The organism is Tardiphaga alba (assembly GCF_018279705.1).
GTDB classification, from domain to species: domain Bacteria; phylum Pseudomonadota; class Alphaproteobacteria; order Rhizobiales; family Xanthobacteraceae; genus Tardiphaga; species Tardiphaga alba.
This window is the reverse complement of sequence record NZ_CP036498.1, coordinates 114,605-171,689: the sequence shown is the minus strand read 5'-3', so window position 1 is coordinate 171,689 and position 57,085 is coordinate 114,605. Positions and strand designations below refer to the sequence as shown.

The window sequence follows — 57,085 nt, the reverse complement described above, 5'->3', positions numbered from 1 at the left end:
GAGCGCACACATATGCAGTGCCGGATCGTCCGGAAGCTTGGCTGCGGTGCGAATCCAGAAATTGATGCGGCCGTCCGGAATCTTCTCGCCGGCATAGCGCTTGAATTCCACCGGCCGCAGCTCGATCGGACGATCGCTCTCGTAATAGCGGCGGATGTAATCCGGCATCTTCTCGATGATCGGATCCTTCGCCAGTTCTTCAGCGGACAGGCGATCCGGTGGCGGCACGTCGGGCATCGGATCGAAGTGGTTGAACGAGTCCTCTTCCTCGGCGTGGAACGAGACCATCATCGAGAAGATCGCCTGGCCATGCTGGATCGCGGTGACGCGGCGGGTCGAATAGCTCTTGCCGTCGCGCAGGCGCTCGACCTCGTAGATGATCGGAATCTGCGGATCACCGGGCAGGATGAAATAGCAATGCAGCGAGTGCGGCATGCGGCCTTCCACCGTGCGCACCGAGGCCACCAGCGCCTGGCCGATCACCTGGCCACCGAACACGCGCTGCCAGCGCGTCTTTGGGCTGCGGCCGCGGAACATGTTCACCTCGATGGTCTCGAGATCGAGGATGTCGATCAGATCGATCAGGCTCTTGGACATGTCGGCGTCTTTCGTGAAGCGGCTGCGTGACGGTGAATTTACCAAGCGCGGATGATCCAGGTCATGGTTCCCATGCCTTGGATTGATCTGCCTTGTTTCGCATTCCTGTTTCGCCCAGCTATAAGCGCGTGGCAACAGCAGGAACGGGTATCATGACGGCACAAAAGGGCCAAAAGGGCATCGTCATCGGCGGCGGCGCATTCGCTGGGCTGGCGCTGGCTTTGGCGCTGCGTCAGGGGCTCGGGCCGAATGTGCCGGTGATCGTTGCCGATCCCGCGCTGGCGATGCGGCCGAGCCGCGACCCGCGCGCATCCGCCATCGTCGCCGCCTGCCGGCGCATGTTCGATGCTATCGGCGTCTGGGACGCGGTGGCCGCCGAAGCGCAGCCGATCCTCGACATGGTGGTGACGGATTCCAAGGTTGATGACGCGACCCGGCCGACCTTTTTGACCTTTGCGGGTGAAGTCGAGCCCGGCGAACCCTTCGCCCATATGGTCGAAAATCGCCGGCTGATCGACGAGCTGGTCCAGCGCACCGAAGCCGCGGGCATTGATCTGCGCGCAACGCCAGTGACGACGTTCAACTCACGCCCCGATGGCGTCAGCGTCACGCTTGGCGATGGCAGCGTGATCGAGGCGGCTCTACTGGTGGCGGCAGATGGTGCGCGTTCGAAACTGCGCGAGCGGGCAGGGATCGCGACCCATGGCTGGGATTACGATCAGTCCGGCATCGTCGTCACCGTCGGCCATGAGCGCGATCATCAAGGCCGCGCGGAAGAACATTTTTTGCCAGCCGGTCCGTTCGCGATCCTGCCGCTCAGGGGCAACCGCTCGTCGCTGGTATGGACGGAAAAGCGGAAAGATGCCGAGCGCATCGTCGCGTTGCCGGAGGATGAATTCCATGCGGAGCTGGAGCGTCGCTTCGGCCTGCATCTCGGTGAGATCAAAGCCCTCGACAAGCCGCGTGCATTCCCGCTCGGCTATTTTGTCGCGCGTTCGTTTATCGGCGAACGTCTCGCATTGATCGGCGATGCCGCTCATGTGATCCATCCGATCGCGGGACAGGGGCTCAATATGGGCCTGAAGGATGTGGCCGCGCTCGCGGAGAGCATCGTCGATGCGGCAAGGCTCGGGATGGATTTCGGCCAGGCCGATGTGTTGGAGCGCTATCAGCGCTGGCGCCGGTTCGACACCATGAGCATGGGTGTCGCGACCAATGTGCTGAACTTCATGTTCTCGAACGATCTGCCCTTCGTGCGCAGCATCCGCGACATCGGCCTCGGCATCGTCGATCGCCTGCCACCGCTAAAGGGCGCCTTCATCAAGCAGGCCGCGGGATTGTCCGGGGAAGTGCCGCGGTTGTTGAAGGGCGAGGCGATTTAAGACGCCTCAAACTCCGATGTCTTCACCGGGCTTGACCCGGTGATCCAACTTGGCATCGCGCTCCGTCAAAGATGGATGGCCGGGTCAAGCCCGGCCATGACAGAGTATTGCTCTAATCGATCTTCCTCGCTTCTTCCGGCAGCATGATCGGAATGCCGTCGCGGATCGGATAGGCGAGCTTCGCCGAGCGGGAAATCAGCTCCTGGCGTGCATCATCGAATTCCAGCTGGCCCTTGGTCACCGGGCACACCAGGATTTCCAAGAGCTTCGGATCGGTGCCGTCCTGGCGTTGTTCTGTCGGGGTATTCATACGACACTCCTGATTACTGCAGCGGTGGATCGCCGCTGGTGCGTTTCTTGGCGAGATCCATCTCCGTGATGGCGATCAGGATCTCGGCTCGGGTCTTCAGGTCCGGCGCTTCCAGCATCGCCTGTTTCTCTGGCGGGCCATAGGGCGACATCATCGCCAGCGCATTCACCAACGCCTCGTTCGGCGCTTTATGGATCCCGTCCCAATCGACCTTGAGATTATTGACCTTGAGAAAGTCGCCGAGCGCCTTCACCAGCGCGTCGCGATCGACGTCCTCTTCGCCTTTGCGGGCGGTGAAATCATCGACGAACGGGAAGTAGTCAACCTTGCACTGGCGATATTGCGTCAGCACCGACAGTTCCTCGATCACCTCGAAGCGGGAGACGCCGGTGAGTTCGAGAATGTAGCGGCCGTCGCCGGATTCGGCGAGCTGGGTGATGCGGCCGACACAGCCGACTTTGAACAGCGATGGGTGCTCTTCATCGTCCGAATGCACGGCATCCGGCTGGATCATGCCGATCAGGCGGTGGCCGTCGCGGAACGCGTCATCCACCATCGCGAGGTAGCGCTGCTCGAAGATGTTGAGCGGCATCTGGCCGCGCGGCAGCAGCAGCGCGCCCGGCAGCGGGAACACCGGAATCACTTCCGGCAATTCAGCCGGGCCGCGATAGTCGGCATTGATGGGCATGTCCGGCCTCGCTTTGGTGTCAGACTAAGCGAACAGGATCGTGGACAAACGGCGGCGGCCGTCAACCGTTGCTTCATCCACCGGCCCCCAGGCCTCGAAGAACTGCAGCAGCTGCTTGCGGGCGCCGTCGTCATTCCATTTGCGGTCGCGCTTCACGATTTCGAGCAGATGGGTCACGGCCTGTTCGCGCTGGTTGGCACCGTTGAGCGCGACCGCGAGATCGAAGCGGGCCTGGTGGTCGAGCGGATCGGCGGCGACTTTCGCTTCGAGTTCCGTCACCGGGCCGAGCGCGCTGGCCTGCTCGATCAAATCGATCTTGGCCTGCACGGCCGTGACGGCAGCATCCTCGCGCTTGGCGGCAGGAACCAGTTCCAGGGTCTGCTTGGCCTGTTCGATGGCACCGGTCGCGACATAGCAGCTGGCGAGGCCGGCGATGGCGGCAATGTTGGTGGCGTCGGTGGCGATGATCTCACCATAGATCGACGCGGCGGTGGCCGGATCACCTTCGGCTAGAATGCCCTCAGCTTCTTCAAGCAGTTCGGCAATGGTTGGCTCGGCGCCGGGCCGGCCGGCGGTGAGCTTGTTGATGAAGTCGTTGATCTGGCTCTCGGGCACCGCGCCCATGAAGCCGTCGGCGGGGCGACCATCGACGAAGGCGATCACGGCCGGGATCGACTGGATGCCCATCTGGCCCGGAATCTCCGGATTCTCGTCGATATTCATCTTCACCAGCTTGACCCGGCCCTTGGCGGCGGTCACGGCCTTCTCGATGATCGGGGTCAGCTGGCGGCACGGACCGCACCAGGGCGCCCAGAAGTCGATCAGCACCGGCTTGTGCTTCGATTCCTCGATCACGTCCTGCATGAAGGTGCGGGTGGTGGTGTCCTTGATGAGGGCGGACCCTGCCTGCGGCATCGGTTCGCCGCCCTGTTCGATAATGGTCACGTCAACCTCACCTGTATCGGGAATTTCTGCGCGCTTCTAACACGCCCGAAGCGCATAAATGGCGTTCGTGACAGCAATTTGCAAACGGACTGAGCCGGCAGTCTCGCCGTGAACCGCGGCTGACGGCCATAAACCGCGTCTTGCGGGCTCAATTCAGGGATTTGGCGGTCCAAAACCGGCGAAACATCTCATTTACGGAACTTGGCACATTCCTTCGTCTTTCTGTTGCAATCGCCGCCGGCATTTGGCATATGTCCGCGCGTCGGCGGCGCACCATCGTTGCCGCTTCTAGGATGCGGGTGTAGCTCAGTGGTAGAGCACGACCTTGCCAAGGTCGGGGTCGAGGGTTCGAGCCCCTTCGCCCGCTCCAGAATTCCCGCTCCGGATTTACCCCGTTTGAGACGATCTGAGACAATTATCCCGCATGGGATAACGGATCGCGTGCGATTGGGCGGAGCGTATTTGCTTCCTTAAACAAATATAAAATCGGCCCTCACGTAGGGTTGTGTCCTCCAAAATAGCTCTTGATCAGCATCAATTTCCTAAGAAATGCCGTCGCTACAGTAGAAACGTTCTACTTTGGAGCTTGGCGATGGATGCTGCAGAAGAACGATCTCGATGCGAAGAAACGCATTCCGACGCGCGCCGCGGCCTTCTCAAGGCTTTGGTGGCCCTAGGCTCTGGCGCGCTGTTGGCCACGGCCGGCGCCGCGGAAGCCGCCATCAACGACCAGCCGCCCCGACGCCCCGGCGCCAATGGCAAGCGTTATGCGATGCTGGTGGATCTCCGAAAATGCATCGGTTGCCAGGCCTGCACGGTCAGCTGCTCGCTGGAGAACATGCCGCCGATCGGCCAGTTCCGTACTGTCGTGCATCAGTACGAAATGCCGAACGCGTCCGGGAATCCGGACATGCTGATGTTGCCGCGGCTGTGCAATCATTGCGACGAGCCACCCTGTATTCCGGTCTGTCCGGTTCAAGCGACGTTCCAGCGCGACGACGGCGTGGTTCTTATCGACAACGAGCGCTGTGTCGGCTGTGGCTATTGCGTCCAGGCCTGTCCCTACGACGCGCGGTTCATCAATCACGAGACGCAGACGGCTGATAAGTGCACGTTCTGTGAACATCGTCTCGAAGCCGGCTTGCTGCCGGCTTGCGTGGAGACCTGCGTCGGCGGTGCGCGTGTCATCGGCGACATCCTCGATCCCGCGAGTGAGATCTCGGTACGAATGGCCAGGCACAGAGATGAGATCAAGGTACTCAAGCCGTCCATGAGCACCAATCCGCATGTCTTCTACATCGGGCTTCCCGATGAATTTGTCGATCATGTCGACGGTCAGGCTGCTGTCCGATTGAGCGAAGGACATTGATCGTCATGCCCATCACCGAAATCCTGTCCCCCCACTATGAGGCTGCATGGCTTCCCTGGGCCGTGCAGTACTTCTTCCTGGTCGGGATCGCCGCGACCAGTGCCATTGTTGCCGCGGCCTGCAGCTTCGCGCGGCCCGACTCGCCGTGGGACCAGATGTTGCCCTCGGTAACGACGCTGCTGATGGTGTGCGCGATCGCTGCACCGGTCGCCCTCCTGGCCGATCTTCATCAGCCCGGCCGCTTCTGGCACTTCTACGTGAACTTCACGCCGTGGTCGTGGATGTCGTGGGGGCATTGCTGCTTCCGCTGTTCACGCTGCTCGCGGTCACATTCGGCTTGGCGTGGTGGCTCGGCCTGCGGCGGCTGCAGCGCGCGACGGGCATTCTGCTGGTGCTCTCCGCCGCTTCGATCCTCGTCTATACCGGCGCGGAAGTCATGACCCTGCGCGCGCGGGTTCTCTGGCACACTTACATGCTGCCGGTGAACCTCGCTTTGACCGCTCTGCTTGGCACGGTCGGCGGGATCATTCTAATCTCGCGTCTGTTGCCGCCGGCCTTTGCGCCGATGCCGCGCCGGCCGGTGATCACGCTTGGTTTGGCTGCGGCCACAACACTCGCATGTGCGGTGTTGAGCTGGGCGCTTTTGGGGCAACTCGGCGCCGATGCCTCCTTCCCCTTCGCCGCATCGCTGTTTGCCAGCTATCCGGCCTGGGCCAACGGTCTTGTGGCGTCGCTTGTGACCTGGGCGGTGATCGCCGCCATGCTGAATCTCTGGCGTGTGCGCCATCGCGGCGCGGTGTTCCAGATCGTGCTGGCAATTGCCATGCTCGCCTCGGCCTGGATGTTCCGCTGGATCGTTTTCATGAGCGTCCAGAGCGTGCCGAAATATGGCGCAGGCCTGTATCTCTACAGCATGCCGCTCGGAAGCGATGGTCTGTTGGGAATCGTGGGCGTGTTTGGTCTTTGCGCCGCGTTGATCGCGATCCTGACCTTCGCCCTGTCCCTTTATCCGCAAAGTCCTTTCCGGCTTCTCGGCCGGATGCAAGCCGCCAATTGAGGGCGCCGCGATGAGCATGAACGACGACAAGAGTGTTAGCTCCGAGGTTTCCCCCAGCGGTTCCGGGATCGATCGGCGCCGGTTGCTGATTTCGGGCGGCGTCGCGGCGGGCGGTTTGACGGCTTTTGCCGCGGGCTATGCCGATACGGCGACGAAGGCGGTCAAGGGCTTGGCCAAGGGGACGGCGGGTGCGCCCACGGCGAGCGCCACGCGCGGCAATTCCCTGAAGCCGGAAATGACGATCGATCCCCGCACGGGCGATCTCACCATGGCGGAAGGCCATGTGTTGTCGCCGTCCATGTGCTTCGGCTGCTGGACCACATGCGGCGTGCGCGTTCGCGTGGATCAGAAAGCAAACAGGATCGTTCGTATCGCCGGCAATCCCTATCATCCCCTTGCTACCACAAGCCCGGTCTCCATCAGCGTGCCGGTGCGTGATGTCTACAAGCGGCTTGGCGGCGATCGCGGGCTCGAAGGGCGCGCCACGGCCTGCGCGCGCGGCGCCAGCATGTTCGAGAATGTCGATAGCGCGTTCCGCGTGCTGCAGCCGATGAAGCGGGTCGGCAAGCGGGGCGAAGGACGCTGGCAGACCATTTCCTTCGAACAGCTGGTGAAGGAAGTGGTCGAAGGCGGCGACTTGTTCGGCGAAGGCCATGTCGATGGTCTCCGCGCGATCTACGATCACAAGACGCTCATCGACAAGGACAATCCCGAATACGGCGTGGTCGCCAATCAGCTCATCGTCACCGACGCCTCAAATGAAGGGCGCACGCCGCTGATCCAGCGCTTTGCGCAGCAGGCGTTCGGGACGGTGAACTATGCCAATCATGGCTCCTATTGCGGCCAGACCTATCGTGTCGGCACCGCCGCCAGCTTCGGCGACATCTCGACCATGCTGCATGGCAAGCCGGATTGGGCGAATACCCGCTTCGGACTTTTCATCGGCACAGCGCCGGCGCAGGCCGGCAATCCGTTCCAGCGCATGGGGCGTCGGCTCGCGGAAGGGAGAACGCGCGATGATGACAACAGTTTCGACTATGTCGTGGTCACGCCGCTGCTGCCGATATCGTCCAATGCGGTGAGCGGCCCCGACCACTGGGTCGGCATCAAGCCATCGACCGATCTCGCATTCGTCATGGCGATGATCCGATGGATCATCGAGAATGACCGCTACGACTCGAAGTTTCTCGCCCAGCCTTCGCCGCAGGCGATGAAGCAGGCTGGCGAGGCGAGCTGGTCGAATGCGACGCATCTGCTGATCGCAGAGCCCGGCCATCCCCGTTTCGGCGAATTCCTGCGCCCCGAGGATCTCGGCCTCGACAGCGGCGTCAAGCCGCCGGCCGAGGATGCGGCCAAGCCCGCCGCGAAGCCGCCGGCGGTCTATGTCGTCAAGCGGGGCGATGCGTTCACGATCCATGCGGGCGCGGAGCCGGCCGAGATTTTCGTCGACGAACGCGTCGATATCGGTGCAGAAAATCTGCGTGTGATGTCGTCACTGGCGATGCTGCGCGCCGAAGCAAACCGGATGACGCTGGACGAGTATTCCGGCATCTGCGGTATCCCGCCCGCGACCATCATCGACATCGCCGACCGCTTCACGCGCTTCGGCAAGCGCGCGGCGGCCAATTCCCATGGTGGTACGATGGGCGGCAACGGCTTCTATGCGGCCTATGCCATCGCCATGCTGAACGTTCTGATCGGCAACCTGAACGTCAAGGGCGGGGTCGTGATGAGCGAAGGTGCGTTCGGCCCGTTCGGCCCCGGACCGCGTTACAATTTTGCGCAGTTCGCAGGGCGCAGGCAGCCCAAAGGCGTTTCGCTGTCGCGCCACCGCTCGTTCCGCTACGAGAACACCAGCGAACACAAGCGCAAGGTAGCGGCGGGTGAGCCTCCCTACCCGGCGAAGGCGCCGTGGTATCCTGCTGTCGGCGCGCTCAGCTCGGAATTCATTGCCGCGGCGCTCGCGGGCTATCCCTACCGGGCGAAAGTGTGGATCAACCACATGAGCAACCCGATGTATGCGATCAACGGATTCCGCGGTGCGCTAAGCGAGAAGCTGAAGGATCCGAAGAAGTTGCCGCTGATCATCTCGGTGGATCCGTTCATCAACGAAACGAGCGCGATCGCCGACTATATCGTGCCGGATACGCTCACCTACGAAAGCTGGGGCCACGGCGCGCCCTGGGCCGATGTGGTGCAGAAGGTCTCCACCGTGCGCTGGCCGGTGCTGGAGCCGCGCGTCGGCAGGGATGCGCAAGGGCGCACCATCGATATCGAGAACTTCCTGATCAGCACGGCGGTGCAGCTCGGTCTGCCCGGCTTTGGCAAGGATGCCATCACCGACAAGGCCGGCGGCAAGTACGATCTGTTCGACAAGGAAGACTTTTTCCTCCGGGGCTTCGCCAATGTCGCCTATGCGGGCGGCAATGCGGTGCCCGATGCGAGTGACGACGAGATCGCTCTCACCGGCGTATCACGGCATCTCGCGCTGCTCGGCAAGCGACTGCCCGCAGAAGAGGCGCGCAAGGTGGCTTTCCTGATGACGCGCGGCGGGCGCTTCGGCGACGAGAAAAGGTCGTGGCGAGACGATCATCAGGTCAAGCCTTACGAGAAAGCCCTGGCGATCTGGAACGGCGATCTCGCGCGGCTGCGCCACACCATGACCGGCGAGAAGATTGTCGGGTGCCCCACCTACTATCCGCCGCGGCTGGCGAGCGGCGCCGGGATTCGTGAAGTGTTCTCCGAGCGCGACTGGCCGTTCATGGTCTGCTCCTTCAAGTCGAATCTGATGAGCTCGATATCGATCGGCGCCAGCCGCCTGCGGCAAGTGCATCCAAGCAATCCCGTCGTGCTGAACCGTCATGATGCCGCGCGTCTCGGCATCGCCAATGGGGACGCCATCGCGATCGAGACGCCCGGTGGCCGGGTCAGCGGCGTGGCCCTGCTGCGCGACGGCATCGTTCCAGGGACGATCGCCGTGGAGTTCGGCTACGGGCACTGGGAACAGGGCGCCCGGTCCCATATCGTGGACGGCAGGCCGACCCCGGTGAACGACCAGATCAAGGCGGGGGTGAACATGAATCTGCTCGGTTTTGCCGATCCCACGACCCCAGGCTCTCCCAATGTCTGGATCGACTGGGTGTCCGGAGCGGTGGTGCGGCAGGGGATTCCCGCCCGTCTGTTCCGCGCGGAGGCCGGTGCCTAGGCCGATCAAGCCTGTTTATGCGCCGACCTCCGCGATTCCGCTCGCATTGCCGCCATGCGGCCGTATTGTCGCGCGTTCATCCATCTCGCTTGAAATCGGACAAGGTTGCGCAGACAATCGGCTTTCAGCAGGTGTGAAACGAAGATGCCGTCGACCACGGATTCCAATCTCGAAATCGGAAGGCGCGCCAATGACGAGGCGCGGGCCGATTTCGCGACCTGGCTGATGATGTCGAAACTCAACAGCGTCGATGCCCTGCCCCAGGAAGCCCAGACTTTCTTCTCCAGCTATCTTGCCCTGGCGGCACGTGGCAAACAGGCCGAGTCAGCAGCCGCTGAGGCGACGATCCAGACCGTATACCGCCATTACTATGCCCGCATGGGCGGCACCGGCACCGCGCCGGTGATCAAGCCTGCTCCGAAACCGAAGCTCATGTCCGACAACAACCAGAACAACCGCGACAACGTCACCCCTTTCCGCCGCATCAAGCAGGACACCCCGCCTCCGCGCGAAAAGAAGAAAATGCCGGTGGCACTAATCTTCATCGGATTGATCGTGCTTGCGGTGGCATGGCGTTATCTGAGCAAGGGTAGTTTGTAAGCTCATCTTTCCCTTCGTAGCCCGCATAGAGCGGAGCGTCATGCGGGGATGTCGAGATAGTTGAAACACCGGTCCCCGGATTGCGCTGCGCTCCATCCGGGCTACGACTTCGCAAATCTTTCGCATCGCAACTCACAAAACGCGCGCGTCATGCGCGCGTTGCTGCATAGTTGCACTTTTCCCCTGCGACATTTGTGCTAGCATCCCCTCGTCTACGCTCACTAGCAGACCAATAAAGTTCGTCTCGAACGATCAATAAAACATAGCAGCCCTAGTTCTTTGAACAGAGAACCCGCTGCACAGGGAGTGAACGCGATGAAATCGATGCTTGGTCGATCCGTTCTTGCATGCGCTGTGATCCTTGCCACGGTCGGCATCACTCACGTCAGCGCGCAGCAAAAGCTCAAGAGCTACAAGTCAGACACGAAAGATTTCTGGACCAATCCGCCCGACGATTGGTTCCTTGGTGACGAGACCGAAGCGCAGAAGGGTCTCGCTCCGCCGTCCGGCCCGCCCACTGGCGCGTCCGACAAAGAACTCGCCGACATGATGAAGAAGATCAAGCTGCCGGCCGGCTTCAAGATCGAGGTCTATGCCTCCGGCGTGCTGGCTGCGCGGCAGATGGCCTGGGGTGACAACGGCACGCTGTTCGTCGGCTCATTCGGCATCGGCAATGTCTATGCGATCACCGACAAGGGCGGCAAGAAAGAGGTCAAGACGGTCCTCAAGGGCATGAAGATGCCCACCGGCCTCGCCTTCCAGAATGGCGCGCTCTACGTCATCGATATCGACAAGCTGATCCGTTACGACAATGCGGAAGCCAATCTCGACAATCTCGGCAAAGGCACCGTCGTCTATGACGACATGCCCTCTTATGCCGCGCATGGTTGGAAATATCTCGCGCCGGATAAGGATGGCTGGTTCTATGTGCCGTTCGGCCCGCCCTTCAATATCGGCATTCCGCCCACTTCGCTGTCACAGATCCGCCGCGTCGATCCGAAGACAGGCAATGCCGAGATCGTAGCGCTCGGCGTGCGTAACAGCGTTGGTGGCGATGTCGATCCGCGCAGCGGCAAATATTGGTTCACCGAGAACGCGCGCGACTGGATCAGCGACGACATGCCGAGCGACAAGCTCAATATGATCACCAAGCTCGGCGAGCATTTCGGTTATCCGCATTGCCATCAAGGCGACATGGAGGATCCGAAATTTGCCATGGGCCACAAGTGTTCGGAATTCACGCCGCCGGTGCTCAATCTCGGTGCCCACGTAGCTCCGCTCGGCATGAAGTTCTACACCGGCAACATGTTCCCTGCGGAGTACAAGAACAACATCTTCATCGCCGAACATGGCTCCTGGAATCGCCACAAGTATCAGGGTGCACGCATCAAGCGCGTGATCGCTGATCCCGATGGCAAGAATGCCAAGCAGGAGGATTTTGCGACCGGATGGATCGAAGGCGATCAAGGCTATCTCGGCCGTCCCGCCGATGTGGTTCTGGCCAAGGATGGTTCGTTGCTGATCGCGGATGACTGGGCCGGCGCGATCTACCGGATCAGCTACGCGAAGTGAGGTGCGACTCGGAGAGGTTGGGGAACCAGCCGCTCCACGTCATTGCGAGCGCAGCGAAGCAATCCAGAGCAACGTAAAGAAAGAACTGGATTGCTTCGTCGCTACGCTCCTCGCAATGACGACTATTGGTCAGTCATGGAATGCGCATGATGCGATATGCATTGCTTCTTATCTTCGCGTCGCTCATTGGTCTGCCGAGCACGCATGCCGCCGATATCACCGCTGGAAAAGAGAAAGCCGAACTCTGCATCGGCTGCCATGGCGAGAACGGCATCTCGCAGATGGAGAATGTTCCGTCTCTCGCCGCGCAGGTGGACCAGTTCACCCAGTGGCAGCTGATCTTCTTTCGTGCCGGTACGCGCAAGAGCGAGGAGATGAAGCCGATCGTCGAGCAGCTCGACAATAACGATATCCGCAATCTCGGCGCCTATTTCGCCTCGCTGCAGCCGCCGGAGAAGAAGCCGGATGATGATCCCGACCTGTCGGCAAAGGGCAAACAGGCCGCGGCGGGCCGCCGCTGTGCGTCATGCCATCTCGACAGCTATGCCGGCACGAAAGCGGTGTCGCGGCTGGCCGGGCAGCGCGAGGATTATCTGCTGAAGGCGTTGCGCGACTACAAGTCCGGCGTTCGCGCCGGCGGTGGCATGGCGGCGATGGCCGAGGTCGCCTATTCGCTGAGCGAGGAAGAGATCGTCGCGCTCGCGCATTATCTGGCGCATTTGTGAGGCCGTAGCCCGGATGGAGCGAAGCGCAATCCGGGGACCGGCGCTTCAACAAGTTCGCCGGTCCCTGCATTACGCTTCGCTCCATGCAGGCTACAGGTCAGCCTACCCGCTGGTTCTCATATGTCTTCAGATGCGTGTAGATCATCCGCATGCGTGGCACGGCCACCTTGGCGGCATCGGCGCGGGCGATCATGTCGCCGGCGATCTGGTCGGCTTCGATCGCCGATTTGCCAAGAATGTCGCGATACATGGAGGCCGTGGCCTTCGAGCCCTCCGCCGTCAGCATGGCTTCGGTACGCTCGATGAAAGCGGGACGCGGGGTGAAGCCATTGGCCACAGCTACGGCCGCGCATTCGTCGCGGACGCCGAGAATGAAATCGCGGCCGCCGGGGGCGGCGAGAATGTCGCCGATGGCGCCGCGCATCGACGAGGTCGCGCCGGCGATGCTGGCGAGAAAAACCCACTTCTCCCACATGTCGTGGATAATGGTCTCTGACGACGTGCCGCCGAAGTTACCGGACTTCATGATCGCGTCGATCGCCTTGCTGCGCTCGGAGCTGCCACCCTTGCGTTCGCCAAAGCTCAGCACCTGCAGCGGCGTCATCTGCACGACTTCACGCTGCTCGTTCAGCGTCGCGGCGATCTGGCACTGACCGCCCATCACGGCTTCGGCGCCGAAGATCTGCTCGAGTGTGTCGAGATGCTTCATGCCGTTGAGCAGCGGAATGATCGTGGTCTTCGGTCCGACGGCCGAGGCGAAGGACTTGATGGCGTCGTCGAGATCGAAGGCCTTGCAGCTCAGCAGCACGACGTCGAATTTTTCGGTGAGCTGGTCGGCCTGCACTGTGGGCGGGTTCTTCAACGTCACGTCGCCATGCGGGCTCTTGATGACAAGGCCGGCGCTGGCCAATTCGGCCGCGCGCTTGGGGCGAACCAGGAACGTGATGTCATTTCCGGCCTGCAACAGCCGGCCGCCGAAATAGCCACCGATGGCGCCGGCGCCGACCACGAGAATACGCATGGGATGTGTCCGCTTTGTAAGAGTCGATCTGACGACCTCAGTATCGTCATTGCGAGCGCAGCGAAGCAATCCAGTTCCTAAGATGCAAGGCTGGATTGCTTCGTCGCAAGGGCTCCTCGCAATGACGGGCTTACCACTTCTCCCCGAACGGTCGAATCTCCATCTCGAACGTCCAGGCGCTGCGCGGCTGGCTGTAGAGCTGCCAATAGGATTCCGCGACGGAGGCTGGTGGCATCAGGAGGTCGGGATTGTCCAACGCGTCCGGCCCCAGGGATTCCAGCCGGCGTTGCCGCACCCATTCGGTGTCGACGCCGCTATCGATAACCAGATGGGCCACATGGATGTTCTTCGGCCCGAGTTCGCGCGCCATGGACTGCGCGACAGCGCGCAGGCCGAATTTGGCCGAGGCAAAGGCAGCAAAGCCGGAGCCGCCGCGCAGGCTGGCGGTGGCGCCGGTGAAGAAAATATTGCCCTGCCCGCGCGGCAGCATCAGCCGGGCCGCCTCGCGGCCTGCGAGGAAGCCGGAATAGCAGGCCATCTCCCACACTTTGCGAAACACCCGCTCGGTGGTGTCGAGGATCGGGAAATTGACGTTTGCGCCCACATTGAAGATGCAGACCTCCAACGGCGCGTGGGCGTCGGCATCGTTCAGGAAGGCGGTGATCTCCTCCTCCTTGCGGGCGTCCAGCGAGCGCGCATGGATACTGCCGCCCTTGGCTTCGATCTCCTTCACCAGCGGCGCAAGTTTGTCGCCGTTGCGCCGTCCGGCGAATATGGTAAAGCCTTCGGCGGCAAATTTCTTGGCGATTTCGGCACCGATGAAATCGCCGGCGCCGATCACCGCGACTGTGGCGTTACGGTCGGTCATGACGCGATCATCTCCTCGACTTCGCGGAGCTGCTCCTTGCCGAAGAACATCTCCTTGCCGACGAAGAAAGTCGGCGAACCGAAGGCGCCGCGCTCCACGGCATCCTGCGTGTTGGCGATCAGCTTCGCTTTCACCTCGGCCTCCTGCCCGCGCGCCAGCAGTTTTGCGGCATCGAGGCCCGATGAATTGAGCGCAGCCATCGCGACTTCGAGATCGTCCATCTTCTTCGGCTCCACCCACATGTGATGGAAGGCCGCCTCGACATATTTCTCGAACACGCCTTCGAGCTGGGCGGCAATGGCGGCACGCATCAAGTTCAGGGTATTGACGGGGAAATGGGGATTCCAGGCATAGGGCTTCACCTGGAAGCGTTTGAGGAACCGCTCGGTTTCGAGCTGGTGGAATTCGCGCTTGTTCTTGACGCCGGCATAGGTCTCCGCTGGCGAGCGATTGTTGGTGGCCTTGAAGATGCCGCCGAGCAGCACCGGGACATACTCGAATTTTGCGCCGGTCCGCCCTTCGATGGCGGGGATCGCTTCATGGCTCAGGAAAGCATTGGGGCTGCCGAAATCGAACAGGAACTGAACTGTTTGTGCCAAGTGGCCCTCCCGGATGTCACGGTCCTTGCGACCATCATTGCAACGGAGTGTGGCGCGGCCGGGCCGTCGCGTCCACTCTTTTGATGATGGTCATCATATCGTGATGGCGGGCGGGCGCAATCAGATCAGGCGGGTAATGGTCTTCTTGCGCCAAACGAAGCGGTAATAGCTCGCCTGCAACAAGAACATGGCGCAGAAGGTGATCGGCCACGCGAACCAGACACCGGTGACGCCGAAATGCCGGCTGAGCACAATGGCGCTCGGCACTTCGATCAGCGCGATGGCGAGGACCGACAGCAGTGTCGGCACAAACACCGTGCCCGATGCCCGCATCATGCCGGAGAAAATGCCGGACATCCCGAACACGATGCTGCTCCACAACACGATGTGCAGCAGGTGCTGCGACAGGTCGAGTACGGCGGGATCGATGATGAAGAAGCCCATCACCATGCGCGAGAACAGATAGATCAGCGCCACCAGTCCGCCGGTCAGCACGAAGTTCAGCACCAGCGCGGTCTTCACGATGGAGCCGAGCCGGGCGACATCACCGCGGCCGATGGCCTGCGCGCCGAAAACGGATGCGGAGATCGCGATCGACATCGCGGGAAACTGCGCATAGCTGATCACCTGATTGACGGCGCCGTAAGCCGCGGTGGCGTCGGAGCCAAAGCCGTTGACGATGCCGAGCAGTGCGAGCTCTGCCAACGCCATGGTGACGATCTGGATGGCGGTGGGAATGCCGAGCCGCAGGATGCGGCCGAGCAGGGACAGATCCACGCGCAGGTATCGCAACATGGCGCGGTCCGGCGCCAGCGGGTGGTTGCGACGGATCAGATGGATCGACAGCCATGTCATGCCGATCGCCGTCGAGATGACGGACGCAACCGCCGCGCTGGAGACGCCGAGCGGTGGCAGCCCGGTCCAGCCGAGGATCAAAGCCGGCGTGATGATCAGGCCAAGCACGGTGGAGATCGTCAGCCCGATCAGCGGTGTCGTGGTGTCGCCGACGCCGCGCATCAGGGATGTCGAGAGCAGGAAATAGAAGGTCAGCGGCATGCCGAGCATCATGATACGCGCATAGTCGGTGGCCTGATCGAGAATATTGGCGGGCGTCGCCAGTGCAGTCATCAGCTCGCGCGCGAACAACCCGCCAAGGATCGAGATCGAAAAGCCGATCACGAGTGTCGCGAGCAATGCCGCTGCGGCGATCTCCTTCACCTTATCGCGCTGCCCTGCTCCCCAGGCCTGGCCGATCAGGATGCCGGCGCCGGTGCCGAGGCCGATCACGAAAGCCACAAAGAAGAACATCAGCGGAAACACCGATGATGCCGCGGCCAGCGCGTTCACGCCGATCATCTGGCCGAGATAGACATTGTTGATGGTGCCAAACAGCGATTGCAGGATGTTGCTCGCCATCATCGGTCCGACGAAGACGAGAAAATCCCGCCACAGAGGTTTTTCCGCGGGCATCAGAGAAGTCCTGAATGGGAGTACGCGGCGGCGCGCATCAAGCGCGCCGCGTCGGGATGTCAGGCGTGCTCGGTGAAAGCGAGCCGCACGATGTGATCGCGGATATCGTCGGGCCATCCGGCGATCAGTTCGCCGAACTTGCGACGATCGGCGGCAAACAGCGCACGTGAGGCTTCCTCGAAATCGGGCAAATCGCCAGCCATGGTGGACATGAAGTGATAGGCGGCGTCGCGTGCCTTGCGGGCACGATCCCGGTCGCCATTGGCGCGGCGGGCTTCGTCGACCAGCTTGCGCAACGCCACCGAGGCGCCACCCGGCTGGGCGGCGAGCCAGTCCCAGTGCCGCGGCAGCAGCGTGATCTCGCGGGCGACCACGCCGAGCTTGGGTCGGCCGCGACCGCGTGGCTCGGCCGGTGCATCGGGCTCGGCAGCCGTCGGCGGCTGCAGCCGGGCGACGATCTCGCGATGGCTGCCGCGGAGATCGACGTCGAGGGACTTGCCCGTGGCATTGTCAAAAATGATGATGGGATCGGTCATGCCGCCGGTGGCGATCTTCACGGCGACAGCCACCTCGGCCAATGGCCCAGATGCCAACAGCTTGGGCCCGGCAAAGGCCGTATAGGGAGCAATCATTGTCGCGTCAGTCGTCATGGGAATAGGCCCGTTTCGCCCTCAGGATGGGCGCTAATTATACCCGGATAATATATCTGTCAATATTACCCGGGCAATATTTGTGCTCGGTTCAGCTCAGGGAAAACACGCATGCTCACGGTCCATCACCTCAACAATTCCCGCTCGCAGCGCGTGCTGTGGCTGCTCGAAGAACTGGGCGTCCCTTACGAGATCGTGCGTTACCAGCGGCAGCCGAACATGCTGGCGCCGAAGGAGCTTCGCGCCATCCATCCGCTCGGCAAGTCGCCGGTCATCACCGACAATGGCAATACGGTCGCGGAATCCGGTGCCATCGTCGAATATCTCGTGAAGACCTACGGCAATGGCCGGCTGATCCCGCCGGACAATACGCCAGAGCGTCTGCGCTACACATACTGGCTGCATTACGCCGAAGGCTCGGCGATGACGCCGTTATTGCTGAAGCTGATCTTCGGCCTGTTGCCGAAGCGCGCGCCGTTGCTGATCCGCCCGATCGTCAATGCCGTGTCAGCGAAAGCGCTGGCGACATTGGTGACGCCGCAGTTGAGGCAACACATGGCGTTTTGGGAAAGCGAACTCGGCAAGAGCGAATGGTTTGCCGGCAACGAATTCACCGCGGCCGATATCCAGATGAGCTTTGCCCTCGAAGCAGCAAGCGCGCGCGGCGGCCTGGAGAGCGGTCATCCCAAGGCGATGGCATGGCTCGCCAGGATTCACGCGCGGCCCGCCTATCAACGCGCGCTGGAAATCGGCGGGCCGTATGAGATCGGCAAGTAACGGCGACTAGTGGCCGATGGCGGCAGCGCCGCGTGTGCGTGGATCAGGCGCGCCGAGCAAGCCGTCGGCCGTCATGGCAATGGAATTCGCCGAGGTCTGGCCCATCGGTTTCACGATCTTGTGCCCCATCGCCCTGAGCGTATCGAGCACGGGCTCGGCAAATCCGTTCTCGATCCGCACGTCATCGGGCAACCATTGATGATGCAGCCGCGGCGCCGACACCGCAGACATCACATCCATCTTGTAGTCGAGTGTGTTGATGATGACCTGAAGCGTGGTCGAGATGATGCGGCTGCCGCCAGGCGATCCCGTCACCAGCACCGGTTTGCCGTCCTTCAGCACGATGGTCGGGGTCATCGACGAGAGCGGGCGCTTGCCGGGGCCCGGCAGATTAGCCTCGTAGCCGACGAGACCATAGGCATTGGATGCGCCAGGCGATGCGGTGAAATCGTCGAGCTCATTGTTGAGCAGCACGCCGGTGCCTTCAGGCACGAGGCCCATGCCATAACTGAAATTCAGCGTGTAGGTGTTGCTCACTGCATTGCCGGCGCTGTCGACGACGGAATAATGCGTCGTGTTCTGACCTTCGCGCGGCGGCTTCGGCGTCAATGCATCGCTCCACGGCACCGCGCGCTTGGGATCGATGGTCGCACGCTGCTTGGTGGCATAGTCTTTCGAGATCAAAGTCGCGATCGGTGCATTCACGAAAGCGGGGTCGCCGAGATAGCGCGCGCGATCGGCGTAAGCGCGTTTCATCGCCTCGATCAGCAGATGCAGCGAGGGCGCCGATCCCTGCTGTAGTTCAGCAAGCGGAAAGCCCTCGAGGATGTTGAGTGTTTCCAGCAGTACCGTGCCGCCGGAGGATGGCAGCGGCATCGAGACGATGTCGTAGCCGCGATAGTTGCCGCGCACCGGCTCGCGGATCACGGGCTGATAGGTCTTGAGATCATCTGACGTGAAGATGCCGCCGGCTTCGTTGATGCCTTTCACGAGCTTCTCGGCGACCGGCCCTTCATAGAAGCCGCGCGGCCCCTGCGCGGCGATGGCGGTCAGCGTATTGGCGAGATCGGTCTGGATGAGTTTGTCGCCTTCGCGGAGCGAGGTGCCGTCAGGGCGCGAAAAGATCGGCTTGCTCGATGGCCAGCGCGCCAGGCGACGATGCCAGTCCGGCAATGTGTCGGCGCCATCATCCGTCAGCACGAAGCCGTCGCGCGCGAGCGCGATGGCGGGCTGCAGGAGATCGGACAGCGTGAATTTGCCGGAGCCATGTTTTTCCAACGCCAGCGCAAGCCCGGCGACCGTGCCGGGGATGCCAATGCCGAGTGCGCTGTCGCGCGATTTCATGATATCCGGCTTGCCGTCGGGGCCGAGAAACATGTCCCGCGTGGCCTTGCCGGGCGCCGTCTCGCGATAATCGATGGTGGTGCTTTCACCCTTCGCCGTATGGATGACCATGAACCCGCCACCGCCGATATTTCCGGCGCGCGGATAAGTGACCGCCATGGCAAAGCCGGTGGCCACGGCCGCATCGATCGCATTGCCGCCGCGCGCCATCACATCGGCGCCCACCTGCGCCGACAGGCGCTCCTGCGCCACCACCATGCCGTGCTTCGCGACAACGGGCTTCAGCGTCCCCAACGGTGCGGGAATATAGTTGTCGCGGGATTGTTGCGCGTTTGTCTGCTCGGTCGAGACCAGTATTACTGCGAGTGCTGCGGCGCATGCACAACGCAGGAAAGTAAAAGGCTTCATCGGTCACTCCGGCTGGGCAGCGGACACCATCGTTTAACCGCCACGCATGCTATATGGATTGAGAATCGTCATTCACAACACGCGGTTCTGTGAGGAGAACATTCCATGGCGGTCGCCGCCGCACCCTCGTCTGTCGCGGCCATTCCGACGACCTATCCACCGCGTCGCGCGGTGGTCAGCTGGATGTTCTTCGATTGGGCTGCGCAGCCCTATTTCAGCCTGATCACGACCTTCGTGTTCGCGCCCTATTTCGCCACCCGCGTGGCGGCTGATCCCGCGACGGGACAGTCGCTGTGGGGATTTGCCACCGCCTGTGCCGGCCTGATCATTGCGTTCATGTCGCCGGTGCTCGGCGCCATCGCGGACGCCAGCGGCCGTCGCAAGCCGTGGATCGCGGGCTTCGGCACCATCTTCGTCATCGGTGCCTGCATCATGTGGATCGGCAAGCCCGGTGATCCCGCGCTGATCCTGCCGCTGCTGATCGCCTATGGCTTTGCCACCATCGGTGTCGAATTCGCCACCGTGTTCAACAATGCGATGATGCCGACGCTGGTGCCGCCGGAAAAGCTCGGACGGCTGTCGGGCTCGGGCTGGGCGCTCGGTTATGTCGGCGGCATACTCAGCCTGGTCGTCGTCCTCGGCTTCATGGCCGCCAATCCATCGAGCGGCAAGACACTGTTCGGCCTGACGCCGATCCTTGGCCTCGATCCCGCGAGCTTTGAAGGCGACCGTATCTCGGGGCCGCTGTCCGGTCTGTGGTTCATCGTTTTCGTGCTGCCGATGTTTCTGTTTACGCCGGATTTCCCGGCCAAGGTCTCGGTGGGCAACGCCGTCCGCGCGGGCCTGACCGATCTCGGCCATACGCTGCGCGAACTGCCGAAGCACAAATCCATCATGGCGTTCCTGATCGCCAACATGATCTACACCGATGGCCTCGTCTCGCTCTTTGCCTTTGGCGGCATCTACGCGGCCGGGACATTCGGCTGGAACACGATCCAGATCGGCACGTTCGGAATCATCCTTGCCATTGCCGGCACCTTCGGTGCTTTCATTGGCGGCAAGCTCGACGATGCCTTCGGGCCGAAGCGCGTGATCGCCGGAGCGTTGTTGCTGCTGCTGCTGGCGATCGTGTCGATCCTGCTGATCGACAAGGAAACCATCCTGTTCATGAAGGTGACGCCGCCGCAGCCGAATGGCGGACTGTTCGCTGCACCGGCGGAGAAAGCCTATCTGCTGCTGGGCTGCCTGATCGGCATGGCGGGCGGGCCGTTGCAGGCGGCATCGCGCACATTGCTGATCCGGCTGGCGCCGCAGGATCGCATCGGCCAGTTCTTCGGATTGTTCGCGCTGACCGGGAAGGTCACGTCATTCATGGGCCCGCTGCTGATCGGCGTCGTCACCGCGGTGACGGCAAGCCAGAAGGCGGGGATGGCGGTGCTGGTGGTGTTCTTTGTGGCGGGGCTGGGACTGCTGGCAAGGGTGCGGCAGGAGTAGCTCTCACTGTCGCCACCCGGCTTGACCGGGTGGCCCAGTAAACGCAGAGGCCTGCGTTCCATCACTAATAGCAGTGTCTACTGGATCGCCCGGTCCTAGCGCGCAACTGCGCGCACGGCCGGGCGATGACAGTCGCGTTAGTGCTTGAAGTGTCGTGTGCCCGTGAACACCATGGCGATCCCGGCGTCATCTGCCGCCTTGATCACTTCATCATCGCGCACCGAGCCACCCGGCTGGATCACCGCGGTCGCACCAGCCTCAATCGCCACCAGCAAACCATCCGCGAATGGGAAGAACGCGTCGGAGGCGACCACCGAACCCTTGGTCATCGGCTCCTTGAGCTTCATCTCCGCCGCCGCATCCTGCGCCTTGCGGGCAGCGATGCGCGCCGAGTCGACGCGGCTCATCTGGCCGGCGCCGACGCCGACGGTGGCGAGGTCCTTTGCATAGACAATCGTGTTCGACTTGATGTGCTTGGCGACACGGAACGCGAATTTGAGATCGCGCAGTTCGGCTTCGGTCGGCTGGCGCTTGGTCACGACCTTGAGCGTCATGTCATCGACGACGGCATTGTCACGGCTCTGCACCAGCAGGCCACCGGCGACGGTCTTCGCGGTGAAACCGCCCGCGCGCGGATCGGGCAGGCTGCCCGCCAGCAGCAGGCGCAGATTCTTCTTCGCAGCGACGATGGCGATGGCTTCGTCGGTCGCATCCGGTGCCACGATCACTTCGGTGAAGATCTCGGTGATCACCTTGGCGGTCTCCGCATCCAGCGTCTGGTTCAGCGCGACGATGCCGCCGAACGCCGAGGTGGAATCGCAGGCCAATGCCTTGCGGTAGGCTTCGACGAGATTGCTGCCTTCGGCCACGCCGCAGGGATTGGCGTGCTTGACGATGACGCACGCCGCGGTGCGCTTCGGATCGAACTCGGCGATGGCCTCATAGGCCGCGTCGGTGTCGTTGATGTTGTTGTAGGAGAGCTGCTTGCCCTGCACCTGCCGCGCCGAGGCAACGCCGGGGCGCAGTTCCGGGGTGCGATAGAAGGCGGCGGTCTGGTGCGGGTTCTCGCCATAGCGCAGCGCTTCCACGAGCTTGCCGCCGACGGCGCGGAAATCCGGCGCGTCGGTCTTCAGCTGCTCGGCAAACCAGTTGGAGATCGCGGCATCGTAAGCGGCGGTGCGCGCATAGGCCTTGGCAGCCAGGCGGCGACGCAGCGTCTGCGTGGTCGCGCCCTTGTTGGTGGCGAGTTCGTCGAGCACCGACTGATAGTCGGACGGCTCGACCACGACGGTGACGTCGTCATGGTTCTTCGAGGCGGCGCGGATCATTGCGGGGCCGCCGATATCGATATTCTCGATGCAATCTTCCCACGACGCGTTCTTCGCGACGGTCTCTTCAAACGGATAGAGATTCACCACCAGCAGATCGATCTGCTGGATGCCGTGATCGGTCATGGCCTTCTTGTGCTCGGCATTGTCGCGGATCGCGAGCAGGCCGCCATGGACCTTGGGATGCAGCGTCTTGACGCGGCCATCCATCATTTCCGGGAAGCCGGTGAGGTCGGAAACGTCGGACACTTTCAGGCCTGCCGCAGCGATCGCCTTGGCGGTGCCGCCGGTGGAGACGAGATCGACGCCATGCGCGGACAGCGCGCGGGCGAATTCGATCAGTCCGGACTTATCGGAAACGGACAAGAGAGCGCGAGTGACCTTGCGCGGATGGTCGGTCATGACTGTGTATCCCGTGGGAGAAGGCAGCCGCGTAGCATGGTTTGGCGGGGCGTGAAACCGGGCCGGTTGGCATGCCAGAAATTTGCGGGCCGCTTCCAAGCTCAGCCCCTCATGGTGAGGAGGCGCGTAGCGCCGTCTCGAACCATGAACTGGCCTGGCTCTTGAGCCCGGCGGCCATCCTTCGAGACGCGGCCTACGGCCGCTCCTCAGGATGAGGGGTGAGTGTGTTGAATTACAACGGTAATTCGGGCTCACGCCGCGCATTGCGCCGGGCTGATGTCTGCGATGGCGAGGAATTCGAACGCGCGAAACTCCAGCGCACGCTGGAAGTCTGGCGGGCGTCCTGGTGGATCACGATCTGGGCGGTCCGGCGCGGGCCGTCATTGCCCGCCAGGAACACGCTGTCTTCGAGATCGACCTTGTCGTCCAGGGCCTCGAAGGTCCAGACGTCGCGGTTCGGCAGCACCAGCATGACGCCGCGGGCGTCGCTCAGCCGGCTCGCTTTGACCGATGGATGCAGGTGGAAGCGGATCGCGTAATCGGTGTTGTTGCCCTTCAGCTTGGCGCCGGGTGCAGGAGCGACGATGTCCTCGCCATCCAGCCGATTGCCATCGACAGAGATGCTGAGGATGCGGCGATGCTCGATGCCGAAGCGCGATTTGTAGCCGTCATGGGCGCTGGTCAGCATGGTGCCGTCGGAGGTCACCTCGCGATAATTCTCGACGGCGTTCGGACCCGATGTGATCGGCGAGCCCCGCAAGAACTTCTTCATCGCGCCGGCCTCGACGAACTGGCTCGACGACGCGTTGTGATAGCTCACCGTCGAGTGTGCCGCTGTCGAGCGCGCGAAGACGCGCCAGTTGTCGCGCGCCGTCGATGGCATGCCGCAATTCACGACAATGCGGCTGGCGCCCGAAGAAAGCTCGAAAGCCAGCGTGCCCGCATGCGCTTCGTGGCTGACATCCGGCGGCGGAGGCGGGCCGGTATCGATCACGACGGTCATGTTGCCGGCTTCGAGGCGCTGGAAGCCGGTATGCGGCATATGCGCCATCGGCACGCCGTGGGTGTCGTCATAGGCCAGGAGCGTCGCCACCAGATGCGACGGCGTCGAGCTCATGCCATTGAACAGCGCAAAATTGCCGTCGCCATGACGGAAAAAGCGCAGCATCGGCATCATGCGGTCGATGGCATTCAGCAATGCCGGCGGCGGCGCGATGTTTCGCGCAGCGAAGGTTTGTCGCAATGGCAAGAGATCGATCAGCAATTCGATCAGCGCATTCGGATTGCGCGAGACATGGCCGCCATCAGGCAAAATCTGCTTCTGCAATTCGTCCGACAGCCGCTTCGCCGCGCCGCGGATATTGTTGGCCTGGTTGGCGAGGCACAGCGAGGCGTAGCACAGCGCGATCAGCACCTGCATTTTCGGCAGGCCATCGGCGGCGCTCGGCAGCGCGTAGCGCAGCGCGCGAATTTCGCGAGCCAGCATGCGCAGATAGCGGCGATAGAACTTGCCGTCGGTGTCGCCGAGTACAAGCGGCGCTTGCGACAGCAGCGAGATGACGCGGCGCGCCACGACCTCCGGCCGACGACCATTCGGCCGCTTGCGCGAGGTGTTCGACATCCAGTCGTCGATCAGCGAACGCGCATTGGCGCGGGTGATGGCGGTATCGGCGGCGCGCAGGTGGCGCAGCCAGCCAAAGCCGAGCAGCGAGACTTCCCAGTCTTCCGATGGCGGTTCGAGATCGAAGATCGAGCGGCCATGGCAGGTGACGATCTTGCCGGCGAAGACGAAGCGGCCGGCATAGATCTCGGCTGCGCGCGTGGCGTCGGTGGTGCGCAGGTCGTGCGGGCAATCAGCAGGCGATCGGTTCGGCCGGGCCACAGACGCGAGACCGCCGCCGAGCCGCCGGACATGCGCGCCAGCGCACTCCGCACGAAGCGGCCGAGGATCAGCCTCGAAATACGTCTGCGATGAGCGACCACGTGCGCCTTGGAATGGGAGGGAGAAAGGTTGTTGCGAATCCTTCTTAGCCGGAAACGCCGCCCGCACACAGCACAAGGAGGCGCCCTGTGGACGCCTGCCGAATCAGGAGGTTATCCCGTGGATATCAGGATTTGATCAGTCGCGCCGCATAGAAGCCATCGAGCCCGCCAAGTCGGGGATCGGCATGGGGCAAATGGCTCGGTAGCGTACGCAAGTCGCCATCCGGCGTGATGATTTCAGCGAGGCCTGCGACTTCGCTGGCGGTGGCGGGCATGCGCCGCATGCTGCCGTCATTCGCCAGCAGATCGGCGATGGCGTGCTCGCCCTCGTCGGGTTCCATTGAACAGGTGCAATAGACCAGCATGCCACCGGGCTTCAGCATGGTCACGGCCTTGGCCAGCAAACGTCGCTGCAAGGCGGTTAGCATGGTGATGTCGGCCTCCTGTTTCAGCCAGGCGACATCGGGATGTCGGCGGATGGTGCCGGTGGAGGAACACGGTGCGTCCAGGAGAACGCCGTCAAAGCCTTCGCCCGGATATTCGGTGCCATCGGAGACGATGGTTTCGGCCTGTAGCGACAATCGCGCGAGATTCTCGCGCAATCGCGCCACGCGGTTGGGAGAGCGATCCACGGCAACGACATCTGCGCCGCCTTGCGCGAGCTGTGCGGTCTTGCCGCCGGGGCGGCACAGAGATCGACGATACGCTTGCCCTGGAGATCGCCGAACAGCCGTGCCGGCAATGCCGCCGCGGCATCCTGCACCCACCATTGGCCGTCATTGAAGCCGGGCAGCATGGTCACTGAGCCCTGCAGCAGTGTGCGCACGGTTCCGGTGGGCAGCACTTCGCCATGCAGGCGCGTCGCCCAGGCTTCGGCTTCGGACTTCACGGTGAGATCGAGGGATGGTTCGTGGCTGAGTGCCGTCGCGATGTCGCGCGCTGTCGCTTCGCCGTAATGCGCCGACCAGCGGGCGAACAGCCATGGCGGAATGTCGAGACTCTGTCCGGCGGATTCCGCGATCAGATCATGCCCCTCGCGCGCGCAGCGGCGCAGTACGGCATTGACCAGTCCGGCATATTTCGCTGCGCGACGATCCGATTGCACCATGCGCACCGACAGATCGACGGCGGCGTGATCCGGCACGTCCATCCAGAGAATCTGCGCAGCGCCGATCAAAAGTGCGCTTTGCGCGCGCGGCGCATCGGTGGGAATGCCGCGATCGAGCAGGCGTGACAGGATCTGTCCGAGCGTGCCGAGCCGGCGCAAAATCGTCGCGACAAGGCGACGCATCAGCGCGCGGTCGCGATCCGACAGCGTCTTCAGGCCGGGATGCGCAGCAGAACCTTCGAGTTGGTCATCGAGCGTGCGATGCTTCTGCAGCACGCCATCGAGAATGTCGGCTGCGATGCGTCGCGCGGCGAGGCCGGGGACCTCGGGTGGCGGTGCGTATTTCACTTGCGGCATGCAACAACATCACGGTGGAAGGGCAGGAATGGCGAGAATTTCGGCCGGCGCCAGCGGGCGGGACCGATTCTGTCGCACGCGAATATGCCAAATGTAAGAATCGCCCTTATATGCGCAGTGTCGCACAATAGCGGTTGGAAGCGAAATCGGTAACGTGTGCGGACCCTTGCCGCTTACAGGGATCATCGAGATGAACGACAAACCAGATCACTCCATCGTGCCCGAGCCGGCGCTGGAAAAAATACTGTCCCCCGCTGCGAAACGCGCTCTCGCAGAGGCCGAAGAGCGCCGTGCCGCAGCCGCTGCGCCGAAGCCCAGCGCGAAGGAACTGCAAGGACCGGATGGACCCGAGCCGACCCGCTTCGGCGACTGGGAACGCAAAGGCATCGCGTCGGATTTCTGACGCGGCGTTTCTTCACCTCTCCCCACCGGGAGAGGTCGCGCGCGTTTTGCGTGCGGGTGAGGGGCGCGGCGGGCGACGTCACGTGTGGTGCCCCTCACCCGCTCGGCTTCGCGACGCTTCGCCGATCGACCTCTCCCCGGTGGGGAGAGGTGACCGAGCGTCTTCAATTCGTTCGTGTTCTATAACCTCTGTTGATCGCCGTCCCATGCCGCCAGCATCGCGCATCCATCATGCGTCGCCATGGCGGGCGCGCCTGTCGCGCCTGTGGCCGTGGATCTTTGTGCTTGGAATGGCCGTGGGCTCCGCGCTGCCATTGAAGCGCTGGCTGCCGGCGGTCTTTCATGACGAGACCCAGGCCGAGCGCGACGCGAATGCGATCGTGCAGAGATCTGGCAGCCGTGACGATCGCCATATGGTCGATGTGCTCTACACCATCGATGGCGACACATTTAGTGCACGCGTACATCTCGCTGAGGGCGACGACCTCACCGCGCGCATTCGCCTGCGCGGCATCGATGCTCCCGAGTTGAAGGGTCAGTGCACGACAGAGATTCGCCTCGCCGAAGACGCCACCGCCGCCTTGAAGCGAATGCTGAGGGAAGGCGGCGTGACGATCTATAATATCGGGCCGGACAAATATCCCGGGCGCGTGGTCGCGAGTGTTGCCACCCGCCGTACGCCAGACGTCTCGGCTGCCCTGCTCGCCGGCGGCTTCGCGCGCAGCTATGGCGGCGGTTATCGTGGTGGTTGGTGCGACAAATGACAAAGCCGCGCAGAGGGCGCGGCTTTGTCACGTCGAAAGCGACAATATTCAGCGCTGGGTGACGACGACCTGCGTGCCGACCGAGACGCGCGAGAACAGGTCGGTGATGTCCTCGTTATACATGCGCACGCAGCCGTAAGAGACGTAGCCGCCGATCGATTTCGGCACATTGGTGCCGTGAATCGCATATTCGCCACCGGCCAGGGTCATGGCGGCGACGCCCATCGGATTGGCGGGCGAGCCGCCGGGGATCACGTCCGGGATACGCGGATTGTCGCGCTTCACATCGGCCGGGGCGACCAGGCGGGCTGGCGATACTTGCCGTCGATCTTGGTGACGCCGGCCCACTGCTTGCCGGGCTTGCCGACACCGACGGGGTAGCGGACGGCGACGCCGGGCTCGGTGACCAGATAGAGCTTACGCTCGCCGGTCTTCACCACGATGGTGCCGGGCGCATAGTCGCCGCGGAAATTGACAAGGCTGGGGCGGCCTGCGCGGACGTCGCAGCCAAGGTGCCGGCGACAACCAATGCGGCCAACGCACCTGCAATCTTCGAAGACATCGACTTCTCCAAATTCGACTCGCCGGATTCGGCCGGGCGAGGTCGTTCCACCCTTGCGGGTGAGCACAAAATTGCAACATCAGGGAGCTTCAACCGGCCGCGTAAACAGCCGGTCTCCAGCGGCACGAGAACCGCACCGCGGTGGCGCTTAATGAGGGGAACTCGCAAACAAAGTAAATGTCCGGGAAACAACACTCGCTCTAAAATGGACGGGAGCGGGTGAGGACAGGCTGACAATGGCGTGAGGGATGCGTGAAAGCGTCACGCGCCGTGGCCGTAGGATGGGTAGAGCGGAGGCCTAAGCCGGAGCGAAACCCATCGGCCGGGTTTGCCGCACCGACGGAATGATGGGTTTCGCTGCGCTCTACCCATCCTACGACCGCGAGCCTGGCCTCACCCCAGCGTAAACGCCTCATGGATCGCCGATTGCACGGCGCCACCGGTCACGGCACCGCCGCCGGCCACATAGATCCAGTCGCCGATCACGGTGGCGCCCACCGCATGGCGCGGGGTCAGCATCGGGGTGTGGCTCTGCCAGCTGTCGGTTTTCGGATCGTAGCTCTCCATCTGCCCGAACACCTCTGCCTGGGTGATCTTGCCGTCGCGGACCACCCCGGCCTCGCCGCCCATCGCAAACAGCCGGTCGCGATAGATCACGAGACCATGGCCGGAGCGGGCCACCGGCAGCGGCTTGCGCAGCTCCCAGGTGTCGCGCTCGGGCAGATACACGTGATGCAGGTCGGTATTGTATTCGAAGGTGTTGAAGCGCCCGCCGATGACATGGATGACGCCGCCATAAGCGACGCAGCCGACATGATCGCGCGCGCCGGGCAGCGGCTTTCGTGTCTCCCATTTGTCGGTCTTGGGGTCATAGACCTCGTGCCAGCTCACACTGGCGCGTTCGGCTGCGGGCTCCGATGCGCCGCCGATCAGATGGATCTTGCCGTTCAGCGCCACAGCTGCACCCGCACCACGCGGACGCGGCAGCGGCGCGATGCTGTCCCAGCGATCGGCGGCAACGTCATAAGCGTAAGTGTTGTGATCAGAGCCGCGGTTCTGCTGCATGAAGCCGCCGAGCGCATAGACGCGGCCGTTGTCCGCTGCGACCGAAACGTGATTGGCCCCACGCGGCAGTGGTGCTGCGTTGAACCACTGATCCTTCGCGGCGTCATAGACGTGATGATAGGGCCGGTCCACGCGGCCTTCGCCATAGCCGCCGACGATATGCATGCGATCGGCCCAGGCCGTCGCCCACGCCATTTCGCTGCGCGGCAGCGGCAGTGCTGCACGTGGCTGCCATTTGCCGGGCGGGCCTTTCGGTGCCGGACTATCAGTGACGCGCTGTGCCTCCTGCTCCGGCGTCATGTGATGCGGAACACCGCCTTGCAGCTTTGCGTAGGGCTCGGGAGAGGATGGCGCGGCGGGGAGTGCGGGGTGGTGGCCGGCATGCTGGGCATGTGCCGCAGTCGCGCTCGCGACGGCAGCGGCGGCGCCGAGAACAAAGGAACGGCGATCCATGGTCGTCTCTCCCGCTTGATCGGCCTCCCGCAGGAGCGGGCCGCCTCGTTGACTGAGCGAAGGTTAGGATGGCTCGGCGACGAGGCAAAGCGCCGAAGCGACACCCGTCAGGCGAGGCGCGCATTTTAAAGGTTGATACGGCAAACGCTGCCGGGCGCCGGCAAATAATACCGTAGCGTCGATGGTCTGTCTAAGCGGCCTGGCCGGAAAACGGCGGATTCCCGCGGGATTTGCGCCTCCCTGATGTTGGCCTGCGACTTGCTCGAGGGGGCGACGGGTGATCGTCGCATGATGGTCCCCGTAGCGGTGAAATCTGGCGCGAGAGATAGTGAGCGAGGCCCATGCGTGTCGAAACTGGATCGTCAGTCTACCAGCCCAGGCAAATGTCCGCGGTCACAGAGGCCGCTTTGCCCGTACAGTCTGCAAGCGACGCTTCCGCCGCTGACGGTGCGGCTACCGAGCCATCGGCCAAATTTGGCAAAGCCGATTTCACGGGCATGACAAGGCAACAACTCTTCGACTGGATGAACAATCAGATCCGCAGCGGCGCCATGAGCATGGACGACAGCACGCCGTTTCTCGGCATGACGATGAAGATCGATGCGCGAACCGGCGTTCCCGTGGACATGCAGACGGACAGCGAGCCGGTCAACTTCATGCAGCGCGCTGCCCGCGGCATCGAAGCAGCGCTGTCGCGCGGGGAAAATGATTCCGCCGCGCGACTGAGCGCTGCCTTGAGCATGATGCAGCGCTATCAGGGACAGCTCACATCCGTCGATATGCACGCATAATCGGCGGACGAAGCCGGAGCCTCATCCCTTCTTGTTCTGCCGCTTCTCGACGAGATCATCGACCACCGCCGGATCCGCCAGCGTCGAGGTGTCGCCGAGCGACGACGGCTCATCTTCCGCGATCTTGCGCAGGATGCGCCGCATGATCTTGCCCGAGCGGGTCTTCGGCAGGCCCGGTGCGAACTGGATCAGGTCCGGCGAGGCGATCGGGCCGATATCCTTGCGGACCCAGGCCACCAGCTCCTTGCGCAGCTCTTCCGTCGGCTCGACGCCGTTCATGAGCGTCACATAGGCGTAGATGCCCTGCCCCTTGATGTCGTGGGGATAGCCGACGACGGCGGCTTCCGACACCTTGTCATGCGCCACCAGCGACGACTCCACTTCCGCGGTGCCCATGCGATGGCCCGACACGTTGATCACGTCGTCAACGCGGCCGGTGATCCAGTAATAGCCGTCGGCATCCCGGCGGCAGCCGTCGCCCGTAAAATACTTGTTCTTGTAGGTGGAGAAATAGGTCTGTTCGAAACGCTCGTGATCGCCATAGACCGTGCGCATCTGGCCCGGCCATGACTTTGCGATGCAGAGATTGCCCGAGGTCTCGCCCTCCAGCACCTTGCCATCGGCATCGACGATCTCGGGCACCACGCCGAAGAACGGCCGCGTCGCCGAGCCCGGCTTCAGTTTGGTTGCGCCGGGCAGCGGCGTGATCAGGATGCCGCCGGTTTCGGTCTGCCACCAGGTATCGACGATCGGGCAACGGCCGTCGCCGACGACATGGTAGTACCATTCCCACGCTTCCGGATTGATCGGCTCGCCCACCGAACCCATCAGGCGCAGGCTCGCACGTGAAGTCTTCTTCACCGGTTCGTCGCCGGCCTGCATCAGCGCGCGGATCGCAGTCGGCGCAGTGTAGAAGATGTTGACCTTGTGCTTGTCGATCACCTGCCAGAAGCGCGAATTATCCGGATAGTTCGGCACGCCTTCGAACATCAGCGTAGTCGCGCCGTTGGCGAGCGGCCCGTAGAGGATATAGCTGTGGCCGGTGACCCAGCCCACGTCGGCGGTGCACCAGTAGATGTCGCCCTCGTGATAATCGAACACATATTGATGCGTCATCGACGCAAACAGGAGATAGCCGCCGGTGGTGTGCAGCACGCCCTTCGGCGTGCCGGTGGAGCCTGACGTGTAGAGGATGAACAGCGGATCTTCCGCATTCATCTCCTCGCAAGGGCATTCGTTGGTGACCATCTCGGCGGCTTCGCGGTACCAGAAGTCGCGTGCCGGATCCATATCGACGGCAGCGCCGGTGTGTTTCACCACCACGACCCAGTCCACATTGCCGGCCTTTTCGTTGACCTTGGCCACGGCCGCATCGACATTCTTCTTCAGCGGCACTTTCTTGCCGCCGCGCAGGCCTTCATCGGCGGTGATGATGATCTTGGATTTGCAATCGGTGATGCGCTGCGCCAGCGAGTCTGGCGAGAAACCGGCGAACACCACCGAATGGATCGCGCCGATACGTGCGCAAGCGAGCATCGCATAGGCGGCTTCGGGGATCATCGGCAGATAGATGGTGACGCGGTCGCCTTTGCCGACATTCCGGTTGCGCAACACATTGGCCATCTTGGCCACTTCGTCATGCAGCTCCTGATAGGTGATGTGCTTCGATTGCGACGGATCGTCGCCTTCCCAGATGATCGCGGTCTGGTTGGCGCGTTTCGGCAGATGGCGGTCGATGCAGTTATAGGCGGCGTTGAGCACGCCATCCTCGAACCATTTGATCGAGATATTGCCCGGCGCGTAGGAGGTGTTTTCGATCTTGGTCGGCGCGTGGGTCCAGTCGAGGCGCTTGGCCTGTTCGGCCCAGAAACCGTCGCTGTCGCTGATCGAGCGCGCATACATCTCCTTGTACTTCGCGTCGTCGAGATAGGCCCGCGAGGTCCATTCGCTCGGCACGTCATAAATCTTGTCGGACATCCATCCCTCCAGTCGGTCTCGCAGCCATGAGACCCGCCCCGCGCTGCAGGCCGCGCCTCACTCGATGTTCCAATTATGCGTCGGGGCGGGTGGCCCAAACAAGGTCGCCGCGTCTCACCCTTTCGTCGGTTGCGATACCTGCCCGGCGAACGCGACGCAGGAACGAAAATCCTGTGATTCGCATTATCGCGACGAAGGGTGAGGACGAGAAAGTACCTAAGGCCATGATGGAGCAGCAGAATTTCACAGCGACCCGCGGTGCGACACCGCGTTCGGCCTTGTCGGCGGCCAAGTTGCTTGCCGGTAAGCTGGCCGACCAGCAGCCGAAACTCCGCGGCAAAAGCACGGTCAAAGCCCTGGCGCGTGAACTCGGCCTTACCCTCGGCGATCAGTCGGAATTGACCATCCGCCGCCGCAAGAGCGGCAAGGCTTATTCCTTCATCCGCGAAAACGGCACGCGCATCCGCCATGCCGGCACCATCCGCCGGTTGAACGCCATGGCGGTGCCGCCTGCTTATGTGGATGTGCGCTACGCCGTGGATCCCAACCTGCATCTGCAGGCCGTCGGTCGCGATGCCGCCGGGCGCCTGCAATATCGCTATCACGCCGATTGGGAGAAGGTGCGCGAGCATCGCAAGGCCAACCGGCTGGCGCGGCTCGTGAATGCCCTGCCGAAGATCCGTCGCAGCGTGTCGCACTATCTCGCCGGCGACGAGCCGACGCGCGAATTTGCGCTGGCGGCCGTGATCGAACTGGTTACCCGCACTGCGATCCGTGCCGGCAATGAGAGCTATATGAAGCTTTCCGGCACCCGCGGCGCTACCACATTGATGAAGTCGAATGTGCAGATCGACGGAAAATGCGTCGTGCTGTCCTTCAAGGCCAAGGGCGGCAAGGCCGTGCGCAAGGAATGCGACGCGACCAAACTCGTGCGGGCTATCGGTATCCTGCACGAAGTGAAGGGCCGTCGGCTGTTCCAGTATTACGACAAGGTCGGCCGCATCCATAAAGTGAACACGGCCGCGGTGAACGCCTTTTTGCGCGATATCGCCGGGATCAAGATCTCACTGAAGGATTTTCGCACCTTGATGGCATCGGCCACGGTGGTCGAAACCCTGGCGCATATCGAGCCGGCCGAATCGGTGCGAGGTCGCAAGAAGCAGGTGCTGGAGGCCGTACGGTCCGCTGCGGACGAACTGTCCAACACGCCCACCATCTGCCGCAAAAGCTATGTCCACGACACCATCGTCACCGCGTTTGAAAGTGGCGCACTGGCGCGGATCGCTGCCAAGCAGAGCGGCTACCGTTCGCAATCCAAGCGCGAACAATTGCTGGCGCACGTGGTGGCTGAAGCCGGATAGCCTCCTTTTCGCAAGAGCATAGCGGCTGATCCGATTTCGCATCTTGCAATTTGTGGGCGCTTGGGGCCGTTAGGCGCCCATGCCCGCACCGCAAACGTCCTTTCGCGAACAATACAACACCCTCGTCGCCGCCGGTACCATCGAGGCCGATCCGGCTCAGGCGCAGGCTGTCGAAGCCATCGCTGCGCTCGACGCCAAGCTCGCCACCTACGAGCCGCCGCGCAAAAAGGGTTTCTTCGGCCGCCTGTTCGGCGGCGACAAGGATGCACAGCCGCCAAAGGGGCTCTACGTCCATGGCGAGGTTGGCCGCGGCAAGACCATGCTCATGGACCTGTTCTTCGAGAGCAGCCCGGTCGAACACAAGCGCCGTGCGCATTTCCATGAATTCATGGCCGATACTCACGAGCGCATCTACGATTTCCGCCAGAAAATCGCGAGCGGCGCGATCCCGGATGGCGACGTCATCGCGCTGACCGCCAATTCGATCTTCGAGGAAGCATGGCTGCTGTGCTTCGACGAATTTCACGTCACCGACATCGCCGACGCCATGATCCTCGGCCGCCTGTTTGCGCGCTTGTTCGAGCAGGGCACCGTGGTGTTCGCGACCTCCAATGTCGAGCCGGTCAATCTCTACAAAGGCGGTCTCAACCGCGCGCTGTTCCTGCCCTTCATCAAGCAGATCGAAGACCATATGGAAGTGCGCAAGCTCGACTCGCGCACCGATTTCCGCATGGAAAAACTGGTTGGTGTGAAAAGCTGGCTGGTGCCGGATGATGCTGTGGCCAAGGCTGCGCTCGATGCGGCTTTCACGAAACTCACGGGCGGCGCGCAAGGCAAGTCGCGCGAACTCGCGGTGAAAGGTCGCAAGCTGCATGTGCCGTTCGAGGCGCAGGGCGTCGCGCGTTTCACCTTCAACGATCTCTGCGAGAAGCCGCTCGGAGCAAGCGACTATCTCAGGCTCGCGCATGAATATCATACGCTGTTCATCGAACACGTGCCGGCGATGACCGAAGCCAACCGCAACGCGGCCAAGCGTTTCATTTCGCTGATCGACACGCTCTATGACAACGGCGTAAAGCTGATGGCCACCGCGGCCGCCGAACCGCCGGACCTGTATTCAGCCGATCAGGGCACCGAGAAATTCGAATTCGTCCGTACGGCATCGCGCCTGTTCGAGATGGGTTCCGAGACTTATCTGGCGCTGCCTCACGGGCGCAGCGACTCCACGGCGAGCGGGGCCACGACGGGGCTGGTGGAGACTTAGAACCTCTCCACCCCGTAACCGTCATTGCGAGAAACGTAGGGCGGATGAGGCGAAGCCGTCATCCGCCGCGGAGTTCAACGATAAACTCGGCCGGCGGATGACGCTTCGCTCATCCGCCCTACGGTCCAGAGGCTAGGTATACCAGGCCGCCTCCTTCCCAAATCCGCATCGCTGGTCTCCCGCTCGACAAATGGGCAGGGGTTGACTTGAACGCTTGCGGCGAAAGCGATAACCACCCTGTCGGCATTGACTGCTCCCTCCTCCCACCCCTGCGGGTTCAAAGGATATTTTCTCATGGCGCGTAATAAGATCGCACTGATTGGCTCGGGTCAGATCGGCGGAACGCTGGCTCACCTGGTCGGCCTCAAGGAACTCGGCGACGTGGTGATGTTCGACATCGCCGAAGGCATCCCGCAGGGCAAATCGCTCGATCTCGCCCAGTCGTCGCCGGTCGATGGCTTCGACGCGAAGCTCTCGGGTGCCAATTCCTACGAAGCGATCGAAGGTTCGGACGTCATCATCGTCACCGCCGGCGTGCCGCGTAAGCCGGGCATGAGCCGCGACGATCTGCTCTCGATCAACCTCAAGGTGATGGAGCAGGTGGGCGCAGGCATCAAGAAGTATGCCCCGAACGCGTTCGTGATCTGCATCACCAACCCGCTCGACGCCATGGTCTGGGCGCTGCAGAAGGCCTGCGGCCTTCCCGCGAACAAGGTTGTTGGCATGGCTGGCGTGCTGGACTCGGCGCGCTTCCGCTACTTCCTGGCCGATGAATTCAACGTCTCGGTCGAGGACGTCACCGCTTTCGTGCTCGGCGGTCACGGCGACACCATGGTGCCGCTGGTCAAGTATTCCACCGTTGCCGGCATCCCGCTGCCCGACCTCGTGAAGATGGGCTGGACCTCGCAGGCCCGCATCGACGAAATCGTCGACCGCACCCGCAATGGCGGCGCCGAGATCGTCAACCTGCTCAAGACCGGTTCGGCCTTCTACGCCCCGGCCGCTTCCGCCATCGCAATGGCCGAGAGCTATCTCAAGGACAAGAAGCGCGTGCTGCCCTGCGCCGTTCACCTCAACGGTGAATATGGCGTCAAGGACATGTATGTCGGCGTGCCCGTTGTGATCGGCGCCAAGGGCGTCGAGCGCGTCGTCGAGATCGAACTCGCCGGCAAGGACAAGGAAGGCTTCGACAAATCGGTCGCTTCGGTGGTCGGCCTGATGGACGCCTGCAAGAAGATCGCGCCCGACCTGCTCGGCTAAAACTTGGATGACATGAACCGGCACCCCTGGGGTGCCGGTTTTGCATTTGACGTGGTTGGCCATCCCTGCGACGAACCCACCCGGCCAACTTCGTCCGTCACACGGAATTACCGCCACTCTTTGACATGTCGTATGCGTGGTATACGGTATGCCAATTCAGAGAAAACGGCGTGAATTCCAATTTCACCATCGGGGGTTCGGGAGCATCTTATGAATATCCATGAATATCAGGCGAAAGCCGTCTTGAAGGAGTTCGGCGTGCCCGTCTCTAAAGGCGTGCCCGTGCTCAAGGCTGAAGAAGCCGAAGCCGCAGCGAACCAGCTCGGCGGCCCGCTCTGGGTCGTGAAGAGCCAGATCCATGCCGGCGGTCGCGGCAAGGGCAAGTTCAAGGAAGCCTCGGCCGGTGACAAGGGCGGCGTCCGCCTCGCCAAGTCCGTCGATGAGGTCAAGCAGTTCGCCAAGGAAATGCTCGGCGCGACCCTGGTCACCGTGCAGACCGGCGACGCCGGCAAGCAGGTCAACCGCCTCTATATCGAAGACGGTTCGGACATCGAGAAGGAGTTCTACCTCTCGCTGCTCGTCGATCGCGAAACCTCGCGCGTTGCTTTCGTCGTCTCGACCGAAGGCGGCATGAGCATCGAGGACGTCGCCCACGACACCCCTGAGAAGATCATCACCTTCTCGGTGGATCCGGCGACCGGCGTGATGCCGCATCACGGCCGCACCGTGGCACAGACGCTCGGCCTCACCGGCGATCTGGCCAAGCAGGCCGGCAAGCTGGTCGAGCAGCTCTACACGGCGTTCATCGCCAAGGACATGGACATGCTGGAGATCAATCCGTTGATCGTCTCCAAGCAGGGCCAGCTCAAGTGCCTCGACGCCAAGATGTCGTTCGACTCCAACTCGCTGTATCGCCACGCCGACATCGTCGCGCTGCGCGACACCACGGAAGAGGACGCGAAGGAAATCGAGGCATCGAAGTATGACCTCGCTTACATCGCGCTCGACGGCACCATCGGCTGCATGGTCAATGGCGCCGGCCTCGCAATGGCCACGCTCGACATCATCAAGCTGTACGGCGAAAGCCCGGCCAACTTCCTCGACGTCGGTGGCGGCGCTTCGGAAGAGAAGGTGACTGCTGCGTTCAAGATCATCACGGCTGATCCGAACGTGAAGGGCATCCTGGTCAACATCTTCGGCGGCATCATGAAGTGCGACGTCATCGCCGCCGGCGTTGTCGGCGCGGTGAAGGCTGTCGGCCTCAAGGTGCCACTGGTTGTTCGCCTCGAAGGCACCAATGTCGAGGAAGGCAAGAAGATCATCCGCGAGTCCGGCCTCAATGTTCTGCCGGCCGACGATCTCGACGACGCCGCCCAGAAGATCGTCAATGCGGTGAAGGGAAAGTAAGCTCATGTCAGTCTTGATCGACAAAAACACCAAGGTCATCACCCAGGGCTTCACCGGCAAGAACGGCACCTTCCATTCCGAACAGGCGATCGCCTACGGGACCAAGGTCGTCGGCGGCACCTCGCCGGGCAAGGGTGGCTCGACCCATATCGGCCTGCCCGTGTTCGACACAGTGGCGGAAGCACGCGACAAGACCGGCGCCGATGCGTCGGTGATCTATGTGCCGCCGCCGGGCGCAGCCGACGCGATCTGCGAAGCCATCGATGCGGAAATCCCGTTGATCGTCTGCATCACCGAAGGCATTCCGGTGCTCGACATGGTGCGCGTGAAGCGTTCGCTGATCGGCTCCAAGTCGCGCCTGATCGGGCCGAACTGCCCGGGCGTCGTCACCGCCGGTGAATCGAAGATCGGCATCATGCCGGCCAATATCTTCAAGCCCGGCAAGGTCGGCATCCTGTCGCGCTCCGGCACGCTGACCTATGAAGCTGTGTTCCAGACCACCCAGGCCGGCCTCGGCCAGACCTCGGCGGTGGGCATCGGCGGCGATCCGGTCAAGGGCACCGAGTTCATCGACATCCTCGAGCTCTTTTTGGCCGACGACAAGACCGAGTCGATCATCATGATCGGTGAAATCGGTGGTTCGGCGGAAGAAGACGCGGCGCAGTTCATCAAGGACGAAGCCAAGCGCGGCCGCAAGAAGCCGATGGTCGGCTTCATCGGCGGCGTCACCGCACCTCCCGGCCGCCGTATGGGCCATGCCGGCGCCATCGTGTCGGGCGGCAAGGGCGATGCCCAGTCGAAGATCGCAGCGATGGAAGCCGCCGGCATCCGCGTCTCGCCATCGCCGGCCCGCCTCGGCACCACGCTGGTGGACGTGCTCGCGGGCAAGTAAGCCGCGGGTGACGGAGTGAATGCAAAAGGCCCGCTCGGAAGAGCGGGCCTTTTGTTTTAGCGCAGGCTCGTAATTCCGAGTTGCGTGAACCACATCCCCGCGAGCAAGCCGAGCAGCGACAATACGACGGATGCGGCGACGTAAACCACGGCGAGCTCCGCATTGCCGCGCTCGACCAGCAGCACAGTATCCAGTGAGAACGTCGAGAATGTCGTGAAGCCGCCGATGATGCCGGTGGTGAGGAACAGCCGCAGCTCCTGCGAGGCGCTGCCGTGCAAAGCCCACCAGCCGACCACCATGCCCATCAGAGTGGAGCCGAAGACATTGATCGCGAGAATGCCCCACGGAAATGACGTGCCGGTCAGGCTCGTGACAAACACATTGCAGAGATGACGCAGCGCGCCGCCGATGCCTGATCCGATCAAGACGATGATGATGTTGCGCATGATCACTCACCCCGTCCACTGGCGTTGAGGCGCGCGACGACCCGATCGAATGTCTTGTCCATGGCGACCGTGGAACTGCCAAGCCACGGGAAGTGTCCGTAACGGAACGACAACTGCTGCGACGCCTCCGTTGTGCTGCGTCCGGCAATGACAAGCTGGTAGAGCGCGGCCGTGAGCCCCGTCCGATCGGCCCCTGCCTCGCAATGAATGAGGATCGGTCGAGCCGCTGTGCGAAGATGCGTCGTCAACTGAACGATCTGATCGTCGGTCAGCTCGCGGCCCGACGATATTGGAAAGTCGATATGCACGACGCCCGTCGCAGTACTTGCTTTGATTTCATCATCATACCAGGACCGACCCGGATTGCTGCCGCGCAGATTCACGATGGTGCGAATGCTATTGACACGAATGCGGTAGACGAACTGATCACCGCTCAATTGCCCGGAGCGATAGGCCACTCCGTTCTCGATTGGATGGAAATTACCGGTCAGCCGGAGATAGCCAGCCCAGCTCCCAGCCAGCAGGGCAGCGATCGCGACAGATTGACCAAGGCCCTTCAGCCACGGCAACGCCAAACGCCACGAATGTGAAAATGGATTGGATCTGCGCACGACTCTACTCCTTCGCCGCGATGGCGAGTTGAGTAGGAGTCATCAGCTTCTCTCGGAAGCGGTTCGGCCAGGATGGCCCGGCAGAATCCATTGCCGTGCGATCTCCCATAGCGGTCGATCGATAGCGGTGTCAATCAACGGACACGGTGAAAGCCCATGCGTAAGAACGAGTCTATGGCATAGCCCGGATGGCGCTGCGCTCCATCCGGGCTAAGCGATCCTCACTTCTCACTATCCGTATTGAACACCTCGCCTTCAGGCACCCAGGTCTTGCCGTCGAATTTCGCGACCTGCATCTGCGTATAGGGCGCGTAACGGTCCGGGCGCGTGGAGATCGAGATGCCGGGTAGCAGCAGCGGGGCAACGACCTTGTTGAGATTGGTTGCCTGTTTCAGCAGGTTCTCGCGGGTCAGGTCGTCGCCGCACATCTCGATGATCTTCACGGTCATGTATGCCGAGATATAGCCGGTGACATTGCTGCCATCGGCGATATCGCCGCGCGGATACCATTTGGCGATGAATTCCTTGAACTCCTTCATGTCCGGCGCGCCATCCCAGGTCGGATCGGTCGGCCCCTTGAAGGCAAGTGCGGTCAACACGCCGGTCGAGGCCTCGTTGCCCGCCGGCTCCATCACGCCCTTGATGGAGGACGACACGCTGACCACGAAATTCAGCGGCTTCCAGCCGAGTTCGTGCACCTTGCGGATCGCCTGCGCGCCGAATTTTGGCGTCGCCATCGTGAACAGCGTATCGGCGCCGGATGCCTTCAACGCAACGATCTGCGAATCCACTGTCGGCTCGGAGACCTCATAGGTGACTTCCTTGACGATCATGGTCTTGGCTTTCTCGCCGAGACCATCCTTCAGGCCTTTCACATAATCCTTGCCGGCATCGTCATTCTGCGAAAACACGCCGAGCTTGGCGTTCGGTTTGTTCTTCAGCAGATACTTTGCGAAGATCATGCCCTCCATCTGGTAGGGCGGATAGAGTGCCGTGGTCCATGGGAAGTTCTTTGGATCGTCCCACTTCGCGGCTCCCGTCGAGATGAAGAGCTGCGGCACCTTCTTCTGGTTGAGATATTTCTGGATCGCCGAATTGGTCGGCGTGCCGATGGTGCCGATGATCGCCAGCACTTCATCCTGCTCGACCAGTCGCCGCGTCTGCTCCACCGTCTTGGGCGGCGAATAGGCGTCGTCCAGCGAGATCGTCTTGATCTTGCGTCCGTTGACGCCGCCTTTGGCGTTGATCATTTCGTAATAGGCTTCTTCGATCCGCCCCTGGGTGCCATAGGCCGAAGCCGGGCCGCTATAGGGCATGGTCTGACCGATCTTCACTTCCGTATCGGTCACGCCCGGCTCGTATTTCTTCTGGGCGGTGGCGGGATGAGTGGCGACCAGCATGAATGCGCCGGCTGCCGCGAGAGCAACACGTATCGTCATGGCGTATCTCCCCTTTTATTTTGGCCGCACTCTGTGTTGCGTGCCGTTGTCGAACTGTCAGATCGCTTGCAAATCCTCTCTGTTGGTCGTGCGGCTGCGCCGTGCCGAGGCTGCGCCGCGTTTGCGGCGCGCCATCGCATCCTGCGTGCCTTTTGACGGCTTCGGCTTCAGCATGCCCTCGATGGTGTCGATGAAATTCTGCATCGTCGCCTCCGCGCTCCAGACGCGATGCGACGCGCCGCCTTCCAGCGCTGCCTCGCGCGACGACATCGCGGCGCGCAGATAAAGCGACATCAGCATCAGCCGCTGATTGACGAGATCGGGGTCGATCTCCTTCAGAAATTCGCGGATATGGACGAGCGCGCGGTCATAGCCCGACGCCCATTTGCCCTCCAGCGCATCCATGAACATCTGCCGATGGCTCATCTGCAGCATGGTGATGAAGCGGATATAGGTGTCTTCTTTCGGCGGCTGGCTGCCGTCGCCAGCGAGATCGGTGGATGGCCAGACCAGGCATCCGATGATCTCACGCAAGTTGCGCGGCCCGCCGCGGGCCTCGATCGCATCGAGCATCGCATTGCGTCGGTCATCGATCAGCTTGGCGCCATCGGCAACCAGTTCGCGCGCGAGTTCATCCTTGCTGCCGAAATAATAATGCAGCGAGCCGGAATTGCGCTGGCCGGCAGCGAGCACGATGTCGCGCACGCTGACGCCGTCATAGCCGCGATGCGCGAACAGGCGCCGCGCCGCGATCTTCAGCAAATCCCTGGTGCTCACATCCGCCATATTGACAACGCTGTCACAGGGTTCAAATTAGGTCAATTGCTTTAAGCGAGCGACCTAATCTCGCAGTGCACAAGGGAGAACGCCATGAACGAGCTGGATTTCAGCGGCAAGACCGTCCTCGTGGTCGGAGGATCGAGCGGCATCGGCAACGGCGTCGCCCATGGATTCCGCGAGAAAGGCGCCGAGGTCCATGTCTATGGCACGCGTGCGACGGCGGCGGATTACAAAGGCGAGGAAGGCTCCGATCTCACCGGCCTGCATTATGCCAAGCTGGATGTCAGCAACGCAGCCGAGATCGAGGCGATCGAGCCGGCCTTCAGCAAGCTCGACGTGTTGGTGCTGGCGCAAGGCACTGTGCTCTACAAGCGCGGCGAATTCGCCATGGACGGGTTTCGCAAGGTGATGGAAGTCAATCTGATGAGCCTGATGGCTTGCGGTGCAAAATTTCATCCGATGCTGAAGGCGAGCAGCGGCAGTTTCATCATCGTCTCATCCACCGCAGCCTTCCACGCCACCAAGGGCAACCCTTCATACAATGCGTCCAAGACCGGCGCTGTCGGTCTGGTTCGGACGCTGGGCGTGGCCTGGGCGGAAGACGGCATTCGCGTCAACGGCATCGCGCCGGGCCTCGTCGATACCAAGCTCACCAAGGTGACGACCAAGAATCCCAAGCGGCTGGAAGGCGCGCTCGAACGCATTCCCGTGAAGCGATTGGGCACTCCGGCCGACATGGCCGGCGCGGCGCTGTTCCTGGCATCGCCGCTGTCGTCCTACATCGTCGGCCAGAGCCTGATCGTCGATGGCGGCCTGATCCTTTAACCCCACAAGAAGCGAGAACCGCCATGGCCTGGGATTTCGAAACCGATCCGGACTATCAGAAGCAGCTCGACTGGGTTGCCGCGTTCATCGAGACGGAGGTGATGCCGCTCGATCATCTGCTCGGCAGTCCCTATGACACGCAGGATGAAGCCCGCAACAAAGCGGTGCGTCCGCTGCAAGCCAAGGTGAAAGCGCAGAAACTGTGGGGCTGCCATCTCGGCCCCGAGCTCGGCGGTCAGGGCTACGGGCAGGTCAAGCTGGCTCTGCTCAACGAGATCATCGGCCGCTCCGCCTATGGGCCGACCGTATTCGGCTGCCAGGCGCCGGATTCCGGCAATGCCGAGATTCTTGCGCATTACGGCACCGCTGCGCAGAAGACGCAGTATCTTCAGCCACTGCTCAACAACGAGATCGTGTCCTGCTTCGCCATGACGGAGCCGCAAGGCGGCGCCGATCCCGGCGTTTTCACGACACGCGCCACCCGCACCACAACCGGCTGGCGCATCGACGGCGAGAAATGGTTCGCCTCCAATGCCCGCTTCGCGGCCTTCTTCATCGTGATGGTGGTGACCAATCCGGAAGCGCCGCTGGCGTCGCGCTGCTCGATGTTCATCGTGCCGGCGGGAGCGCCGGGTCTCTCCATCGTCCGCAATGCCGGCTATGGCGATCACATCGACTCCCACGCCTATCTGCGTTTCGAGAACGTCGAAGTGCCCGAAGATGCCATGCTCGGCAGCGAGGGTGGCGGCTTTCTCGTCTCGCAGGTGCGGCTCGGTGGCGGCCGCATCCATCATGCCATGCGCACCATCGCGTCGGCGCGCACCGCCTTCGATGCCATGTGCCAGCGCGTGCTGTCACGGCGCACCAAAGGCGAGGTGCTGGCCGAGAAGCAGACCGTGCAGGAGAAGATCGCCGATTCCTGGATCGAATTGGAACAGTTCCGCCTGCTGGTGCTGCGCACGGCATGGCTGATCGACAAGCATCAGGACTACAAGAAAGTGCTGAAGGATATCGCCGCGGTGAAGGCGGCGATGCCCATGGTGCTGCACAATATCGCCGGCCGCGCGCTGCACTTGCACGGCTCCATCGGGCTTTCACGCGAGATGCCGTTCGCGCAGCAGGTGATCGATTCCTATTTCCTTGGCCTCGCGGATGGTCCCACCGAGGTGCACAAGGTCACCGTCGCCAAGCAAGTGCTGCGCGCGTACATGCCGACCAACGCTCTGTTCCCGGCGTATCACCTGCCGCAGGTGCGCGAGCGGGCGCGCGAGCACTATCCCGACATCGTGCCGCGCGACGCGCATTGAGGGCGATGTCATGAGCGAGGAAGCCTGGCAGCAACTCGTCGATCTCGATGCGCTCCGCGGCTGGATGGATGCGCAAGAGCTCGGGCGCGGCGCGCTTGAAGCCGTGACACCGCTGGCTGGTGGAACGCAGAATGTGCTGCTGCGCTTCGCGCGTGACGGTCGCTCTTATGTGCTGCGCCGCTCGCCGGCGCATCCGCGCGGCGATGGCAATGCCACCAACCGGCGCGAGGCGCGCGTGCTCGGTGTGTTGGCATCGACCGAGGTGCCGCATCCGCGCCTGATCGCCGCCTGCAGCGACACCGACGTGATCGGTGCGGCGTTTTATCTGATGGAGCCCATCGACGGCTTCAATGCCACCGTCGCATTGCCGTCATTGCATGCCGGCGACGCCGCGATCCGTCGCCGCATGGGTTTTGCGCTGGTGGATGGTGCTCTAGCTCTATCGCGTGTCGATCACGCCGCAGCGGGTCTCGCGGATTTCGGCAAGAGCGACGGCTTTCTCGAACGCCAGGTGCCGCGCTGGCGCGCGCTGCTGGAGAGCTATCACGATTACAAGGAATGGCCGGGTCCATCCGCGATCCCGGGCATCGATGCCGTCGCGGACTGGCTGACCACACATCGCCCGAAGCAATTCGCGCCCGGCATTCTGCATGGCGACTATCACCTCGCTAATGTGATGTTTCGCCCAGACAGAGCCGAGCTCGCGGCCATCGTCGACTGGGAGCTGTGCACCATCGGCGATCCCCTGCTCGACATGGGCTGGATCATGGCGACATGGCCGGACGAGCAGGGACACACGACGTCCGAGATCGGTATCAAGCCGTGGGATGGTTTTGCGCGGATCAACGAATTGATGGCGCATTACGCGGCGAACTCGCCGCGCGATTGCACGCAGCTGCAATGGTACGGCGTACTCGGCTGCTACAAGCTCGGCCTGATCCTCGAAGGCACCTATGCCCGTGCATGTGCAGGACTTGCCGCGCCGGCGACGGGCGATCGGCTGCATCGGTCATGCATCAAACTGTTCCAGCGCGCGCTGGGATGGCTGGAGCGCGGGAAGGTGGGTGGATGACACTCCATCTGTCATCACCCGCGAAAGCGGGTGATCCAGTAAACACAGATCAGCATAACTAAACAGTGAGGCCGGTGTTTACTGGGTCACCCGGTCCTAGCGCACAATTGCGCGCACGGCCGGGCGACGACAGCGAGAGTGTGAAGCGATCGCTTACGCCGCCACCGCCTGTTTTTCTCCGACCACGGGCAATCCCTCCTCAATCGGATATTTCACATCGCGGCTCCATTCGTTCCACGAACCGAAATACATCCGCACATCCATCACGCCGGCATTCTTCAGCGCCAGGAACGTGTTCGATGCACGCGCTCCCTTGAAGCAATAGAGATAGACCGTGGTGGATGGCGTGATGCCGACCGTGGCGCACTCGGCGAGGATCTCGTTTTTCGACTTGAAGCGCGGCCCTTCGCCGGTCGGCTTCATCATGCGATACCATTCGATCCAGACGGCGCCAGGGATGCGGCCCATGCGCGGGCAGAAATCCTTGCCATAGGGCGATGAGCTTTCGCCGATCCATTCATCGACATCGCGCACGTCGAGGATGGCGATCGACGGATTGCCAAGTGCGGCCTGCATGGTGGCGGCATCGATCAGGATTGAACCGGCCTCCGGCTTGATGGCGAAGGATGCGGGCTTCAGCGCCGGGACATCCGTGGTGGTCGGCAGACCCTTCATGGTCCAGGCGTCGAAGCCTCCATGCAGCACCTTGATCTTCGGGTAGCCGAGGAATTCCAGCAGGAAGTAACCGCGGCAGGATTGGCCGAAACCGGAATTCATCGACTGTTCGTAAATCACAGCGGTCTCGGTGCCCGAAAGACCCGCGCCGCCGAAAGCGTCCGCGAATTTCTTCTTCAATTCGTCCATGCCCTCGGGTGTCGATGTGGCGAGGAACGTGAAAATCTCATGGAGATTGACAGCGCCGGGAATATGCCCGGCCGCATAGGCGTCGGGATTGCGCGTGTCGATGATGACACAAGGCTCGTGCTTCATGAACGTCGCGAGGTCGTCTGCGGAAATGAGAACATCTGCCATTTCAAGCCTCCACTCTGTTGTGCATCGCTGTTGAACCGTTGGTAGTCGGCCGTGCCGTCTGGCGCCCTGACTTAAGTCAATGAGCGTGGTCTCCTTGCTGTTCGCGCGCATTGTCCGCGAGCATCTTCCGGAGCTGCTTTGTGGCGGGAGTGACGATCGCCACGAAATAGGCCTCGCGCAGGCGCCGCTGCGCGCGATGGGATTTGAGATAGCCGCGCGCGCCACAATGCAGCATCGCGGCATGGGCGGCGGCCACCGCCGCGTCGCCGGCGCGCAGGCGCAGATCGACAACCGCGCGCCAGTAATCGTTGCTGGTCTCGTAGGGTGTCGCAGCCAGCATCATCGTTTCGGCCTCCATCTTCGCGAGCAGACCGGCAAAATCCTCGGGTTGCTGCGGCAGGAAGCGATTGACGTGGGCGAGCGACGGCTTGACGCTGTCCATGATGGCAACGCAGTCCCTGATCAGGCCGAGGCCCATGCCCATCTGCATCAGGATGAAGCCGGCACGGATCTTCTTCACGAAAGGCATCGCGGGTGCCGCCAGCACCTGATCGTCGGGAATGAAGACGTCGCGAAATTGCACGGCGTAGGTGCCGGTGCCGTCCATGGCGAGAAATGGCTTGCAAGGCGTCAGCGAGAGATTCTCATCAACGCAATCGGCGATGAACATCACCTTCTCGCCGGTCTCCTCGGCCTCGAAGATCGTGCCGAACAGATGATCGGGGCCGAGATTGGAGACCCAGGGCAGCGCGCCGCGGACGACATAGCCGCCATCGACGCGCTTGCCCTTCAGCTTCAGCTTCTCGATTCCGAAGAAGCTCTTCATGGGATTGGAGAGACCGGTGCCGCCCAGCGTCCTGCCGCTTGCGGTGGCGCTCAGATACTTCGCTTTCAGCGCGGCATTGTCGGAGTTCAGTATGTACCAGACCAGCGTGTTCTGGCACCAGGCCATGAAAGCGGTGGAGCCGCAGGTCTCGCCGATAACAGAGATGCCATTTATCGTGTCGCGGAGATCGGCATGCGCGGACCACGCGCCGATATCGCCGAGATGGCGCAAGGCTTGATCGGGATAGATCGTTCCTTCGTCGATCTCCAGCGCGATCGGCGTCAGCTCGCGGCGTGCGACAGCAGCGATGCGATCGACAAGCGGCTCAGCTTCTTCCGTTCCTTCATCTGATTTTCGCAACAGCGCCGTCATGGTCATGTCGATCTCCACCGTCCTGCGAGAAAAGAGACGAGGCGGCCGCATCGCTGCGGCCGCGTAACTCATGTTCAGGCAGTGACTTCGAGATTGACGGGACGTGTGAACGTGTTGGCCACCGGCGACCACTTCTTCACGTGGTCAATCAGCGCATCGACGTCGGATTGCGGAATGCCTTCGCATTCCATTTCGACCTTCACGCGCACGTCGGTGAAGCCGACCGGCTTCTCGCTGATATCGCCGGTGCCCCAGACCGCGGTGATGTTGAGATCGCCTTCGAGCTCTAGCTCGAGCTTGTTGACGGTCCAGCCACGATGCACGGCATTGGCGTGGAGGCCGACGGCGAGGCAGGAGCCAAGCGCGGCGAGCGAGGCTTCAGACGGGTTTGGCGCGGTGTCGTCGCCGAGCAGCGCCGGCGGCTCGTCGACGATGTAAGGCGGCAGGCTGCGGATATAGTTGGCGTGGCGAAACTTGCCTTCGGCAACGGTCTTGCATTTGAGCGTCTTGATGACGTTCGGATTGGCCTTGCCATTGGCGATCAGCTGTTCGAGCCCACCCTTGTCGATCGGTGCGAGGCAGCCGGTCAGAGCGGTCTTGGCGGCAACAGCGGTCATGGACGTCTCCCTTCGAGAAAGATACAGAACGGTCTGTAGCTTTGCACGATGCGTGCCAACGGCACGGTCCAAGCCGAGGTCAATGTTTTCAATGGGTTGTGGAGGTTATGGCCTCAACGCCCCTGCCCAATCAGCGGTCATCACTGCCGATTCATCCGCCAAACGCTCGAATCTTGATCAGGTCGCCCGTGCCTCGCTTGCAGTCGGGCCGGGGCATGTCATATTGACGCGGTAATGACCGCTGCAATGCCTCAGGACGCCGAAAAGACCACGCCGCGTGACCGGTTGATGGACGCGGCCACGCGGCTGTTCTGCAAAAACGGTATCAACGCCACCGGCATCGACGCCATCGTGGCTGAGGCCGGGACGGCCAAGACGACGCTCTACAAGATCTTCAAATCAAAGGGAGATCTGGTGGAAGCCGTGCTCGAGACCGAGGGCAAGAGCTGGCGCTCCTGGTTTCTCGGTGCCATCGAGACACCCTCCGCACCGCGCGAGAAACTCGATGCGATCTTTCCGGCGCTGAAAAAATGGTTCGGTGAAGAGAGCTATACGGGCTGCGTTTTCATCAACGCGGTCGGCGAGCACCCTAAAGATGAGACCCGGCTGCGGGACCTCACAATTCAGCATAAAACCTTTGTTCTCAAGCGCATAGGCGAACTCGCCGGCGCCGCGGGTGCGGCTCGGCCGGATGCCCTCGCGCATCAAATCGGCCTGTTGATGGACGGCGCGATCGTCGCCGCAATGGTGACGCGCGACCCGAGCGTTGCCGACGCTGCAGACCAGGCCGCAAAGGCCTTGCTCGATGCCGCCTGCGGCCCCGCCAAGCCGAAGCGCAAGAGAACGGTCGTTCTCCAGGGCGGCGCTGCTGCATTGGCGAAGGAAGACCTTAGTGTCGTCGAATAGTTGCGGTTTATTCAGCGAAATCACGATGCACATAGAATTGACGAATTGTTCAGTTCTTCGTGTTTTTAACGCGAACTTTAAAACTAGATAGGTTAGAAGTTCGCCGCATATGGTTCGGCCCGTATTGGGGCCAAATCCTCGCCCGAAATGCCGCGCGACTAGAAAAATTCAGGACGCCAGAATGTCTCGCCAGGACGCGAACGCCGCCTTTGCCCTCTCTTCATTTCTCCAGGGCGCCAACGCTACTTACATCGACGATCTCTATGCACGCTTTCAGAAGGATCCCTCCTCGGTCGATGCCGAGTGGCAGGAGTTCTTCAAGAGCCTGAAGGATGCCCCCGCCGACGTGCAGCAGAATGCCGCCGGCCCGTCCTGGGAAAAGGCCAACTGGCCGGTTTCTCCGGCTGACGATCTCACCCATGCACTGGATGGCAACTGGGCCAAGGTGGAGAAGGCCGTCGGCGCCAAGCTCGCCGCCAAGGCCGAGAAGGGCGACAAGGTCCCGGTCGGTGACCTTATCCAGGCGACGCGCGACTCGGTGCGCGCGCTCATGCTGATCCGCGCCTACCGCATGCGCGGCCACTTCCACGCCAATCTCGATCCGCTCGGCATCGAAGGCGTCAAGGATCACGAGGAGCTAGATCCGAAGTCCTACGGCTTCACCGAGGCCGACTACGACCGCAAGATCTTCATCGATAACGTCATCGGCCTCGAATACGGCTCGCTGCGCGAGATCGTCGCGATTCTTCAGCGCACCTACTGCCAGACGCTCGGCGTCGAATTCATGCACATCTCGAATCCGGCCCAGAAGGCCTGGATCCAGGAACGCATCGAAGGTCCGGACAAGGAAATCTCGTTCACGCCGGAAGGCCGCCGCGCCATCCTGATGAAGCTGATCGAAGCCGATGGCTTCGAGAAGTTCTGCGACGTCAAGTTCACCGGCACCAAGCGCTTCGGCCTCGACGGCGGTGAATCGCTGATCCCGGCGCTCGAGCAGATCATCAAGCGTGGTGGCAGCCTCGGCGTGAAGGAAATCGTTGTCGGCATGCCGCATCGTGGCCGCCTCAACGTGCTGACCCAGGTGATGGGCAAGCCGCACCGCGCGCTGTTCCACGAATTCAAGGGCGGCTCGGCGAACCCCGACGAAGTCGAAGGTTCGGGCGACGTCAAGTATCACCTCGGTGCGTCGTCGGATCGCGAGTTCGACAACAACAAGATCCATCTGTCGCTGACGGCCAACCCGTCGCATCTCGAAATCGTCGATCCGGTCGTGCTCGGCAAGGTGCGCGCCAAGCAGGACCAGTGGGGCGATCCGCCGGAAGAGCGCATTTCGGTTCTCCCCGTGCTGATGCATGGCGACGCGGCCTTCGCGGGCCAGGGCGTCGTCGCCGAATGTTTCGCGCTGTCGGATCTGAAGGGCTACCGCACCGGCGGTTCGATCCACTTCATCGTGAACAACCAGATCGGCTTCACCACCTATCCGCGCTATTCGCGTTCGTCGCCCTATCCGTCGGATGTGGCGAAGATGATCGACGCGCCGATCTTCCACGTGAACGGCGACGATCCGGAAGCCGTCGTGTTCGCGGCCAAGATCGCCATCGAATTCCGCCAGAAGTTCCGCAAGCCTGTCGTCATCGACATGTTCTGCTATCGCCGCCACGGCCATAACGAAGGCGACGAGCCGGCATTCACCCAGCCGGTGATGTACAAGAAGATCGGCGCACACCAGACCACGCTGGATCTCTATTCCAAGCGCCTGATCGCCGAGAACGTGATCAGCCAGGCCGACTTCGACCAGGCGAAGGCCGATTGGCGCTCCAAGCTCGACACCGAGCTCGAAGCCGGCACCAGCTACAAGCCGAACAAGGCCGACTGGATGGACGGCAAGTGGTCCGGCCTCAAGATCGCGGGTGAAGACGAAGAGCCGCGTCGCGGCGTCACCGGCGTCGATGTCGCAACCCTGCGCGAGATCGGCACCAAGATCACTGCCGTGCCGGACGGTTTCCGCATCCACCGCACGGTGCAGCGTTTCCTCGACGCGCGCGCCAAGGCGATCTCGTCGGGCGAAGGCATCGACTGGGCGACCGGTGAAGCGCTGGCCTTCTGCTCGCTGATGGAAGAAGGCCACCACATCCGCCTGTCCGGCCAGGACTCCGAGCGCGGCACCTTCTCGCAGCGTCATTCGGTCTGGTTCGATCAGGAAGACGAAAGCCGCTACACGGCGTTCAATCACCTCAGCGAAAAGCAGGGCCGCTACGAGGTCATCAACTCGCTGCTGTCGGAAGAAGCCGTGCTTGGCTTCGAATATGGCTACTCGCTCGCCGAGCCGAATACGCTCGGCCTGTGGGAAGCGCAGTTCGGCGACTTCGCCAATGGCGCGCAGGTGGTGTTCGACCAGTTCATCTCCTCGGGCGAACGCAAGTGGCTGCGCATGTCGGGCCTCGTCTGCCTGCTGCCGCATGGCTATGAAGGCCAGGGCCCCGAGCACTCCTCGGCCCGCCTCGAGCGCTTCCTGCAGATGTGCGCGGAAGACAACATGCAGGTGGTCAATCCGACGACCCCGGCCAACTACTTCCACATGCTGCGCCGCCAGCTGAAGCGCGAGATTCGCAAGCCGCTGATCGTGATGACGCCGAAGTCGCTGCTGCGCCACAAGCGTGCGGTGTCGAAGCTCGACGAACTCGGCGCCGGTTCCTCGTTCCACCGCGTGCTGTTCGACGATGCCGACAAGCTGCAGCCCGACAACAAGATCCGTCGCGTCGTGCTCTGCTCGGGCAAGGTCTATTACGACCTGTTCGAAGAGCGCGAGAAGCGCGGCATCGACGACGTCTATCTGCTGCGCATCGAGCAGCTCTATCCGGTGCCGCTGAAGACGCTGGTGCAGGAGCTCACCCGCTTCAAGGGTGCGGAATTCGTCTGGTGCCAGGAAGAGCCGCGCAACATGGGCGGCTGGCACTTCATCGAGCCGTATCTCGAATGGGTGCTCAACCAGATCAACGCCACCCACAAGCGTCCGCGTTACGCGGGCCGTGCGGCGTCGGCTGCCACCGCGACCGGTTTGATGTCCAAGCATCTCGCCCAGCTCAAGGCGTTCCTCGACGAGGCGCTCGGCTAAGTCATTTTCGTCACCGCAATGCCCCGCTTTCCAGCGGGGCATTCGCGCACCCGTCTTATTTGAAATCTAGACTTCGACCTCTTTCCGGCCTGATCGATCCAAAAAGACCTCCGGATCGGATCATCCGGCCGCACGCAACAGGAAGCTGACCATGACTGAAATTCGCGTTCCCACGCTCGGCGAGTCCGTGACCGAAGCCACCATCGGCCGCTGGTTCAAGAAAGCCGGTGATGCGGTTGCCGTCGACGAGCCGTTGGTTGAACTCGAGACCGACAAGGTCACCATCGAAGTGCCGGCACCGTCCGCCGGTACGCTCAGCGAGATCGTGGCCAAGGATGGCGAGACCGTCGCCGTCGGCGCGCTGCTCGGCCAGATCGCCGATGGCGCTGCCGGTGCCAAGCCGGTTGCTGCCGCTCCGAAGGCTGAAGCTCCGGCACCAGCTGCTGCTCCGGCTGCCGCTGCCGCCGCGCCGTCAAAAACGCTCGCTGCCGATACGCCGCAGGCTCCGTCGGTGCGCAAGCTCTCGGCCGAGAGCGGCGTCGATGCCGCCGGCGTCGCCGGCACCGGCAAGGATGGCCGCGTGACCAAGGGCGACATGCTCGCCGCGATCGAAAAGGCCGCGTCGTCGCCGACCCCGGTGAGCGCGCCAGCTGCTGGCGTCCAGATGCGCGCAGCATCGCCTGCCGACGATGCCTCGCGCGAAGAGCGCGTGAAGATGACGCGCCTGCGTCAGACCATCGCCCGCCGCCTCAAGGACGTGCAGAACACCGCTGCAATGCTCACCACCTTCAACGAGGTCGACATGACCGCGGTGATGGCTCTGCGTTCGCAGTACAAGGATGTGTTCGAGAAGAAGCACGGCAACAAGCTCGGCTTCATGGGCTTCTTCACCAAGGCCTGCGTGCAGGCGCTGAAGGACATTCCGGCCGTCAATGCCGAGATCGACGGCAGCGACATCATCTACAAGAACTACTATCACGTCGGCGTCGCCGTCGGCACCGACAAGGGCCTCGTGGTCCCGGTCGTGCGCGAATGCGACTCGAAGTCGATCTCGCAGATCGAGAAGGACATTGCCGACTTCGGTCGTCGTGCCCGTGACGGCCAGCTCAAGATCGACGAAATGCAGGGCGGCACCTTCACCATCACCAATGGCGGCATCTACGGCTCGCTGATGTCGACCCCGATCCTGAACGCCCCGCAGGCCGGCATTCTCGGCATGCACAAGATCCAGGAACGTCCGGTCGTGGTCGGCGGCAAGATCGAGATCCGCCCGATGATGTATCTGGCGCTCAGCTACGATCACCGCGTGATCGACGGCAAGGAAGCCGTGACCTTCCTGGTTCGCGTCAAGGAAAGCCTGGAAGATCCGGCCCGTCTCGTTTTGGATCTCTGAGGAAAAACATCGTCATGGCCGGGCTTGTCCCGGCCATCCACGCCTTCTCTGTCACTGACAACAAAGACGTAGATGCCCGGGACAAGCCCGGGCATGACGGAGCTAAAGACGAAAGGCCGGTGCTTCATGACTGCTCGTAACGACAGCGTCGTCATCATCACCGGCGGCAGCCGCGGTATTGGCCGTGCTGCTGCTCTTAAGGCCGCCGCGCAGGGCTTTAAGGTGGTCGTCGCCTATGCGACAAACGAAGCTGCCGCGAACGATGTCGTTTCCCAGATCGAAGCCACCAATGGCAAAGCCATCGCCGTAAAATGCGATGTCGGCTCCGAGGCCGACATTCTCGCGCTGTTCAAGGCCGCAGACGCCTTCGGCCCGCTCGGCGCGCTCATCAACAACGCCGGCATCGTCGGTCCGACCATCCGTGTCGAGGACATGACCGCCGAACGCATCAACCGCATGATGGCGGTGAATGTCACCGGCAGCTTTCTGTGCGCTCGCGAAGCGGTGAAGCGCATGTCCACCAAGCATGGCGGCAAAGGCGGCGTCATCGTCAACCTGTCATCGGTCGCTGCGAAACTCGGCTCTGCGAATACCTATGTTGACTACGCGGCGTCGAAGGGCGCCATCGATACATTCACGGTCGGTCTGAGCCAGGAAGTCGCAACCGAGGGCATTCGTGTCGTCGGCATCCGTCCGGGCCTGATCGATACCGAAATCCACGCGTCAGGCGGCGAGCCAGATCGTGCGCATCGCCTCAGTGTTCACGTGCCGATGAAGCGTGTCGGCACCGCCGATGAAATCGCCAATGCGATCGTCTGGCTTTTGTCCGACGACGCGTCTTACGTCACGTCATCCATTCTCGACGTGTCGGGTGGCCGTTAGGACCTCGACACCCCACATCAACTTTACTTCCAAGCACCACAGGACTTCATCATGGCTACTTACGATCTCGTCGTCATCGGCACCGGCCCCGGCGGCTATGTTTGCGCGATCCGCGCTGCACAGCTCGGCATGAAGGTCGCCGTCGTCGAGAAGAACAGCACGCTGGGTGGCACCTGTCTGAATGTCGGCTGTATGCCGTCGAAGGCGCTGCTGTATTCATCGGAGCTGTTCGAGGAAGCCGGTCATTCCTTCGGAAAGATGGGCATCAAGGTGTCTAAGCCCGAGCTCGATCTCCCCGCGCTGATGAACTTCAAGCAGCAGGGCATCGACGGCAACGTCAAGGGCGTCGAATTCCTGATGAAGAAGAACAAGATCGATGTCGTCTCCGGCACCGGCAAGGTGCTCGGCACCGGCAAGGTCGAAGTCGCCGGGGCTGACGGCAAGAGCCAGACGCTGGAAACAAAGAACATCGTCATCGCTTCGGGTTCGGCTGTCGCCAACCTGAAAGGCATCGAGATCGACGAGAAGCGTATCGTGTCGTCCACCGGCGCGCTGTCGCTCGAGAAGGTGCCGGAAAAGCTGATCGTGGTCGGCGCCGGCGTGATCGGCCTCGAACTCGGCTCGGTGTGGCGCCGCCTCGGCGCACAGGTCACCGTGGTCGAATTCCTCGACCGCATCCTGCCTGGCATGGATGGTGAAGTCGCAAAACAGTTCCAGCGCATGCTGGAGAAGCAGGGCATGACCTTCAAGCTCGGCGCCAAGGTGACCGGCGTCGATTCATCGGGCAAGGTGCTGAAGGCAAACATCGAACCGGCTGCCGGCGGCGCTGCGGAATCGCTCGAAGCCGATATCGTGCTCGTCGCGATCGGCCGCACGCCCTACACCGCCGGTCTCGGCCTGCAGGAAGCCGGCGTTGCGCTTGATGAGCGCGGTCGCGTCAAGATCGACCATCACTTCGCCACCAATGTGAAGGGCGTCTACGCTATCGGCGACGTCGTCGCCGGTCCGATGCTCGCGCACAAGGCGGAAGACGAAGGCGTCGCTTGCGCCGAGATCCTTGCCGGCCAGGCCGGTCATGTGAACTATGACGTCATCCCGGGCGTCGTCTACACCACGCCGGAAGTCGCCGCGGTCGGCAAGACCGAGGAAGAACTCAAGACCGCCGGCGTGAACTACACTGTCGGCAAGTTCCCCTTCACAGCGAACGGCCGCTCCAAGGTCAACCAGACCACCGATGGGTTCGTGAAGATCCTGTCCGATGCCAAGACCGATCGCGTGCTTGGCGTTCACATCATCGGCCGCGAAGCCGGCGAAATGATCCATGAATGCTGCGTGCTGATGGAATTCGGCGGTTCCGCCGAGGATCTGGCCCGCACCTGCCACGCCCATCCGACCCGTTCGGAAGCCGTCAAGGAAGCCGCGCTTGCGGTGGGTAAGCGCGCCATCCATATGTGAGTCTCGGCCGGCCAGAGCATGATCCCAAGAATCGGGGATCATGCTCTGAACCAAAAGTGCCGGTGCGGAGACCTCTGCTGATGATGCGACGCGCGTTACAGCCGCTTTGGTTCTTGCTCGCTCTGATCTTCCTGATCGAAGCGTGGTTGTGGGATCACCTCGAGCCGGTGGTTGCGCGCGTCGTTGCTCTCATTCCGCTGCGCGCCTTCAAGGCGTGGTGCGCCGAGAAGGTGGCGAGGCTCTCGCCCTATCCTTCGCTGCTCGTTTTCCTCGCACCGCTCGTCTTGCTTCTAGTGCCGCTGAAATTCGCCGAAGTCTATCTGCTTGCTCATCATCTCTGGATCAGCGCGATCATCCTGATCGTGGCTTCCAAATTCGTCGGCATGGGCGTGCTTGCGTTTTCCTTCGACGTCACGCGCGACAAACTGCTACAGATCAGCTGGTTTCGTAAGCTCTTCAACTTTCTCGTCGATATTCGCCAGCGCGCGCGCGATTTCGTCTCGCCCGTCATGTCGCGCATCAAGGCCATGATTGCATCGCTGCGCGGACCATCGTCGCGTTGGATGCGCTTCGTTCAACGGCTGCGCCATCGGGCGCATTCGCCGCGATGAGACAACAGGGGATCGGATTTGGCTGAGCTCGCACGTATCCGAACTCCCCTGCTCGACATCGCGTATGAACACAGCGGGCCAGCCGCCGGCATTCCGGTGATCCTGCTGCACGGCTTTCCCTACGATATCCGTGGCTATGATGATGCCGTCGCGCTCATCAACGATGCGGGTTTTCGCACCATCGTGCCCTATCTGCGTGGTTATGGACCGACACGGTTTCTGTCAAAGGACACGATCCGCTCCGGCCAGCAAGGCGCGCTCGGGCAGGACCTGCTCGATTTCATGGATGCCCTGCGCATCGGGAAAGCCGTCGTCGCCGGCTACGATTGGGGCGGCCGCGCAGCCTGTGTCGTCTCCGCACTTTGGCCGGAGCGCGTGCGTGGCCTCGTCAGTTGCACCGGTTACAATATCCAGGATTTGACCAAAGCTTTGATGCCGGTCGCGCCGGAGCAGGAAGCGCGACAGTGGTACCAATATTACTTCCACACCGAGCGCGGTCGAAACGGTCTGGTGCAGAACCGCGCCGGCATCAGCAAGCTGCTCTGGAAGATGTGGTCGCCATCCTGGAATTTCGACGAAGCGACTTTCGCACGTTCGGCGCTCTCATTCGACAATGAGGATTTTGTCGATGTCGTCGTGCATTCATACATGCATCGCACCGCGAGCGTTGCCGGCGATCCCCGTTATGATTTCGTCGAGGAGCGCCTTTCGGCACAGCCGAAGATCAGTGTTCCGACGATCGTGCTGCATGGTGCCGATGACGGCGTGGGACCGGTGAAGGGCTCAGAAAATCACGGCCGCTACTTCACAGGCCCCTATGAGCGCCGCGTGATTGCCGATGCCGGGCACAATGTCCCGCAGGAAAAACCGCAAGAGTTTGCCGATGCGGTGCTGCAACTGTGCAAGACCGCATCGGCGTAGCACGTTACATCAAATGCA

48 protein-coding genes, 1 tRNA gene, 4 pseudogenes and 1 riboswitch (2 of these 54 cut by a window edge) are annotated in these 57,085 nt (G+C 62.3%); of the genes and pseudogenes, 29 read left to right on the top strand and 24 right to left on the bottom strand.

Annotated elements, in window-relative coordinates:
* Window positions 1-597: the 5' portion of an acyl-CoA thioesterase II gene (gene tesB / locus RPMA_RS00810; RefSeq protein ID WP_211911052.1), read on the bottom strand. The gene continues 279 nt to the left of window position 1, outside the view; the window shows 597 of its 876 coding nt (coding positions 1-597); it begins with the start codon at window positions 595-597; its stop codon lies beyond the left edge, outside the window.
* 152 nt (window positions 598-749) lie between these two features.
* Here tesB and RPMA_RS00805 point away from each other — a divergent pair, with 152 nt between their 5' ends.
* The gene (locus tag RPMA_RS00805; RefSeq protein WP_211911051.1) at window positions 750-1,979 is read left to right on the top strand and encodes a ubiquinone biosynthesis hydroxylase; all 1,230 of its coding nucleotides are present in this window, start codon (window positions 750-752) and stop codon (window positions 1,977-1,979) included.
* Window positions 1,980-2,091: 112 nt separating this feature from the next.
* On the opposite strand, the gene RPMA_RS00800 is transcribed toward RPMA_RS00805, so the two are convergent.
* Genes RPMA_RS00800 through trxA form a run of 3 tightly spaced genes read right to left on the bottom strand, consistent with a single transcriptional unit; the run spans window position 2,092 to window position 3,922 of the window.
* Window positions 2,092-2,289, bottom strand: a complete 198-nt coding sequence (locus RPMA_RS00800; protein WP_211911050.1) for a Trm112 family protein — start codon at window positions 2,287-2,289, stop codon at window positions 2,092-2,094.
* Window positions 2,290-2,302: 13 nt separating this feature from the next.
* On the bottom strand, window positions 2,303-2,977 hold the full coding sequence (locus RPMA_RS00795; protein WP_211911049.1) for an LON peptidase substrate-binding domain-containing protein: 675 nt from the start codon (window positions 2,975-2,977) through the stop codon (window positions 2,303-2,305).
* A 24-nt stretch (window positions 2,978-3,001) separates the two neighbouring features.
* Window positions 3,002-3,922 (bottom strand): thioredoxin, encoded by a 921-nt coding sequence (gene trxA, locus RPMA_RS00790; RefSeq protein ID WP_211911048.1) that lies wholly within the window; start codon window positions 3,920-3,922, stop codon window positions 3,002-3,004.
* A 295-nt stretch (window positions 3,923-4,217) separates the two neighbouring features.
* On the opposite strand from trxA, the gene RPMA_RS00785 reads away from it, so the two are divergent.
* The 8 genes and pseudogenes from RPMA_RS00785 to RPMA_RS00750 all read left to right on the top strand — a co-directional run bounded on the left by RPMA_RS00785 (window position 4,218) and on the right by RPMA_RS00750 (window position 12,450).
* Window positions 4,218-4,292, top strand: a tRNA-Gly gene (locus RPMA_RS00785).
* Between the two features lie 135 nt (window positions 4,293-4,427).
* A complete protein-coding gene (dsrO, locus tag RPMA_RS00780) occupies window positions 4,428-5,291 on the top strand; it encodes a sulfate reduction electron transfer complex DsrMKJOP subunit DsrO (protein ID WP_249225501.1) in 864 nt (287 codons plus the stop codon).
* 5 nt (window positions 5,292-5,296) lie between these two features.
* A pseudogene (gene nrfD, locus RPMA_RS28485) lies at window positions 5,297-5,536 on the top strand (NrfD/PsrC family molybdoenzyme membrane anchor subunit); the annotation flags it as partial.
* Window positions 5,537-5,562: 26 nt separating this feature from the next.
* Window positions 5,563-6,348, top strand: a complete 786-nt coding sequence (locus RPMA_RS00770) for a polysulfide reductase NrfD family protein (protein WP_249225500.1) — start codon at window positions 5,563-5,565, stop codon at window positions 6,346-6,348.
* 10 nt (window positions 6,349-6,358) lie between these two features.
* On the top strand, window positions 6,359-9,553 hold the full coding sequence (locus RPMA_RS00765; protein WP_211911045.1) for a molybdopterin dinucleotide binding domain-containing protein: 3,195 nt from the start codon (window positions 6,359-6,361) through the stop codon (window positions 9,551-9,553).
* A 144-nt stretch (window positions 9,554-9,697) separates the two neighbouring features.
* Window positions 9,698-10,153, top strand: coding sequence for a hypothetical protein (locus RPMA_RS00760; protein WP_211911044.1), 456 nt, complete (start codon window positions 9,698-9,700; stop codon window positions 10,151-10,153).
* 315 nt (window positions 10,154-10,468) lie between these two features.
* Window positions 10,469-11,725, top strand: a complete 1,257-nt coding sequence (locus tag RPMA_RS00755; RefSeq protein ID WP_211911043.1) for a PQQ-dependent sugar dehydrogenase — start codon at window positions 10,469-10,471, stop codon at window positions 11,723-11,725.
* 149 nt (window positions 11,726-11,874) lie between these two features.
* The gene (locus RPMA_RS00750) at window positions 11,875-12,450 is read left to right on the top strand and encodes a c-type cytochrome (protein WP_249225782.1); all 576 of its coding nucleotides are present in this window, start codon (window positions 11,875-11,877) and stop codon (window positions 12,448-12,450) included.
* 97 nt (window positions 12,451-12,547) lie between these two features.
* On the opposite strand, the gene panE is transcribed toward RPMA_RS00750, so the two are convergent.
* From panE to RPMA_RS00725, 5 genes are all read right to left on the bottom strand, one after another.
* A complete protein-coding gene (gene panE / locus RPMA_RS00745) occupies window positions 12,548-13,471 on the bottom strand; it encodes a 2-dehydropantoate 2-reductase (RefSeq protein ID WP_211911041.1) in 924 nt (307 codons plus the stop codon).
* Window positions 13,472-13,601: 130 nt separating this feature from the next.
* A complete protein-coding gene (locus RPMA_RS00740) occupies window positions 13,602-14,339 on the bottom strand; it encodes an SDR family oxidoreductase (protein ID WP_211911040.1) in 738 nt (245 codons plus the stop codon).
* Window positions 14,336-14,938: a 2-hydroxychromene-2-carboxylate isomerase gene (locus tag RPMA_RS00735; RefSeq protein WP_211911039.1), complete on the bottom strand. Its 603-nt coding sequence runs from the start codon at window positions 14,936-14,938 to the stop codon at window positions 14,336-14,338. Before RPMA_RS00735 ends, RPMA_RS00740 begins: the two co-directional genes overlap by 4 nt.
* 120 nt (window positions 14,939-15,058) lie before the next feature.
* Entirely contained in the window at window positions 15,059-16,408 is a 1,350-nt protein-coding gene (locus RPMA_RS00730; RefSeq protein ID WP_211911038.1) for an MATE family efflux transporter, read from the bottom strand.
* Window positions 16,409-16,467: 59 nt separating this feature from the next.
* Entirely contained in the window at window positions 16,468-17,058 is a 591-nt protein-coding gene (locus tag RPMA_RS00725; RefSeq protein ID WP_408056497.1) for a DUF2239 family protein, read from the bottom strand.
* 111 nt (window positions 17,059-17,169) lie between these two features.
* Here RPMA_RS00725 and RPMA_RS00720 point away from each other — a divergent pair, with 111 nt between their 5' ends.
* Complete coding sequence (locus tag RPMA_RS00720; protein WP_211911037.1) at window positions 17,170-17,835, top strand: glutathione S-transferase family protein; 666 nt, start codon at window positions 17,170-17,172, stop codon at window positions 17,833-17,835.
* Between the two features lie 6 nt (window positions 17,836-17,841).
* On the opposite strand, the gene ggt is transcribed toward RPMA_RS00720, so the two are convergent.
* On the bottom strand, window positions 17,842-19,587 hold the full coding sequence (gene ggt, locus RPMA_RS00715) for a gamma-glutamyltransferase (protein ID WP_211911036.1): 1,746 nt from the start codon (window positions 19,585-19,587) through the stop codon (window positions 17,842-17,844).
* A gap of 105 nt (window positions 19,588-19,692) precedes the next feature.
* Here ggt and RPMA_RS00710 point away from each other — a divergent pair, with 105 nt between their 5' ends.
* Complete coding sequence (locus tag RPMA_RS00710) at window positions 19,693-21,081, top strand: MFS transporter (protein ID WP_211911035.1); 1,389 nt, start codon at window positions 19,693-19,695, stop codon at window positions 21,079-21,081.
* Window positions 21,082-21,218: 137 nt separating this feature from the next.
* On the opposite strand, the gene purH is transcribed toward RPMA_RS00710, so the two are convergent.
* The 3 genes and pseudogenes from purH to RPMA_RS00695 all read right to left on the bottom strand — a co-directional run bounded on the left by purH (window position 21,219) and on the right by RPMA_RS00695 (window position 26,259).
* On the bottom strand, window positions 21,219-22,811 hold the full coding sequence (gene purH, locus RPMA_RS00705) for a bifunctional phosphoribosylaminoimidazolecarboxamide formyltransferase/IMP cyclohydrolase (RefSeq protein ID WP_211911034.1): 1,593 nt from the start codon (window positions 22,809-22,811) through the stop codon (window positions 21,219-21,221).
* Window positions 22,812-23,043: 232 nt separating this feature from the next.
* Window positions 23,044-24,725 (bottom strand): annotated as a pseudogene (locus tag RPMA_RS00700) (heparinase II/III family protein).
* A 194-nt stretch (window positions 24,726-24,919) separates the two neighbouring features.
* Window positions 24,920-26,259: pseudogene (locus tag RPMA_RS00695) on the bottom strand (RsmB/NOP family class I SAM-dependent RNA methyltransferase).
* A gap of 190 nt (window positions 26,260-26,449) precedes the next feature.
* Between RPMA_RS00695 and RPMA_RS00690 the strand changes: the two are divergent.
* The gene (locus RPMA_RS00690) at window positions 26,450-26,662 is read left to right on the top strand and encodes a DUF1674 domain-containing protein (RefSeq protein ID WP_211911033.1); all 213 of its coding nucleotides are present in this window, start codon (window positions 26,450-26,452) and stop codon (window positions 26,660-26,662) included.
* Window positions 26,663-26,867: 205 nt separating this feature from the next.
* The gene (locus tag RPMA_RS00685; protein WP_211911032.1) at window positions 26,868-27,425 is read left to right on the top strand and encodes a thermonuclease family protein; all 558 of its coding nucleotides are present in this window, start codon (window positions 26,868-26,870) and stop codon (window positions 27,423-27,425) included.
* Window positions 27,426-27,473: 48 nt separating this feature from the next.
* On the opposite strand, the pseudogene RPMA_RS00680 reads toward RPMA_RS00685, so the two are convergent.
* Together RPMA_RS00680 and RPMA_RS00675 are read right to left on the bottom strand one after the other, a co-directional pair.
* A pseudogene (locus tag RPMA_RS00680) lies at window positions 27,474-27,987 on the bottom strand (L,D-transpeptidase).
* A 393-nt stretch (window positions 27,988-28,380) separates the two neighbouring features.
* Entirely contained in the window at window positions 28,381-29,505 is a 1,125-nt protein-coding gene (locus tag RPMA_RS00675; RefSeq protein ID WP_211911031.1) for a Kelch repeat-containing protein, read from the bottom strand.
* Window positions 29,506-30,002: 497 nt separating this feature from the next.
* Between RPMA_RS00675 and RPMA_RS00670 the strand changes: the two genes are divergently transcribed.
* The gene (locus tag RPMA_RS00670; RefSeq protein WP_211911030.1) at window positions 30,003-30,296 is read left to right on the top strand and encodes a hypothetical protein; all 294 of its coding nucleotides are present in this window, start codon (window positions 30,003-30,005) and stop codon (window positions 30,294-30,296) included.
* A gap of 21 nt (window positions 30,297-30,317) precedes the next feature.
* On the opposite strand, the gene acs is transcribed toward RPMA_RS00670, so the two are convergent.
* Window positions 30,318-32,273 carry an acetate--CoA ligase gene (acs, locus tag RPMA_RS00665; protein ID WP_211911029.1) on the bottom strand — a complete coding sequence of 652 codons (1,956 nt, stop codon included), beginning with the start codon at window positions 32,271-32,273 and terminating at the stop codon, window positions 30,318-30,320.
* 224 nt (window positions 32,274-32,497) lie between these two features.
* Between acs and RPMA_RS00660 the strand changes: the two genes are divergently transcribed.
* The 5 genes from RPMA_RS00660 (at window position 32,498) to sucD (ending at window position 38,457) form a co-directional block, all read left to right on the top strand.
* Window positions 32,498-33,634: a DNA topoisomerase IB gene (locus RPMA_RS00660; RefSeq protein ID WP_211913367.1), complete on the top strand. Its 1,137-nt coding sequence runs from the start codon at window positions 32,498-32,500 to the stop codon at window positions 33,632-33,634.
* A gap of 79 nt (window positions 33,635-33,713) precedes the next feature.
* Window positions 33,714-34,898: a cell division protein ZapE gene (gene zapE, locus RPMA_RS00655; RefSeq protein WP_211911028.1), complete on the top strand. Its 1,185-nt coding sequence runs from the start codon at window positions 33,714-33,716 to the stop codon at window positions 34,896-34,898.
* A gap of 294 nt (window positions 34,899-35,192) precedes the next feature.
* The gene (gene mdh / locus RPMA_RS00650) at window positions 35,193-36,158 is read left to right on the top strand and encodes a malate dehydrogenase (RefSeq protein ID WP_211911027.1); all 966 of its coding nucleotides are present in this window, start codon (window positions 35,193-35,195) and stop codon (window positions 36,156-36,158) included.
* A 210-nt stretch (window positions 36,159-36,368) separates the two neighbouring features.
* Window positions 36,369-37,565, top strand: a complete 1,197-nt coding sequence (gene sucC / locus RPMA_RS00645; protein ID WP_211911026.1) for an ADP-forming succinate--CoA ligase subunit beta — start codon at window positions 36,369-36,371, stop codon at window positions 37,563-37,565.
* A gap of 4 nt (window positions 37,566-37,569) precedes the next feature.
* Window positions 37,570-38,457 (top strand): succinate--CoA ligase subunit alpha, encoded by an 888-nt coding sequence (gene sucD / locus RPMA_RS00640; protein WP_211911025.1) that lies wholly within the window; start codon window positions 37,570-37,572, stop codon window positions 38,455-38,457.
* A 56-nt stretch (window positions 38,458-38,513) separates the two neighbouring features.
* On the opposite strand, the gene crcB is transcribed toward sucD, so the two are convergent.
* From crcB to RPMA_RS00620, 4 genes are all read right to left on the bottom strand, one after another.
* Window positions 38,514-38,903 carry a fluoride efflux transporter CrcB gene (gene crcB / locus RPMA_RS00635; protein ID WP_211911024.1) on the bottom strand — a complete coding sequence of 130 codons (390 nt, stop codon included), beginning with the start codon at window positions 38,901-38,903 and terminating at the stop codon, window positions 38,514-38,516.
* A 2-nt stretch (window positions 38,904-38,905) separates the two neighbouring features.
* Window positions 38,906-39,514 carry a tyrosine-protein phosphatase gene (locus RPMA_RS00630; protein WP_249225499.1) on the bottom strand — a complete coding sequence of 203 codons (609 nt, stop codon included), beginning with the start codon at window positions 39,512-39,514 and terminating at the stop codon, window positions 38,906-38,908.
* 26 nt (window positions 39,515-39,540) lie between these two features.
* A riboswitch (Fluoride riboswitch) is annotated at window positions 39,541-39,618 on the bottom strand.
* Window positions 39,619-39,735: 117 nt separating this feature from the next.
* On the bottom strand, window positions 39,736-40,953 hold the full coding sequence (locus RPMA_RS00625; RefSeq protein WP_211911023.1) for an ABC transporter substrate-binding protein: 1,218 nt from the start codon (window positions 40,951-40,953) through the stop codon (window positions 39,736-39,738).
* A 57-nt stretch (window positions 40,954-41,010) separates the two neighbouring features.
* Window positions 41,011-41,730 carry a helix-turn-helix domain-containing protein gene (locus RPMA_RS00620; protein WP_211911022.1) on the bottom strand — a complete coding sequence of 240 codons (720 nt, stop codon included), beginning with the start codon at window positions 41,728-41,730 and terminating at the stop codon, window positions 41,011-41,013.
* Window positions 41,731-41,823: 93 nt separating this feature from the next.
* Here RPMA_RS00620 and RPMA_RS00615 point away from each other — a divergent pair, with 93 nt between their 5' ends.
* The 3 genes from RPMA_RS00615 to RPMA_RS00605 are packed head-to-tail and all read left to right on the top strand — an operon-like array spanning window position 41,824 to window position 44,937.
* Window positions 41,824-42,558, top strand: a complete 735-nt coding sequence (locus RPMA_RS00615) for an SDR family NAD(P)-dependent oxidoreductase (protein WP_211911021.1) — start codon at window positions 41,824-41,826, stop codon at window positions 42,556-42,558.
* 23 nt (window positions 42,559-42,581) lie between these two features.
* Window positions 42,582-43,865, top strand: a complete 1,284-nt coding sequence (locus RPMA_RS00610; protein WP_211911020.1) for an acyl-CoA dehydrogenase family protein — start codon at window positions 42,582-42,584, stop codon at window positions 43,863-43,865.
* Between the two features lie 10 nt (window positions 43,866-43,875).
* A complete protein-coding gene (locus tag RPMA_RS00605; RefSeq protein WP_211911019.1) occupies window positions 43,876-44,937 on the top strand; it encodes a phosphotransferase family protein in 1,062 nt (353 codons plus the stop codon).
* A 153-nt stretch (window positions 44,938-45,090) separates the two neighbouring features.
* On the opposite strand, the gene RPMA_RS00600 is transcribed toward RPMA_RS00605, so the two are convergent.
* From RPMA_RS00600 to RPMA_RS00590, 3 genes are all read right to left on the bottom strand, one after another.
* Window positions 45,091-45,969, bottom strand: a complete 879-nt coding sequence (locus RPMA_RS00600) for a sulfurtransferase (protein ID WP_211911018.1) — start codon at window positions 45,967-45,969, stop codon at window positions 45,091-45,093.
* A gap of 76 nt (window positions 45,970-46,045) precedes the next feature.
* Window positions 46,046-47,173 carry an acyl-CoA dehydrogenase family protein gene (locus tag RPMA_RS00595; protein ID WP_408056496.1) on the bottom strand — a complete coding sequence of 376 codons (1,128 nt, stop codon included), beginning with the start codon at window positions 47,171-47,173 and terminating at the stop codon, window positions 46,046-46,048.
* A 68-nt stretch (window positions 47,174-47,241) separates the two neighbouring features.
* The gene (locus RPMA_RS00590; protein WP_211911017.1) at window positions 47,242-47,784 is read right to left on the bottom strand and encodes an OsmC family protein; all 543 of its coding nucleotides are present in this window, start codon (window positions 47,782-47,784) and stop codon (window positions 47,242-47,244) included.
* A 234-nt stretch (window positions 47,785-48,018) separates the two neighbouring features.
* Between RPMA_RS00590 and RPMA_RS00585 the strand changes: the two genes are divergently transcribed.
* The 7 genes from RPMA_RS00585 to RPMA_RS00555 all read left to right on the top strand — a co-directional run bounded on the left by RPMA_RS00585 (window position 48,019) and on the right by RPMA_RS00555 (window position 57,067).
* Window positions 48,019-48,690 carry a TetR/AcrR family transcriptional regulator gene (locus tag RPMA_RS00585; RefSeq protein WP_211911016.1) on the top strand — a complete coding sequence of 224 codons (672 nt, stop codon included), beginning with the start codon at window positions 48,019-48,021 and terminating at the stop codon, window positions 48,688-48,690.
* Between the two features lie 181 nt (window positions 48,691-48,871).
* On the top strand, window positions 48,872-51,805 hold the full coding sequence (locus RPMA_RS00580; protein ID WP_211911015.1) for a 2-oxoglutarate dehydrogenase E1 component: 2,934 nt from the start codon (window positions 48,872-48,874) through the stop codon (window positions 51,803-51,805).
* Between the two features lie 151 nt (window positions 51,806-51,956).
* Window positions 51,957-53,198 carry a 2-oxoglutarate dehydrogenase complex dihydrolipoyllysine-residue succinyltransferase gene (odhB, locus tag RPMA_RS00575; protein ID WP_211911014.1) on the top strand — a complete coding sequence of 414 codons (1,242 nt, stop codon included), beginning with the start codon at window positions 51,957-51,959 and terminating at the stop codon, window positions 53,196-53,198.
* Between the two features lie 126 nt (window positions 53,199-53,324).
* Window positions 53,325-54,080 carry an SDR family oxidoreductase gene (locus RPMA_RS00570; RefSeq protein WP_211911013.1) on the top strand — a complete coding sequence of 252 codons (756 nt, stop codon included), beginning with the start codon at window positions 53,325-53,327 and terminating at the stop codon, window positions 54,078-54,080.
* Window positions 54,081-54,131: 51 nt separating this feature from the next.
* Window positions 54,132-55,535, top strand: a complete 1,404-nt coding sequence (gene lpdA / locus RPMA_RS00565) for a dihydrolipoyl dehydrogenase (protein WP_211911012.1) — start codon at window positions 54,132-54,134, stop codon at window positions 55,533-55,535.
* Window positions 55,536-55,615: 80 nt separating this feature from the next.
* The gene (locus tag RPMA_RS00560; RefSeq protein WP_211911011.1) at window positions 55,616-56,146 is read left to right on the top strand and encodes a hypothetical protein; all 531 of its coding nucleotides are present in this window, start codon (window positions 55,616-55,618) and stop codon (window positions 56,144-56,146) included.
* 18 nt (window positions 56,147-56,164) lie between these two features.
* Window positions 56,165-57,067, top strand: a complete 903-nt coding sequence (locus RPMA_RS00555) for an alpha/beta fold hydrolase (RefSeq protein ID WP_211911010.1) — start codon at window positions 56,165-56,167, stop codon at window positions 57,065-57,067.
* A gap of 4 nt (window positions 57,068-57,071) precedes the next feature.
* Here the strand turns inward: RPMA_RS00555 and RPMA_RS00550 are convergent, their stop codons facing one another.
* A protein-coding gene (locus RPMA_RS00550) for a DUF4337 domain-containing protein (protein ID WP_211913364.1) crosses the window boundary here: on the bottom strand, window positions 57,072-57,085 show its 3' portion. It continues 577 nt past the right edge of the window; only the last 14 of its 591 coding nucleotides appear in the window; its start codon lies beyond the right edge, outside the window; it ends in the stop codon at window positions 57,072-57,074.

Excerpts from the sequence above, each read along its gene's own strand:
- RPMA_RS00610 (WP_211911020.1), top strand. The coding sequence starts at position 42,582 with ATGGCCTGGGATTTCGAAACCGATCCGGACTATCAGAAGCAGCTCGAC.
- RPMA_RS00605 (WP_211911019.1), top strand. The coding sequence starts at position 43,876 with ATGAGCGAGGAAGCCTGGCAGCAACTCGTCGATCTCGATGCGCTCCGC.
- sucC (WP_211911026.1), top strand. The coding sequence starts at position 36,369 with ATGAATATCCATGAATATCAGGCGAAAGCCGTCTTGAAGGAGTTCGGC.
- RPMA_RS00765 (WP_211911045.1), top strand. The coding sequence starts at position 6,359 with ATGAGCATGAACGACGACAAGAGTGTTAGCTCCGAGGTTTCCCCCAGC.
- RPMA_RS00720 (WP_211911037.1), top strand. The coding sequence starts at position 17,170 with ATGCTCACGGTCCATCACCTCAACAATTCCCGCTCGCAGCGCGTGCTG.
- panE (WP_211911041.1), bottom strand. The coding sequence starts at position 13,471 with ATGCGTATTCTCGTGGTCGGCGCCGGCGCCATCGGTGGCTATTTCGGC.
- RPMA_RS00750 (WP_249225782.1), top strand. The coding sequence starts at position 11,875 with ATGCGATATGCATTGCTTCTTATCTTCGCGTCGCTCATTGGTCTGCCG.
- purH (WP_211911034.1), bottom strand. The coding sequence starts at position 22,811 with ATGACCGACCATCCGCGCAAGGTCACTCGCGCTCTCTTGTCCGTTTCC.
- RPMA_RS00595 (WP_408056496.1), bottom strand. The coding sequence starts at position 47,173 with ATGACCATGACGGCGCTGTTGCGAAAATCAGATGAAGGAACGGAAGAA.
- RPMA_RS00585 (WP_211911016.1), top strand. The coding sequence starts at position 48,019 with ATGACCGCTGCAATGCCTCAGGACGCCGAAAAGACCACGCCGCGTGAC.
- RPMA_RS00725 (WP_408056497.1), bottom strand. The coding sequence starts at position 17,058 with ATGACGACTGACGCGACAATGATTGCTCCCTATACGGCCTTTGCCGGG.
- RPMA_RS00560 (WP_211911011.1), top strand. The coding sequence starts at position 55,616 with ATGATGCGACGCGCGTTACAGCCGCTTTGGTTCTTGCTCGCTCTGATC.
- RPMA_RS00740 (WP_211911040.1), bottom strand. The coding sequence starts at position 14,339 with ATGACCGACCGTAACGCCACAGTCGCGGTGATCGGCGCCGGCGATTTC.
- RPMA_RS00730 (WP_211911038.1), bottom strand. The coding sequence starts at position 16,408 with ATGCCCGCGGAAAAACCTCTGTGGCGGGATTTTCTCGTCTTCGTCGGA.
- RPMA_RS00570 (WP_211911013.1), top strand. The coding sequence starts at position 53,325 with ATGACTGCTCGTAACGACAGCGTCGTCATCATCACCGGCGGCAGCCGC.
- RPMA_RS00600 (WP_211911018.1), bottom strand. The coding sequence starts at position 45,969 with ATGGCAGATGTTCTCATTTCCGCAGACGACCTCGCGACGTTCATGAAG.
- acs (WP_211911029.1), bottom strand. The coding sequence starts at position 32,273 with ATGTCCGACAAGATTTATGACGTGCCGAGCGAATGGACCTCGCGGGCC.
- odhB (WP_211911014.1), top strand. The coding sequence starts at position 51,957 with ATGACTGAAATTCGCGTTCCCACGCTCGGCGAGTCCGTGACCGAAGCC.
- RPMA_RS00710 (WP_211911035.1), top strand. The coding sequence starts at position 19,693 with ATGGCGGTCGCCGCCGCACCCTCGTCTGTCGCGGCCATTCCGACGACC.
- ggt (WP_211911036.1), bottom strand. The coding sequence starts at position 19,587 with ATGAAGCCTTTTACTTTCCTGCGTTGTGCATGCGCCGCAGCACTCGCA.
- zapE (WP_211911028.1), top strand. The coding sequence starts at position 33,714 with ATGCCCGCACCGCAAACGTCCTTTCGCGAACAATACAACACCCTCGTC.
- RPMA_RS00800 (WP_211911050.1), bottom strand. The coding sequence starts at position 2,289 with ATGAATACCCCGACAGAACAACGCCAGGACGGCACCGATCCGAAGCTC.
- RPMA_RS00675 (WP_211911031.1), bottom strand. The coding sequence starts at position 29,505 with ATGGATCGCCGTTCCTTTGTTCTCGGCGCCGCCGCTGCCGTCGCGAGC.
- RPMA_RS00760 (WP_211911044.1), top strand. The coding sequence starts at position 9,698 with ATGCCGTCGACCACGGATTCCAATCTCGAAATCGGAAGGCGCGCCAAT.
- RPMA_RS00795 (WP_211911049.1), bottom strand. The coding sequence starts at position 2,977 with ATGCCCATCAATGCCGACTATCGCGGCCCGGCTGAATTGCCGGAAGTG.
- RPMA_RS00660 (WP_211913367.1), top strand. The coding sequence starts at position 32,498 with ATGATGGAGCAGCAGAATTTCACAGCGACCCGCGGTGCGACACCGCGT.
- RPMA_RS00755 (WP_211911043.1), top strand. The coding sequence starts at position 10,469 with ATGAAATCGATGCTTGGTCGATCCGTTCTTGCATGCGCTGTGATCCTT.
- RPMA_RS00580 (WP_211911015.1), top strand. The coding sequence starts at position 48,872 with ATGTCTCGCCAGGACGCGAACGCCGCCTTTGCCCTCTCTTCATTTCTC.
- RPMA_RS00625 (WP_211911023.1), bottom strand. The coding sequence starts at position 40,953 with ATGACGATACGTGTTGCTCTCGCGGCAGCCGGCGCATTCATGCTGGTC.
- sucD (WP_211911025.1), top strand. The coding sequence starts at position 37,570 with ATGTCAGTCTTGATCGACAAAAACACCAAGGTCATCACCCAGGGCTTC.
- RPMA_RS00615 (WP_211911021.1), top strand. The coding sequence starts at position 41,824 with ATGAACGAGCTGGATTTCAGCGGCAAGACCGTCCTCGTGGTCGGAGGA.
- mdh (WP_211911027.1), top strand. The coding sequence starts at position 35,193 with ATGGCGCGTAATAAGATCGCACTGATTGGCTCGGGTCAGATCGGCGGA.
- RPMA_RS00690 (WP_211911033.1), top strand. The coding sequence starts at position 26,450 with ATGAACGACAAACCAGATCACTCCATCGTGCCCGAGCCGGCGCTGGAA.
- RPMA_RS00670 (WP_211911030.1), top strand. The coding sequence starts at position 30,003 with ATGACAAGGCAACAACTCTTCGACTGGATGAACAATCAGATCCGCAGC.
- RPMA_RS00685 (WP_211911032.1), top strand. The coding sequence starts at position 26,868 with ATGCCGCCAGCATCGCGCATCCATCATGCGTCGCCATGGCGGGCGCGC.
- RPMA_RS00590 (WP_211911017.1), bottom strand. The coding sequence starts at position 47,784 with ATGACCGCTGTTGCCGCCAAGACCGCTCTGACCGGCTGCCTCGCACCG.
- lpdA (WP_211911012.1), top strand. The coding sequence starts at position 54,132 with ATGGCTACTTACGATCTCGTCGTCATCGGCACCGGCCCCGGCGGCTAT.
- RPMA_RS00805 (WP_211911051.1), top strand. The coding sequence starts at position 750 with ATGACGGCACAAAAGGGCCAAAAGGGCATCGTCATCGGCGGCGGCGCA.
- crcB (WP_211911024.1), bottom strand. The coding sequence starts at position 38,903 with ATGCGCAACATCATCATCGTCTTGATCGGATCAGGCATCGGCGGCGCG.